Source organism: Sphingobacterium pedocola, assembly GCF_015209965.1.
GTDB lineage: Bacteria > Bacteroidota > Bacteroidia > Sphingobacteriales > Sphingobacteriaceae > Sphingobacterium > Sphingobacterium pedocola.
Genome location: NZ_MU158689.1, coordinates 1517034 through 1560259 on the forward strand (window position 1 = coordinate 1517034; position 43226 = coordinate 1560259).

Here is a 43226-nt window from a genome sequence, read left to right on the forward strand (position 1 = left end):
AATGGAAGTGCTACAGAAACCGCGGCTACTAATTTCTACTTTGATTTTAAAGAGAATGATGGTGTAAACGCCGCCAATAGTCCATTAATTCTACCTGCTACGACAGCTGCAAAATTGATTGCCAACGCAGATAAAGGTTACACCTTATATTATATCGACAAGGCATTCGAAGAAGTCAGTGCGAATGACAATTACCTCCCCGCTGCGGAAAACACATTAGGTTTGCAATCTGCCTATGCACCAAATGTCATTGGTTGGGCGAGTTACACCGGTGGACCAAAACATCAAGTTATCCCTGTAGAAAACCGGACAATCGTTATTTTTAAAGACGGCAAAGCATTCTTTAAACTAAGAGTAAACAGTGTTTATTCCAACGGAGAACCGGAGAAAGAAGAAGCGCCTACCAACTATTTTTACTATTCCATAGACTATCAGGAATTCAAATAGATTCCACAACATCAGAGGCGCAGTAATAATCTTCGATACCCCTTCGGAGCCGCGCCTCTACTTTTATAAGGCCGAATTTCATAAACAAACTTTAGTTGTCCTTAGATTATTATTTAGAAACAGTATAAATAAAAATCACTTTTCATACATCAAATATCAATTTTCATACATCGATATGATAAAACAGACGTTACCTTTACTATTATTTAGAATCATTACAAATAAATAACCGACAAATATGAATAAGAAAGTTATAAACGCAGTCATCAAAGGTAAATACCTTATCCTTGCTTTTTTGCTTATTGGCATCGCTTCTTCCTGCGATAAGGGCAGCGACCCCAAGCCCGATGATGAAGTCGTCCCGCCAGATGATACAACGCCTACAGATGAAAGCATGTTTTATAAGCTGCATCGGGTAGAGAACTATCAGGGTACGCAGGATAATGACGGTGTCAACGCCGCGCCTACTATTTTCTTCAGTCTCGAAACCAAGAAACCTGTGGAAGAAAAATACAAACAGACCAACCGTTGGGACGTTGCGTTCAGCAGCTTGTTCAACAGCTTTCTGTCGGGCAATAATGGCACCAATTCCACCAATTCCGGTTACGGCAATGCAGCCCGGGGCGGCATCATGATCGTAGAAAAGCCATTTGATGAAGTGGTCAATATTCCCACCGACAGTGAATTCAAAACCGCAGGCGACCTGATTGGTACAGATGACTACGGCGACTACGGCGAGGGTATGGGCTGGTACCTTTATGATTTTTATGGCACCATTATGCGAAACGGCGCTGTACAGGATGCCCACGTCGCGTATGCCTTAGGCAACCCCCTCACGATGAAAAACGGCAGTATCATCCCTGCACGTACGGTTATCGTCCGGACAGCCAAGGGAAACTACGCCAAGATCAAGATGATCTCCTGTTATAAGGACCTGTATACACCGGCACAATGGTACAAAGACGCACCGCATATGTTCTTTACCTTCGAGTATGTCATCGTACCAAAGGAAAGTGCCAAGTTCGAAATCAAATAACAACCGTATTTAATAATAATAAATAATGAATCCAACAACCAAATTTTTAGCATGTGCCCTGCTGGGTTTCATCGGGTTGTCATCCTGTACCAAGACAGAGATCACACCCTATGAAGAAGAGCCGGCAAAACTAATCAGCAGCTACAAGATCGTCAATACGAGCAATGAACTGAAAGGTATGGTCAACGAAAAGGAAAAAACCATTACCGTAGTGATTCCTTATGGTGAGTATTACAACTCCCTGGAACCCGAGATTACCTTAGCCAGCGGCAACACCTTAAAAGCCGATGCCGATACACTGATCACCGATGTATTCGATTACTTTGTGAACGGTCGCGATATCCTGTACCCCATTACGGATCAGCAGGGTAAGACCACGACTTTTAAGCTGATTATCAATACGCTGCAACCAACATTAGAATTTGAAGAAATCAGCACCAGTGCCAGTAGCCCTAAGATATTCGATATGTCAAATACCAGCATCATCAACACCAACTTAGGATTCCAGATATATAACACCAACCTCCTCTATCCCTATTCTGGCAATACCGAGTTGAACAATGATCTCACCATGGGCACTGCGCTAATCGCGGAAGACGGCACAGAATATAAGTTTAAAACAGCCGGCGCCAGCCCCCGACCTGGTTATATCAATATAAACCTGGGATATATAGAAGGCTACATCGTACCGGGCAGCAGCCCACCGATATATACGATGACGCCACCGGCCGGCCTGTACCGTTTAAAGGTGCGGTTCTACAATCGGGAAACCACCTTACAGTATCCAATCCGGATTATTTATTCAAAACCGTTATAACAAAAGAAAAAGACATAAAAAATGAACAGCATAACTATACTAAAACCTTATACTTTCTACTTGCTGGCAGGGTTGCTATGCTTTACCTCCTGCAAGAAGGAGTACGAAACCGCGCCCACACCCTATAACGAGCTGATCTCGTTCAAGGTACCCTATCTGGATGGTAAAGATACCCTCATCGGCATCATCGAAGGTGACAATATATCCATCTGGTGGCCTACCCTCGCCGAATACCCTTTGCCGGCAGAAGTAAAACCGGTCGTCGACATCTCCCGCAATGCGCAGGTATCACCTGCTTCGGAAGCTGCAGTCGAATTGAAAGATGGCATGAGCTACACCGTCACCGCGCAAGACGGCAGCAGCCGTACCTATACGATCAGGCTGACTGCCGAGCTGCCCCCTCCGCCGGCATTCACACAGGAATATGCGCAGCAGGTAGAAGTAGGAGATATGATTCGGCTTCATTTAGCGAACGTGGTCGGCAACGATGAGATCTTCCTACAAAGCGAGGATAACACCGAGTATCCACTGTTACTACAGAGTCAACGCGTCTCAACATACACTAATTACATCTTAGATCAACCGGATGGCTCAGGCATACAGGTAGGCGAATACTATGTGAAGATCAAAAACAAGTACCATACCGTGCGCAGCGAAGGCAAGTTTATCACCGTCAAAGACGAGCCTGCCCGCCCTTATCTCCTGTTCAACCATACGGATACCATCCGGGCAAAGCGGGGGGATATCCTGTCCTTTCCGGTACGGCACCTGTCACCTTCGCTAACAATGTATGGTCTTTCAGTATCCTATAAGGTGAACAACTCAGACAGGGAACTTTATTTTCCATACGTGGGTACAAACGATACCTATACCGAGTACCGTGTGCAGGTACCCGCTACAGCTCCGATTGGCACCGTAAGTGATGTGACAAACTATACTAATATTGACTTTGAAAAGCCTGACGGCGAATACGCTTGGACCGTAGCGCCATACAATCGGTATCCTATAAAAATCGTGGAATAAAAAAGAACAATATCGACCAAAAATAAAAAGGCCTCGGGTAGGCCAAGGAAGCAAAAGAAGGGGAAGTATGCATTCGAACTCCACCTCCCTTTCTCTCACTCTGCTCTCCGGATGATCCGGAAAAGCGCTTAAACAATTTACTCAAATTATTTAAACAACATGAAAACGTCAAATTTTCAACGAATCGTCAAAGGTACTAAAAAAAGTACCATGTTACTAGCGGCAGTTGCATTTGCCACCTCGGTTTCTTTCACATCCTGTAATAAGGACGATGCGCCGGGTGCAGACTTGAGCCTGCAAAATGAGACGGCACAGGTCATATCACCGGGTGCTACGGCAACTTTTACCGGTGCTGCGGGTAGCATCAGCCGGGGATCTGGAGCAAACAACGGCATTTATACCGTAGCCAATTACTTTATCGATAATGGCATCCTGAGCGGTACAGGCTACCATATACCCAATGGCTTTTACTATTTCGACTTGAGCGAAAACGACAATGCGCCCGTACCTACCGGATCTACTACACCTACGGTAAGCTGGGACATCGCCTTTGGCGGTACCGGAAATGCCTACATCACGGTCAATAGCGGAGTTCGTCTGAAAGCGATCGACAAAGCCTTTGCTTCGGTTACTCTTACAGACACCACTGCAGCTACCCTAATCAGCATTGCTGCCGGCGGATTTGGCCATGACGGATTCCTTGCACCGGGGACACCTTCGTCGGATGTAGACCCAACTCCTGCAAGCATCACCGGATGGGCGAACTACTGGTTCGATCAGCATACATTGATAAAAATTGCCAATCGTACCTTAATATTCAAAGATGCGGCCGGTAATGTTTATGCCTTTGACTTCGAAAGTGTCTACGAGAATGCGACTCCGATTCCGGGTGCATCAGGTTTTCCGGATAACTATTCCCGTTTACATTTTCGTTACAAAAAGCTGAACTAACAACTTTTAGCTAACCTCAACACCATGTAACAATAAACACCTGTGCGTTTGGTCGAGCGCACAGGTTGCTTTTTTTTGAAAGTGTTGATGTGATCCGATAAAAATCTTCATTTCGACGACGATAGGAAGAAAAATCAAAAGGCATTTTTAAATAATATTGTCCATAGATTTCTCCATTGCGCTTTGCTCCAGTCGAAATGACGGTATGGTTTGTAGGACTTCCTGTTATCGGTACCGTGTTGAATAGAAGATATTTTTGCTAAAATGAGATATTAAATATTATTAAACCATGCGATTCAATACTTTATTTTGTCATCCTGAACTACGTGAAGGATCTGTTCGACACAGCTTACAGATCTATTACCGGATCATCGGTATAGCCTGTCTGATATTGTTTATTTTCTCAGCCTGCAAGAAGGACAGAAACGAAGATCTGCCAACCTCTCCGACGACGGGTACACGCATGGAGTTTACCCTAGACTCTATCCTACTTTACGCACAACAGGTGTATCTCTGGCGTGAGGCGATTCCGGCCTATGCAGATTTTGCACCCCGTACCCGATATGGCCATATCAGTCCCGAAATTATAGCATTCCAGCAAGAGCTCTTTGACCTTAGCCAACTGAAGTTAGCCCCTAGCGGCCAACCTTATGAACATTCCGAAACGAAAAATACCGCAAAATATTCTTTCTTGGAACAGTACAGTAAAGGCAGTTCGGCAGCAAGTGCAGCTATTGATGCGGCTGACTATGCACAACTGATGGATTTTTGGGAACAGGACGACAAAAAAATAGCCTACCTCTATATCAACAGTTTCCCCGAATTATCGACCGCTAAAAGCCAATTGGATGAAGCTGCCCGGGCAATGGCCGACCGATCAAGCAATTACCTCATTCTCGACCTGCGGCATCACGGCGGCGGCTATGTCAAGACCGCCGAATACCTTGCCAACCTAATTGCTCCGGCTTCATTAAACGGAAAGACCATGTACACCGAGCAGTTTAATCTGCTGCTCCAATCCGGATCGGCCCATATCCTCAAAAAACAGCTGTACTACGATGCCGATGGCAACACCGTACCATACAATGGTAGGTTAGCTACCTTGGCCGATGTGGATTTCAGTGAAAGCAAGAACACCTATTCTTTTAATAAACAAGGGGCACTCCAAAGCATACGGACCATTTACTTTCTGGTGTCCGATCGTACGGCTTCTGCAGCTGAGATGCTGATCAGCGTCCTGAAGCCTTATTTTAAGGTGAAGCTAGTTGGCCGCAAGACCTACGGTAAACCGGTAGGCACATTTCCCATACAGATCGACCGCTACAACATATACCTCACCAGTTTCCTGATCCGCAATGCCGATGGCTGGTCCGATTATTTTGACGGCATGCCGGTCGATATTACAGTTACCGGTAATCGTATTCCCGATCTGGGCAATCCGGAAGAACCCTTACTTGCAGCTGCACTGGCAGATATTACAGCACAGCCTGCAACAAGCAAAAGCCTTAAGCTTCAAGCCAGCAGCGAATCAGTTCGCATAAGCGAACCGGATCAATATTTTAAAACTGACGATTACACGATTCCCGTTGTTAAACAAGACTTTAAACTTAAACCTTTTTAAACCTATACTCTTGCGCACGTACCCTCTATTTCTTACCTTTACGTACATGGAACCACAAGAAGAAATCAAAGTTACAGATCCAAAAAGCAGCAAGCTCAGGTTATGGTTAAAGCGCGTAGGTGTCGGGGCTTTCCTTTTCTTTCTGGCCAAAGGATTGGTATGGCTGGCGGTGTTTTTTTTCTTTGCCAAAACCTGTCAGCAGTAACATCTCCCCACTTTTTAATAAAAAAACAAAACTCTTTTATTTTCAATAAATTATACATACCTTATGGATTATAATCAGGCTCTGCCAACGCTTTTCTGAGACCATTACGTTTACTCTTCTCCTTTAGTCTTCGCATTTTCAGCTGCTCATTTCGTTGTCAATATAACGTATGCAGTACCTTTGGAAGTTTTCAAGTCTCATAAAAATACAAACATCCTTTCTTTTGCGAGCAAATTGATTTATTATTTTGATAATGTCAGCTTCAACGTGATAATGGCGACAGCCAAAATTTTTTTTCATCGATAAACGATAATACAACGCAAAAAGGAACAGATAACATTCGTGTTTATCTGCTATTTTTTTGTGATATTTATCGGGGTACTTTACACAGCTCCTCTAAGTCTGGTCTATGGATACGATTAAGACATGGCGATAAGAAGATAGATCGATTTCAAATATTGCGTTAATTCCCTACATTTAATCATCTTACTGAAAGCCGAAAATGGAGATAAATTAAATTAGGTCGTATAAAATTATCCGTTGGTGCTGTAAACGTGAAAGCAGATAGCGCTACCTACTTAACACAGGAGATGGGTACAACCTGATAAAAAGTGAATATCGAAAGGCAAGCTTGCTTCCGAGCCTCTCCGTTAACAAAGCGATACGGTTTGGGTATTCACTATGATAAAGATGCAAATATGGCCATATTTGCCGTAGAGAGCGACTCATATCGAAAACGAGCCGAGGACGAAAATCCTAAATTGGTAAAAGCGATGAGATCAAGCAAGTAAAAATCATCCTTAACGACGACTTACTACATACTGATCGCTATAAATAAAATCTACTAACACTTGTGAATAGATTGCAAATTCGTTAAGTTTGAGCGTAAACATATATCATCAAACCATGCTAAACAAAAAGATATCTTTAGTCATAATGAGTTTAATTTTTACAACTGCGGTTTATAATGCGTCAGCGCAGGATAAACTTGCAAAGGAAGTCGAAAAGGCGGTAGAGGAATTGACACAGGCAATGCTTAAAGCCGACGGTACTACATTGAACAGATTGGCATCAGACCATCTCTCCTACGGTCATTCCAGTGGAAAAATGGAAACGAAAGCTGATTTCGTGCAGACTTTTGTTTCTCGCTCTTCCATATTTGAAGATATTCAGCTTGCAGAGCAGACCATTCAAATAGTAGACAAAACAGCTATTGTACGTCATACATTAAGTGCTACCACAAACGATCCGGGAAAAGGCAAAGCAAATATAAAATTGGGGATTGTATTGACTTGGGTAAAAACCAACAATCAATGGCAATTATTAGCTCGTCAGGCATTTAAATTATCTTAGTATGGTGTAGAACGCCCACCAATAACAAGTTAAATACAAGAATAAGGCGGTGAAAAACCGCCTAAACTTTTTTATGATTGAAGAAGGTAGATAATGTCTTTCTCTATATCTTGGGGTTTGGTAATCGGTGCGTAACGTTTGAAAGGGATTCCATTTTTGTCCACTAAGAATTTAGTAAAATTCCATTTAATCCGACTTCCTAAAAAACCGCCGAGTTCTTTCTTCAGAAATTTAAATACCGGATGGGTAGTCGGTCCGTTTACATCACATTTTTCCAGGAGTTGAAATGTTACACCATGATTCAACTTACAGGTCTGCTCCATGGATTCATTTGTTTCAGGTTCCTGTCCGGCAAACTGATCCGATGGAAAGCCCAAAACGACCAATCCGTTATCCTTGTACCTTTGATGCAGCACTTCCAAGCCATCAAACTGAGGAGCTAGGCCACATTTGGTTGCTGTATTCACGATCAATAGCACTTTACCGTCAAAATCTCCCATTGATATGAATACGCCTTGCGGCGATTTTACACTTAATTGATGAAATTTACTGGACATATTCTGATTATATTTTTGTTAAATTTAAATAAAATACGTTGCATTAACGATCTTAACACAGTTAGCTTATGAATTAATTCTGTATATTTAAATCAATCTGATAAAAAATAATGCTGTTATAGATATTCGCTATGAAAATTGCTTTCTTCTCTACCCAACCATATGACAAAATATTTTTCGATCGCCTTAATGTAAGTCACCGTTTCACAATCGATTATTATGAAACGCATCTTGGACCACATATTGCCCATACAGTAAAAAATACGGAGACTGTATGTGTGTTCGTGAATGATAAATTAAATGCAGAAGTAATAGAAACATTATCAAATAATGGTGTAAAAATTATTGCATTGCGATGTGCCGGATTTAACAATGTAGATATTGAAGCTGCCAAAAGATATGGAATTAAGGTATGTCGGGTCCCGGCCTATTCTCCGGAAGCAGTTGCCGAACATACGGTAGCGATGTTGCTTACCATGAACAGAAAAATACATAAAGCTTATAATCGTGTGCGCGAGCAGAATTTCTCGCTTAACGGGTTGTTGGGTTCTAATTTGGCCGGAAAAACGGTCGGTGTAATCGGAACTGGTAAGATAGGCAAAGCTTTTATAAGGATCATGCTGGGCTTTGGATGTAAAATATGGGCGCATGACATTTATCCCGACAACAGCCTTACTGAACAAGGCGTACAATACGTCTCATCGGAGCAGGTATTGAAGGAAGCAGATATACTATCACTACACTGTCCGTTAACACCGGAAAACCATTACCTAATCAATCGACAAACAATTAACCTGATGAAAACAGGCGTCGTGCTCTTAAATACTAGCCGCGGTGGTTTAATTAACACAGTAGATATTATCGAAGGATTGAAAACAAAACAGATAGGTGCACTTTGTATCGATGTGTACGAACAGGAAGAAAAATTATTTTTTAGAGACCTCTCTTCCAATATCATCCAAGACGATAATATTCAACGGTTAATGAGCTTTCCAAACGTACTGATTACGGCACATCAAGCATTCTTTACGGAAGAAGCATTGAAAGAAATCGCAGAAATAACGTTGGAAAATATCGCTAAAATCAGTACCGAGCAGATGGACGATAATTCTCCTTCGATGCTCACATAACTTTAGCTTTTACCATTAAAATATGCGTGTCCCATATATAGATATCCATACACATGATAGAGATAAACAAGATGATGTATTATCCTTGCAAAACTGTATAGTATCCAAAGATCATTTTCCCTCCACGATCTGTTCTGTAGGTATACATCCCTGGTATATCGATAATGATTTTGATACGCAATACCAAATATCAGAAACATATGCAGCCAGCGAAAACGTGCTCGCCATCGGAGAATGCGGATTGGATAAACTCACCGAAACAAAGTGGGAAAAACAAATCAGGTGTTTTGAACTGCAAATACAGCTCGCGAATATTGTAGGTAAGCCCATCATCATCCATTGTGTGCGCGCCTACCAGGAAACCTTTCAGGTGCTACTACAACAAAAAGTAGCTGTTCCTGTGATTTTCCACGGTTTTAATAAAAATACAGCCTTAGCACAATCGGCATTAAAGAAAGGCTATCTAATCAGTTTGGGAGCGGATATCCTTTTCGGATCTAAAAATAATTTGATTAACAACCTTCCACTGGAGAAAGTTTTTTTAGAAACTGATGATAAATCTATTAGCATAGTAGATATTTATACGTACTTTTGCGCCGCCCGAAAAATTTCGATGGATCAACTCAGAAATCAACTGGCACAAAATTTTCAAAACGTATTTAAGTATTCCTATTTATAACTATGGAAGATTTATCTTGGTTATCAAGAACAGAGGCGTTGATCGGACGCGAAGCATTAGAAAAATTAGCCAATTCGCATGTGATGGTATTGGGATTAGGTGGTGTTGGTTCATTCGCGGCAGAATTCATCTGTCGTGCGGGAGTGGGTAAAATGACCGTTATCGATGGCGATACGGTAGATCCTTCCAACCGCAACCGGCAACTTCCGGCTTTAGCGACGAACCACGGTGTATCCAAAGCCCAAATTATGAAAGAACGACTGCTAAATATCAATCCTGAATTAAACCTGAATGTTGTAGAGGAATTTGTGATTCCAGAACGTATCCCTTCTTTACTGGAATTAAAACCGGATTACATCGTTGAAGCAATAGACAGTATTACGCCAAAATTATTTTTAATCCGATCTGCATATATGGAAAAAATTCCTTTCGTAAGCTCTATGGGTGCAGGGGGCAAAATGGATCCGACAAAAATCAAAATTGCGGATATCAGTAAATCGTACAATTGTAAACTGGCGCGGCATATTCGTAAAAAACTGCAAAAACATGACATACGTGAAGGCGTCTGTGTTGCCTTTTCAACAGAATTACCCGATAAATCTTCTCTACTCTATACAGATGGAAGTAATTATAAAAAATCGGCGTATGGCACCATGTCCTATCTTCCGGCAGCATTCGGAGGTGCAATAGCCTCAGTTGCAATCCGTGCGCTGATCGATAGGAAAATAGGATAAGCGTATCTTCTTAGTACTAGTAGCACTATAGTAAATTATGCTTCTGCATCACTTTGATTACAAAAGGTTGTATCTGATCGGCCATCCGCATAAATCCTAAATCGTTGGGATGCGTTCCGTCAGTTGTACCTTCGTGATCTGTACCCAATAGTGTGTTGCTATCCAGGTAGTACAGGTGTTTAATTCCTTTGGCTAATAGAGTTTCGTATTCTTTTTTAAATTGTGCATTCTGATCCGCATTCCGTTTATTCCAAACTTGGTTAAAATAACTTAATTCCCTCACGACTGAGGGTATCATAATAATAGGTGTGTTGGGATGATTCGCACGAAGGTGCTGTACAAAATAATGTGTGCGTTCCGACACGATTTCCGGTAAGGAATTAGGTACACAATCTAAAATGAATACATCAGGTTTTCCGGCTGCCAACATATGTGCGACCTCCTGCTCCATCTTCGCGCTGCCACTTACCCCAAGGTTAATAAAATTCAAGCCTGTGCGTCGGGATAATATTGCGGTATAAGCCATACCCGGTCTTCCAGCAGATGCACCTTGAACGATACTCGAACCGTAAACCGCAATATTCCTTTGAAAAGGATTCGACAGCGCTAGAAAATTAGCTCCCTCTTCTATTCCTATTTCCAAAGACTTGGTTTCATCATATAAGGGTAGGTATACTAGAAATTCTTTTGATGTTTGGTCCAAATTATCTACTAAAACACCTTCGTCGCATGTTTTGGCGGTTCCTTTTGAACCCGCATATTGCCATTCACCATCCGCATTTTTGATGTACACATCCAGTCCTTTTTGGGCAATCGACGTAAGATTAGACGATGCTTTTGCATCTGTTACACACCATTTAGCGTGGATGGACGCAGAATTAGACCGAAAGGCGACAAATAAACCTGCGCTATTCGTAAATAAATGCTTAACACGAACGGGTAGATCATTATATTTTAGCGTATCTACACGATGGTATTTGGAAGGTGTATCAAAGAGCTTCCCATAAACAGGCAATTCGTGATATATTACTTTTTTATTTTGCGCATAAGCTACGGGGAGACAACTGGCAAATGCCAATAGATAAATATATACGTTCTTCATATGCTGAAGATATAAAAAAAGAAGTAATTCAAGTAAATAGATTTCGAAATTAACATCAATAAATTATCGTTAGGAAACTAATCAAATTACCCATGTAAAAACACTAAAATATTTAGTAAGTTTGTATCCATGGAATATGCTATTGTCGATATAGAAACTACGGGGTCGTATGCAGGAGGAAATGGGATTACGGAAATAGCAATCCTTGTTCATAATGGGCAGCATGTAATTGAAAAATTCCAGACCTTAGTAAATCCATATCAACCTATCCCCTACCATATCCAGGTATTGACGGGAATAAGTGATGAGATGGTCGAAAATGCACCTTCTTTTCATGAGATTGCACCTAGGATATTGGAATTATTGGAGAAGCGTATTTTTGTAGCCCATAATGTTAATTTCGATTATTCTTTTATTTTTCAGGGTCTCAAATTAGCCGGGTTCAACTGGAAAGCGCCTAAGCTATGCACCGTTAGGCTTGCCCGAAAGATAATACCTAACCTAGCCTCCTATAGCTTGGGCAAATTATGTCAAAATCTCGGAATCACTATACAGGATAGACACAGAGCCCTGGGCGATGCACAGGCAACGGTGATTCTATTCGAAAAATTATTACAGGAGGATAAGGATGGACTCATTTTGTCTACCCTCAAAAAAACAAAAGAACATCGTCTTCCTACACATATTGATGAGGCGGATTTTTTAAAATTACCTGAATCGGTTGGTATATATCTCTTTCGGAATAAACCTGGAGAAATAATTTATGTGGGTAAGGCTATCAATATTAAGAAACGTGTTTTGAGTCATTTTACAGGTAATAACGTTACCCTAAGGCGACAGGCTTTTATCAATGAGATCTGCTCGATAGACTTCGAAGAAAGCGGAACGGAACTCATGGCTTTACTTATGGAATGCCAGATGATAAAGAAACACTGGCCTTCGCACAACAGCGCGCTCAAAAAATATGAACCCAAATTTTGCTTGATTCAATATGAAGACCAGAAAGGATATTTTCGTCTGTTGGTATCAAAATTCAGTAAAAATACAGCAGCTGTTCAGTATTTCGAAAGAGCTTCTGATGCAAATCAACTCCTTTTACAGCTTATAGAACTATTTGACCTCGATACTAAAATATGTTCTTTTTATTCGACGGCTCCTGAAATAAAACACAAAATAACCTATGAGAATTTACCCTCGATAGAAGAATACAACGACAGGGTACAGCAGGCAATTGATTATGTGAATGGAAAAAAAAGCACTTTTTTATTAATGGATCAAGGCCGCCATTTGGACGAAAAGTCTTACGTATATTATAAAAACAATACGCTGCATGCTTTTGGATTTATTGACGCTTCAAATCAGGCTGCGCAAATGGAAGATTTGATAGCAGAACAAGACCGCTGCGTGAGTAATTATTACATGACGAGCCTTGTTCTGCAATATGCTGAAAGATTTCCGGGCAAGGTAATCACTAATCTGGACTAATCCATTTTACCCACGACGATTTTCATTAACTTAGAATAGTCAAAATAGCGTATAGCAATATCTTGCACGTTAGCCGGTGTAATTTCTTGTATCACCTTATTATAGTAGCTATAATAATTCAAATCAAGCCCTGAAAAGTAAACTGCCTTAAACTTATCGACGTGCGAAAATATACTTTCCAATGACCCCAACATTGTGCCCAGCAAATAGTTGCGCACCAACTCTACTTCTTCTACCGAAGATTGCTGCTGTCGAAGATTTTCGAATTCATTTTCAATCTCGGCCAAGGTGGCGTTCGTCACCGCTGTGCCCACTTCAGAAGCAATGGTAAAGAAACCTTCATATTTCAAACTCCCAACTGCCGACCCGATGCTATAGGTATAACCTTTGTCCTCACGTATATTTGTCATCAAACGGGAGCCAAAGAAGCCTCCTAGTAAGGTGTTTACAAACTGGACAGCAGGAAAATCGGCATGCGCTCGATTTACCATCAATCCGCCCATACGAATAGCCGATTGTAACGCTTCTGCTTTCGATTCCAAAATAAGTTTACCTTCTGGCATGACCAGCTGAAAAGAATGTGGATGTACAATTTCAGGTGCTACGCCCCAGTTGTCCGAAAACAAATCTTCAACCATTCGAAGTACTGCATCATCTACATTTCCGGCAATAAAGAGTGTACAATTGCTAGGCCGGAATTGTTTATGGTGGAGTTCCAGCAGTACCTCCCTCTTAATGGTATCGTAAGCCTCTGGCGTCGGAACTACCCCATACCGAGTAGGACCAAATACATGCTGATAAAATAAGCGTCGAGCTACAAAATCATTCTTCTGCAACGAAATCAGTAAAGATTGCTTGTTATTACGTATATATGTATCCAGTTCTTTCTGCGGAATAATACTATTCGTCAAAATATCTTTGACCAATGGCAACACGTTATTCACATATTTGTGCATGGTATATAAGGTCAAGGCCGTATGATCAAAACTGTATTCGGGCATCAAATAGGCCCCATAAAAATCAATATGCTCTGCTATCTCTGCACTGGTATACGTCTTTGTTCCCTCTTTGAGCATGGAACAGAGTACCGTATTTAGCAACGGGTTTTCAGCACTATCAAACACATTGTCAAATACAAATTCAAATTTTATTAAATCAAGCTCTGGCGCCTGAAAAACAAAAGCTCTTAATCCGTTGGTGTACCCGATAGATTCAGGATGCACAAACGTAAGGTCTTTAATGGTCTGGAATTCTGGAGCAGTATATCTATTCAGCATGCTGCCCTCCTTTAGCGTGATATATCAAAGTTGATGAGTTTTCTTTTCGAAAAAGTTGATTTGCTATTTTCCGGATATTCTCCTTCGTAACGGACAAATATTTCCCGACTTCTCTATTATAATCTCCTGCATCTCCTAATAATTCATAATATGCCAAATTCATCGCCTTATCTAGGATGGATAACTCGGCGAAAAGCATAGTGGATTCTATCTTATTTTTCACTTTTTCCAACTCCTTATCTGCTACCTCTTCCGTTTTCAGTTTCTCCAATGCTTCCCATAAGGCGACTTCTGCCTCAGAGAGAGATACATTAGCCGATGGTTTACCTTCTACGATAAAAAGATTATCGTCGATACTTCCCATCACATACGCGTTGACTTCGCTAAACAATTGTTTTTCTTTTATCAACGAACGATATAGGCGAGAAGAGGCTCCCCTAGAAAGAATATCAGACATTAAATCCATGGTCTGGTAGTCTTCGGACAACCTCCCCGATCCATGAAATGCGATATATAGACTATCTACAGGAACATCGGCCTCTATTTCTTCCCTCCTAGCTTCTATTTGCTCAGGCTCTTGGGGAAGATCTCGATGATACGGAATACCTGCAGGGATATTTCCAAACCATTTTTCAGCTAATAAGCTAACCTGTTCGAAAGTCACATTTCCCGCCACAACCATAATGGCATTTCTTGGGGTATAAAATTTGTTAAAAAATGCCTTAACATCTTCTATCTTGGCATCCTCAATATGCTTTAACTCTTTACCTATAGTAGCCCAACGATAGGGATGCACTTTATAGGCTAATGGCCTTAATCGTAGCCACATATCGCCATACGGCTGATTGAGGTACCTTTGTTTGAACTCCTCGGAAACCACCTGTCGCTGCACTTCTAGGCTTTGTTCGCTAAATGCCAAGCTTAGCATCCGATCACTTTCCAACCAAAAAGCTGTCTCCAAATTGTTCGCCGGGAGCGTCAAATAGTAGTTTGTAATATCATTGCTTGTAAAGGCATTATTCTCTCCTCCAACTTGTTGCAAGGGACTGTCGTAATTTGGAATATGGACCGACCCACCGAACATTAGGTGTTCGAAAAGGTGTGCGAATCCTGTTTGTTCTGGAGATTCATCGCGAGCGCCTACGTTGTATAAAATATTGACAACTGCCATGGCGGTAGTATGGTCTTCGTGCACCAATACGTTCAGGCCGTTATCTAATTGAAATCTGTTGAAATTTACCATCTAATGTGTGTGTGTGAATTAGTTCACCCAATCGATATCTTTTTTTAATAAATCTAAGGTGCCTTGTTCTGCCGACCCAGGTTCAGCTTTAAAATCATAAAACCAGTTTGCCTGTGCAGGCAAACTCATTAATATGGATTCAATGCGTCCATTTGTTTCTAAGCCAAATTTAGTCCCCGAATCGTATACCAAATTGAATTCGACGTAACGACCGCGACGTAGCAACTGCCAATCCTTTTCGCGTTGGCTAAAACTACGTGTACGGTTTTTGTTTACCAAGTCTATATAGGTAGGTGCAAATATACGACCTAAATCACAGGAAAAATCAAAAATCTGCTCAAAGATCATACCCGTCTTTTCGGGTGTAAGTTTGTCGTAAAAAACACCTCCTATCCCTCGCGTTTCCTCCCGATGCTTGATGAAAAAATAATTGTCGGCCCAGGTTTTAAAATCGGAATAAAACTCAGGATGATGCTTATCGCAAACCGATTTAAGCTGTTGATGAAAAAAACGAGCGTCTTCCTTCACCACATAATGTGGTGTCAAATCTATACCACCACCAAACCATCTCGTTTGTTCATTTAATTCAAAATATCGGATATTCATATGAATTATGGGAACATGCGGATTATTGGGATGAATAACGATGGAAACTCCTGTGGCGAAGAATTCATCTTCTTCTACCCCGAAAGCTTTCTTAATAGCTGCAGGCAGTTTGCCGTGTACAGCTGAAAAATTAACGCCTCCTTTTTCAATGATATTTCCATTTTGCAGGATCCGCGTGCGGCCACCGCCGCCGCCATCACGTTCCCATAATTCCTCCTGAAATTTTGCGCCACCATCCAACTTTTCCAAGGCTTGCGTAATTTCATCTTGTATAGTCATGTAGGCATCTGCGATATGTCCTTTTGAGATCATGTTATGTTAATTTTTCAGCTAATTTTGACACTTCAAATATGGCGGGCCGATGATTATATAATACCTCATATACCATATTACATATTGGCATTTCTAACTTGTTTTTATGGATAATGCTCTGAATACAACCGGAGGCATAGTACCCTTCGGCAACCATATTCATTTCCAACTGAGCAGATTGTACAGTATACCCCTTACCGATCATATTACCAAAGGTTCGATTGCGGCTAAATTGCGAATAAGCAGTTACCAAGAGATCGCCAAGATAGACGGAAGCATTTATTTCCCGGTCGGCAGGATCAATTTTCTGCACAAAATACTCCATTTCCCGAATAGCGTTTGAAACCAATACCGCTTGAAAATTATCTCCGTAACCCAATCCATGGCATATGCCTCCCGCCAACGCATATATATTTTTTAAAACTGCACCATATTCAACACCCAAAACATCATCCGAAATATTGACATTAATATACCTGTTAGATAGTAAATCTGCGACAATTCGCGCCTTATTTTGATCTTTGGAGGCAAATGTTAAGTAGGAAAGTTTCTCCTGAGATACCTCTTCGGCATGACAGGGACCACCTATTACAACAATATGGTCCAATGGGACGCCATAGGTTTGATTTAGGTATTCGCCAACGATTAAATTTTCGTCCGGGATTATTCCTTTAATGGCCGAAACGATAATTTTCCCTTCCATATCTTGATTCTCCACCCCTCTTAACGCGAGCTTTAAGTAAGCTGCTGGTGTATTTAAGATTACAATATCAGTAGACAGTATTGCTTTTCGAGCATCGGACATTACATGATTCTCATCTAGCTTCACCTCTACCGCACTAAGATAAGTAGGAGTGTGTCGGTACCTATTTATGTATTCAACATCTTCTTCTTTACGTACCCACCAAAAAACTTCTTTTTCTAATTTATTGTCAGCTAACATCTTAACCATCGCAGTAGCCCAACTGCCGCTTCCTATGACACTAACAGTATGTTTAGATATTTTTTGCATATTCAAAACCATGCGCAAAGATACTTAATATTACGTGAAAGACTATCGATTATGCCCCCCATTATATCCACTTAGGTACAAATATGAATACGCGACACCGATATAAAAAAGTCCCTTTTTATTATCTTTGTTAGAATTAATTGCTATATCTAATATCTCAAGTCTAACATCTCATATCTAACATCTAAGTACTAATGATTACTGAAAAGAAAAAAATGATCGCCGGAGAAGCATATTTTGCAAATGATAAAACACTTTCTGAAGACAGATTACTCGCGCAAACATTATGTTTTAGGTTTAATCAATTGGAACCACGACAAGTAAAGGCAAAAAAACAGGTCATCAAAGATCTATTTGGCAAAACAGAAAAGATGTTTTATATAGAACCTCCATTTCGCTGTGATTACGGTTACAATACTGAAATTGGCGAAAATTTTTACGCCAATTATAATCTCACCGTCCTGGATTGTGCACCTGTTCGCATTGGCGACAATGTAATGATAGCACCCAATGTTTCTTTATTCACAGCGGGACACCCAATTCATCACGAACTGCGGAATACGGGACTGGAATACGCTATTCCGATTACTATCCGTGATAATGTGTGGATCGGTGGTAATACAGTTATTAATCCAGGTGTAACTATCGGTGAAAACACAGTTATCGGCTCTGGATCAGTGGTTACCAAAGATGTCCCCGCAAATGTAATAGCAGCAGGTAACCCATGCCGAGTTCTGCGAGCGATCACCGATGAAGAAAAAGATTATTATTACAAACAGCGAAAAATTAAATAAATTTTTAACCTAAATTAATATTATTTTTTATATGTTAATCTACACCTGTAAAACGAACCAGCTTTCCATATGGTATCTTTACAGACTTCTTTCACATTTCTTAATACGAAGGAAATCAAGCGAATTTTTCAGGGGCATTGTTAGTCGTAAATGAACGATTAATTTAGTCAGTTTGTCGCTCGCCGCGACGGGGCTTTCATTTTTTCTTAATAAAAAACGAAACAAAAAATCAAGGCTGATACCGTATTTGTCGTTCCGGCGACGAGATGATGCACAGCGCAGCTCTTAGGCCTCCAGCGCTTAAGCCCATTTCAAAGGCTGAGACCCGCTTGGCCAATTCAACTCGAACGTTTCTACATCGCATCCATCTGCTGCCTTCCCGTCCAAATCCGCTTAGGCCATTTTTCTTCGCTTCTATGGATGAACTAGATGGTATCAACAAATGCACAATCCTCACATTTCCGAAAATGTCGCCTTAGCCATTTGCCGTTAGCAGGAGGAAGCATGAACCATTGTCGCGAATGGGTACAGCGACACGCTTTTGCACACTTTTGGCAAGACAAAAGTGTGGACCCGTCGCGGTCTAAGCGACAAAAAACACTGAATAGGATTTTAAAAAGTGAGCTAAGAAAACCGTTCATTTTTTAATATCCGCCCTACTTTTTAAGACTGTAACCAAGATTGAACAGCGGATATATTAAGCTACCCTAACAGTAGTGCAAAAAAACCGAAACGGGAACTTCAGGATTTTTAAACCAATTATTAACCTAAATTATGAAATTTAAATTTCACGATCTATTGTAAAAAAAAGATTTAACTTACGTTATTATGTGTACTAAATCATTACTATTTACTTCTAACCAACTGTACCAACAGGATAAAGCTCAAAACAAAACTCATTGTAAAACCCAGCCACGAGATAATTGGCATACCCCATAATAAATACCCTACCCTACCGTGCGCTAATATACTGGCACCGACACCGAACGTCATGGCTAAGATAGACAGCAAAAATTTATTCCCTATTCGGTGAAAGATAAGCTGAAGGTGATCGAAATCCCTGATCTTATGATTCAACGTGATCTTATCATTCTTCAGCTTTTCGAGCAGGGATAATAAATCCATGGGCACATCTATCATGACATCCTTTAAAAACAGCGCCTTTTCTTTTAACTGCTCTGCCAAATACTCTGCAGAAAACTTTTGATCGGCGATCTTTTTCGCAAAAGGCGAAATACTTTCGGGAATATTCAACTCCGCATTTAACTGCCGGCCAGTACCTTCTAATATAGACACACCTCGTAACAATACGTATACAAAATCAGGCATCAATATATGATTAGTCTGCAAAATGACATTTAATTTCTGTAACATAACAGCAATTTTAATATCGTCAAGCGCATTCTGCTTAATCATTTCAAAAATTTCGTAAGCATCTCTTTCGAGGCTGCGCTCGTCTTCAATATGGTGCGCTATCGCAAGTTTTTTGATATTTTTCAGAAGTCCTTTCGCGTCATTCATCAGAAAATTAATCACCATGGACTCGATTATTTTTCGATCTTGTGGCACCATAAATCCCATCGCTCCGTAATCCAAGAAAACGATCTGTCCTTTTCTGTTTACAAACACATTTCCGGGATGGGGATCGGCATGGAAAAATCCATGTAACAGCAGTTGTTCAAGGTAGAGGTCCAATACATTTTGAAGAACGGATTTTGGAGGGAGACCAAATGTCGCTAAACCCGCTATATCATTTACTTTTACCCCATCGATAAGCTCCATGCATAGCATCTCATCAGAGCTATATTGGCGGTATACCTTAGGTACATGTGTTTCCTTATTCCCTTTGAAATTTCGTCTGAAACGCTCAATATTATTGAGCTCGTTCGTAAGGGAGAGTTCTTTTAACAATGAATTCTCGAACGAAACAGCTATCTGATAAAGGTTCATTTTATTAAAAATCTCATATTTTTTTTCCAAAAGTTTCACGAGGTCTTTAATAAAATCTAAATCCGCACGAATAATCGCATCGACATCCGATCGTTTTATCTTCAAAATGACAGATGTTCCATCGCTCAGTTGTGCTTTATACACCTGCGCGATGGATGCTGCTGCAATTGGTACAGGATCGATAAACGCGAAGTGTTCATCAGGTTCTATATCAAGCTCCAGATTTAAACGAAAGTTGATATCAATATCTTCCGTAGGAACATTGTCTTGTAGTTTTATAAGTTCTTGGCGAAGATCTTCTGGAATAATATCTGCCCGATTACTTAGCAATTGACCCAATTTAATGAAAGTCGGGCCCAATTCTTCTATCGCCAATCGGATACGGACATTAAAATCTTCTTCAAATATTTTACGCGTATGATTGTTCCAAAGTAAGAAACTGTCCGGGAGTATACGGTCGATATTAGATCTAGAGATCGCTTCATCAAATCCATATTTCGATAAAATTTTAAGAATCTTGCCTATTCGCTTTATTTTTTCAAGTCCGTACATGCCTTCAGCATTTTATTACTTATTTAGATGGCAACAATATGTCTACCACTTTTTCGCCTAATCGGGTGATATCTGATTTCAAGCCAACCATTACCGTGAGCACATGTACTGGATTTCCCTGTATCTTATTTACATTATACAAGTATCCCATTTCGGCCCCAAGGAAAAAGCCTTTAAATTTGTAATCGGCACCTACGCCCAGTTTGGTGCCAAACGCCATTGAATACTTACTTTCCATAATCACTTTATTCCCTACATCATTTGCGCGGGGCTCAATAACCAACCCTATTGTTGGCCCCAGATACGCGTAGGTATTTAATTGGTCATATTGCTTACGCATGCCACCAGCAAGGCTAAGCATATAGAAAGTGGATCGGCCATTCTCCACCATTCGATTATACTCAGCATCATCTATCAACTGGTTGTAGTTAAACGACATTAAGTACAAAGCGGGATAAAGATAGTATCTTGGATTCTTTAATGTGATATCTAGCCCCATACTTCCCGAGAATAACTTCGGAGATAATACGTTTTTCGTTTTGCCCAATGGAATACCAATCCCAGTCCCCGCGAAATAATAAACCTTCTTGTAATGTAGTGTATCCGTTCCGCTTTGCGAAAAGGCTAGGCCATACGAAAAAATAATAACCAGGATAATAAATAGTCTTTTCATCAATCTTCAATACAGTTTGTTATGTAACAATAAATTAAGCAAAAAGGTTTGAAAAGAAAGATTTAATTTTTTCCGCAAGTTTTTTTTTATAAATAATTTTTGCTTTGCGGTCCCTGATTGAAAATCAAATCTATAATACTCAGTTCAGGGATAAAACCCAATCTATCATTGAACACCTGAAAATATGGTTTTGGTGCTTCAAAAATGGAGGGTCTTTTGGGGTGAATAAGACTTCTGTAATCCAGCATGTCGGGGGGAGTCTTCTTATAGCTATCCGTAAAGGAAATACTTTTATTGATTTTCATTAGTTTTAAGATTAGTTCCAGCTGCGACAGATTGTAATCAAACAAAAACTCACTTTTTTTTTCATAAAACCTTGCAAACTCGTCCTCGTAGAATTCAAAATACGCTGAACTTCGGTATGCCGTCTGTAAGCTCTGCCAATGCAATCGCTGCCAATCGTGGTCATAATTGATTCGGACATCTTTCATAGCTACATGTTCCTTACGACCATGTATTATGGGAACAAAAAGCTCTAAAATGCCGTTGGCTGTGGCTATTTTCGCACGAGTTCGATAAGTTTGTTTCGGATAATGTTCATACTTATCCAAAACAATAGGAAAATCGTGTTTATAAATTGCATGAAAATAAGATACTGGAGGAAGATACGTTGCCGATAATAAGAGCTGAGTAGACATAAACTAAAATTAACTATAAATTATGACGCAAAAATAACTTTATTTAAGGATTATACGCAACTGAATAAATTGCTTTTATATGCAACTTTATCTAAGTTTGTACCTCAGATCGTATGCAGCAAACCGTATTGATGAATAAAAAGATTATTTCGGGTTTACTATTTTGTTTTTCTTTGCTGCCTTTTTGGGCATTGTATATCCTATCCGATTTTTTGTACTTTGTTATTTATTACGTCTTCAAATATCGAAAATCGATCGTTATTAGCAATTTACAAAACTCTTTTCCTGAGAAATCAGAAGACGAAATTCATCAGATTGCGAAGAAATTCTTTCGCTATTTCCCTGATATCATCGTGGAAGCGTTAAAAATGCGAACCATTACAGAAAAACAAGTAATCAATCGCATTGAATTATTAAATCCCGAAGAAGTGTACAAGCATTTTGAAGTAGGAAAATCTGTAATCGGCGTGACAGCGCATTATGGAAACTGGGAGTTGGGAATCTACCGAATGTCGCTTATGACGAAATATCCTCGTCTAATTATTTACAAACCGTTGAACAATAAAGATTTTGATCAGATATACAATAGTATACGCACACGCTTTGGAGCAACGATGGTGCCGATGAAGCAAATTTTACGTCACTTGGTCAGGTTAAAAAATCAACGCAAAATGAGTATGTTTGTAGCTGATCAAACTCCCCTGCATCAAGACTCAGACTATTTCATGGAGTTTTTAAATCAAGACACCTTGGTGTATACCGGTGCGGAACGGATTGCTCAACTAACGGAAAGTCCGGTAGTATATTGTCACATCGGTAGAAAACAAAAAAGAGGCCACTATTATTGTAAATTTACTACATTAGTAGAAAATCCATCCACGCACCAAAAACATGAAATAACGCAAATTCACAATAAATTCACAGAAAAAATGATCTGTGGAGAGCCGGCATATTGGTTGTGGACACACCGTCGTTGGAAAAGAACAAGAACAACTGAAAAATGATAGAATATCCCAAAGTTGCTGTTGTCATATTAAATTGGAACGGTAAATTTTTCTTAGAGAAATTTTTACCATCCGTGTACAATAGTACTTACCCTAATATTGAATTTATTATCGGAGACAATGCTTCTACAGATGATTCTGTAGCCTTTGTCAGGGAATACTATCCCACAATCCGTATTATCCACAATGACGATAACTATGGATTTGCCGGTGGATATAATAAGGTACTTAAAAAAGTAGAAGCAGATTATTTTATCTTGCTCAATTCAGATGTAGAAGTAACTCCTTCTTGGATAGAACCGGTTATTGATTTTATGCAAAAAAATGACTTTGTAGCCGCACAGCCTAAAATCAGAGCATATCATCAACGGGATTATTTCGAACATGCCGGGGCCGCCGGAGGACATATCGATTATTTTGGTTACCCATTTTGTAAGGGTCGTATCCTCAATATTACCGAAAAAGATGAAGGTCAATATGATGTGGAAAATGAAATTTTTTGGGCAACCGGAGCCGCTTTATTCATTAAATCAAATGCCTGGCGGGAAGCAGAGGGATTTGATGCAGATTTTTTCGCACACATGGAAGAGATTGACTTATGTTGGCGACTTAAAAAAATGGGTTATAAAATTGGCTATACCCCAGCATCCGTTGTATATCATGTGGGCGGCGGCACGCTAAATACAAGCAACCCCAAAAAGACGTATCTTAATTTCCGTAATAATCTTCTTATGCTCCAAAAAAACCTTCCTTTTTGGCGTGCATTAGCAGTCATTTGGACTCGTTTGTGGCTGGATCTCGTCGCTTTACTGCATTTTCTCGCGGAAGGAAAACCACGGGACGCATGGGCTGTAAGCCGTGCTCACCAATATTTCTTTCTATATTTTTTTAAAACAGCATTAAAAAGAAAAAAATATAATGCCATAGAAAACAAAACGGGACTTTATAAAAAATGCATAATTTGGGATTTTTACACGAATAAAATACAAAAATACAGCAACCTGTCTGTAAATAATTTCCACAAGAAGTAGCAATACCGAATTTTAATAACTTCAAACTTTTCTCACGTAATTTTAATGGGTTAAAATATTGGTATAAAATTATTTTCCCCCTTAAAATTTCTTATTTTCGTAACCTATGTCGCAAGATATTCAAGATAGAATTTTAAAATTAACAACAGAATTAAATGATTATAATTACCAATATTATGTATTGGCAAATTCTGTCGTTTCTGATTTTGATTTCGATAAAAAACTCAAGGAATTAGAGGCATTAGAAAACGAATACCCCGAATATAGAGACCCTAACTCTCCCACATTAAAAGTGGGCGGAGACATTACCTCTAAGTTCAATACCGTGGCCCACCGCTGGTCAATGCTGTCGTTAAGCAATACCTATAATGAACAAGAGCTTAGGGATTTTGATGAGCGGGTACAAAAAGCCATAGGTCATCCCGTAGATTACGTTTGCGAACTCAAATTCGATGGGCTTTCGATATCCATCACATTTGAAAATGGCAAACTGGCACGAGCCATCACCCGTGGAGATGGAACCCAAGGTGATGAGGTCACCAACAATGTAAAGACTATACGGAGCATTCCGCATCAATTAAAAGCTGGAGCATATCCTCCCTCTTTCGATATTAGGGGGGAGATATTTATGCATAAATCAGCTTTTTTGAGGCTCAACAAAGAACGGGAAGATAACGGGGAGCAAACGTATGCAAATCCTAGAAATTTTGCTTCGGGAACGATTAAGCTCCAAGATTCTGGCGAAGTCGCAAAAAGACCACTAGATTGTTTCCTTTATTTCTTGTATACCGAAAATAGAAATAGAATTTTCGCCACGCATTGGGATAGCCTTCAAGCAGTAAAAGAGTGGGGATTTCCGGTATGTGATGAAACGAAACTTTGCACTTCGATTGATGAAGTACTCAATTTTGTTCATTATTGGGATATCCAAAGACACCAGTTGACATATGATATTGATGGAATTGTCATCAAGGTAAACGAATATGCCTATCAGGAGGAATTGGGATTCACGGCAAAATCGCCGCGATGGGCTACTTCTTTTAAATTTAAGGCCGAACGCGTAGAAACAATTCTTAACAGTATAAGCTATCAGGTCGGTCGTACCGGAGCGGTAACACCTGTAGCCAACCTGCAACCCGTTTTATTGGCAGGTACTACAGTAAAGCGCGCTACACTGCACAATGCAAATGAAATAGCACGATTGGACTTACACGCAGGAGATACCGTTTTTGTAGAAAAAGGAGGAGAAATCATTCCAAAAATCATAGCCGCTAATCCCGAAAAAAGACCCGTCGATGCGAAAGCTATCCAATACCCTACGGCATGCCCCGAATGCGGCACCACGTTAGTCCGTCGCGATGGCGAAGCCGTTCATTATTGCCCGAATGAAGACGGGTGTCGTCCGCAGATCGTTGGCAAAATGCAACATTTCATCGGCCGCAAAATGATGGATATTCAGGGATTGGGCAAGGAAACGATTGAAACTTTTTATCGATTGGGTTTAATTAGACGCATATCGGATCTGTATTCACTAGCTACCCGACAGGATGAATTAGTCAATCTAGAACGGTTCGGTCAAAAGTCCATTGACAATATGATTGCCGGATTGGAAAAATCGAAGGAAAAACCTTTTGAAAAAGTCTTATTCGCATTGGGAATCCGGCATGTGGGCGAAACCGTTGCCAAAAAACTGGCGCTGCATTTTAAATCGCTTGAACAACTAAAAAATGCCAGTATCGAAGATATCGCCAATGTCCAGGATGCTGGAATCCGGATAGCAGAAAGCGTTTACGAGTATTTACATCAAGACGCCCATCTCGCCGAGCTCGATAAATTAGCTCAATACGGCCTAAATTTCGCAATAGCAGAAAAAGTAATCCTCTTAGCTGGTGAGAACCTGTCTGGCAAAACATTTTTGATATCCGGTGTATTTGCTGATTTTTCGAGAGAAGAATTAGGAGCGTTGATCGAATCTCATGGCGGTAAGATGCTGAGCAGTATTTCTGCCAAATTAGACTATCTGGTAGCAGGCGATAAGATGGGACCTTCTAAACTGGTTAAAGCAGAGAAACTTAAAATTCCTATTATTTCAGATCAGGATCTATTAAAAATGATTAATCAAAATTAAACAATTATATAATACAATTTATTTAACATGAACGAGCTTCACGGCGCAGGGGTGGCATTGGTTACACCATTTAATGCAGATGGAACGATTGATTTTGAAACGTTAGGAAAGCTAATAGAGTTTCAAATTGCGGAAGGAATGAACTACTTAGTATCATTAGGCACAACTGGCGAAACTGCCACATTGACGGCTGAAGAACGAAAACAAGTTTGGGAGTTTACGGCAACAACAGTAAATGGAAGGATACCGTTAGTAGCGGGAATTGGTGGAAATAATACCGTGGAAATAGTAAAACAAGTTCAAGGATTTAGCATTCAAGGATACTGCGCAATCTTATCCGTATCACCTTATTATAATAAACCAACTCAAGAAGGAATTTACCAACATTATAAAGCTGTTGCCGAAACTTCAGCATTGCCACTGATTCTATATAATGTACCCGGGCGTACGGGAAGTAATATAAGTGCAGCGACGACCGTTCGTCTGGCAACTGATTTTAAAAACATAGTGGGGATTAAAGACGCTTCAGGCAGCTACGCCCAATTCTCGGAGATACTGCGCGACAAACCGGACGACTTCCTATTGATTTCAGGAGATGATCCCGCAACTCTTCCTATGATGGCACTGGGTGCAGTCGGAATTATATCTGTGGTGGGAAATGCGTTTCCAAGAAAAGTAAGCACATTGGCAAGATTGTGCGCCGACGGAAATTTCCCCCAAGCTCGTTTGATTCACAGCGAGTTGCTTAAAATCACGGATTTATGTTTTGTAGAAAGTAATCCATGTGGTGTGAAATATATCATGAAGCTAATGGGAATAGGTAGCGACCATGTACGCCTGCCCTTAGTACCGATCGGAGAAATGACCCAAAAAGATATTCAGAATGAGTTACAACAGATAAATTAAAATTCTTAATAACCAAACATTCTATTATCTTTATTCCTGTAAATAGATTTGTTATGACGGAAATCAATAGTACAGAGCGAAAATCTTCAGGTGTGAAAAAAGTAATAAGTTGGCTTTTGTTGATCATTTTCCTTGGTTTAGGGGCGTTCATCTATTATAAATATTATTTTGTATTCGGTGAAGGTGTCAAATCTGGATATTTAAATTATGCTGTTAAAAAAGGAAACTTATTTAAAACCTATGAAGGCAAATTAATCCAAGAAGGTTTCGGAAGCGGCAAAGCGGGGGGAATTACCAGCAACGAATTTGTGTTTTCGGTAGATGACGATTCGATCTTTCGGCAATTGGAATTAAATAGTGGCAAATTTTTCGATCTACATTATAAAGAATATCATGGCGTACTCCCTTGGCGAGGCAATTCCGTCTATATCGTAGATAGAATTGTAAATATGAAATAAGGGATATGGCAGAAATGATTGTATGAACAAACAAGCTTTTATCTTACTAACGCTATGCAGTTTCACGTTGTTGACGGCCCATGCGCAACGAAAAAAAAAGATACGTGAAGGCTTTGAACGATCCCCACAACAAGAACTGGTTTACGATAACAGGAGCTATTTAGATGCCATAAATACCGTACAGCTCTTTCCCCTAGGAAAAGAAAGCCAACTGCCTATATATACTTTGGGTAGTCAAGATCAGCTGTTGCTCTCTTTCGATGATCTTCGGGCAGATGTAAGAAGTTATTATTATGGCATCGAACATTGTAATGCCAACTGGGAGCCGAGTCGTGTGTCTCCATTAGATTACGCCCAGGGATACAACGAAGATCGTCTGGATGATTATGCGCAATCGCAGGGGACATTTCAAGCCTATACGCATTACAAAGTAGCTTTTCCAAATGAATATATACGACCGAAAATTGCCGGAAATTACCTATTAAAGGTATATGAAGATGCCGACAAAACTCGATTGGTCGTAACGCGACGCTTTTACGTCGTGCGTCCATTGATTCAGGTGGGAACTGATATCCTTCCTTCGGTACAGGTAGCAAAAAGAATGACCAATCAGAAGATTGACGTTATGCTCAGAACACCTTCGCTAAGCATTCCCAATCCCGAACGTGATATGCAGGTACATGTATTTCAAAACCAACGTGAGGACAACAAAATGGTTTTAACCAAACCTATGTTTATTGGAAATAATGAGATCAAATATAACAACAGCGAAACCTTAGACTTTCCGGGGAATAATGAATTTCGATTCGTTGATTTACGCAGTTTTCGATTGGGCTCTAATCGGGTTCAGCAGATTCAAAATGACAGTCTCATCTCGATCAATGTATTAGCCGACGAGGATTTACGGGATGCCAACTACGCTGACACCTATGATGAAAATGGAAAGTTTTACATACGCAATCTGGATTTTGAAAATCCGGAGATCCAATCCGACTATGCAGATGTCCATTTTTCACTACAGACGAATCAGAAGATAACGGGAAATATTTACCTTGTAGGTGGTTTCAATAACTTTCAACGAAATGAACACAATAGACTAACCTATAACCCGACGTCGAAAAATTGGGAGGTTGCGCTGAAGCTAAAACAAGGGTTATACGATTATGAATATGTACTCGAAACTCCAGAAGGTAAGATCATCACCAATGCGTTTACAAATAGTTTCTACGCCACCGGAAATGATTACCTAGTATTGGTATATAATAGACGTATAGGAACTTACTGGGATGAACTACTGGGTGTAGGAAAAGTGTCCATTCACAATAAAACAAACAAAAATCAATAATAAGGTGGAAGAAAAGGATGAGAATAAACAACTTAAAAGGGGCTTAAGTAACCGACATATACAACTCATTGCATTAGGGGGCGCCATTGGAACTGGGCTCTTTTTGGGAATAGGAAAGGCTGCCGTATTGGCCGGCCCTTCGGTTATATTAGGTTACGCAATTGCTGGAGTTGTTGCTTTTTTCATCATGCGCCAGTTGGGGGAAATGGTCGTAGAAGAACCCGTTTCGGGTAGCTTCAGTTATTTCGCCAATAAATACATGGGACCTTTTGGCGGGTTTTCATCAGGGTGGAATTATTGGGTATTGTATATATTGGTCAGCATGGCCGAGCTGACGGCCATTGGTATATACGTACAATTTTGGTGGCCAGAAATTCCATTGTGGGTATCCAGCACCTTCTTTTTTATCGTCATTAATTCAATTAATCTGGCCTCTGTAAAAGTATACGGAGAAACTGAATTTTGGTTTTCTATCATAAAGGTTGCGGCAATAATTGCCATGATCCTATTCGGGTCGTACTTATTGATCAGCGGATCAGCCGGAGAACGAGCGACAGTAGAAAACTTGTATAATGATGGTGGATTTTTCCCAAAAGGTTGGCTTACGAATGCCCAGGATGGTAGCTATCAAGGGTTGCTTGCTGCGCTGGTCATGATCATGTTCTCTTTTGGAGGACTCGAATTAGTAGGGATTACTGCTGCTGAGGCTGAAAACCCGGAAAAGAATATCCCCAGAGCGACAAATCAGGTACTAATCCGTATTTTGATATTTTATGTAGGTGCTTTATTTATCCTATTTTCTTTAATGCCATGGCGCACTATTACCGCCGATACCAGTCCGTTTGTAGAAGTGTTTAATGCGCTTAACAGTTTTGAATTTACGCTTTTTGATAAGACATATTACTTTACTACAATCATCGCGAACATACTGAATCTAATCGTGCTGACAGCAGCATTATCTGTCTATAACAGCTGTGTATATAGTAATTCACGAATGTTATATGGTCTGGCTGAACAAGGAAACGCCCCCCGATTTTTGAAGAAATTGAATAAAAATCATTCGCCCATTGCTGCCATAATCGTTTCGGCAATTTTGGTGGCAGTATGTATTGTCGTTAATAAGATCATTCCCGAAAAGGCGTTAGAAATTTTGATGTCGTTAGTGGTATCTTCCTTGGTAATCAATTGGATAATGATATCATTTACACACATCTATTTCAAAAAACAAAAGATAAAAGAGGGTGTTAACACGAAATTTCCGTCGCTCTTCTATCCGATCAGTAACGTGATTTGCTTGGTGTTTTTAGTTGGGGTTTTGGTAATGATGTGGTTCACCGGACTTAAGATATCTGTCGAACTTATTCCGATTTGGTTATTGATACTTTGGTTGAGTTACCTCATGGTAAAAAGGAATAAAGCAAAGTCATAACAACTTCTATTTTCCATAATTCTGTTAGAATATTGTTTTGGCAATACCGCCATCCAGCGGAATGGAAGCCCCTGTTAAAAAGGAGGCATACGATGAGGCGAGGAAAGCTACAAGGTAACCATATTCTCTAGGATCTCCTAACCTGCTCATCGGTACAGATTGCATTCTTTTTTGTTTTACCTCATACAGTGCAGTGCCTTCTTTCTCTGCCTGGGCTTCCATAAGGCTATTTAATCTGTCGGTATCGAAGTATCCGGTAAGAACAGAATTGACGGTAATACCATCTGCCGCAACAGCATTGGACAACGATTTACTCCAGCTGACCAAAGCTGTCCGCATGGTATTAGATAGCACCAAACCATCCTGTGGTTCCTTTACTGTCATGGATGAGACATTAATAATTCGGCCAAAACCTTGTGCTTTCATATGGGGCAAAGCTAAATTTGTCGTAAACACCGCATTTTGAAATAGCAATTCAAAAGCCTGCTGATAATCATCCTCTTGTTTTAACAACAGTGTTCCGCCCTGCGGACCATTCGTATTATTAATGAGCAAATCAATGGTATGCGTTTCAAAAAAATCGATGAGGGTCTTCTTATGATTAACGTAATCATTAAAATCAGTTACAATGTAGCCGTGGTTTTGACCCTGACTTCGGTCTAACTCGGCCAGAGTCGCTTCCAATTTTTCGGCAGACCTCGACATCAACGTAACTTCAGCACCACATTGCGCCAATTGTAACGCAATGGCCTTTCCCAGACCTGAAGAACTTCCGCCTACTAAAGCTTTATTTTCCTTTAATGATATTTGCATAAATTTATCTTTTAACTCCACATATCTCCAACAGCTATGAAAGTTCCGTCTAGATTCTTGATGTTTATAAATCGAGTAACCGCCAATGCAGCTTCGGCGCAAAACAAACTCGTCGCCACTGTTCGAACAAAGATTGTTAATAAAATAAATACTTTCAATAAAAAGCGAGAAAATTTTCCGGCCTTATTGTTTCGGATAGCCTTCTTCATCGAGATCATCCCGATAATCTTCCTCCGTTTGAGACAATTCGTCATCACGTTTAGAAACTTTTAGATTTTCCTCCGAGGTGACATGCATGTTGGAACGACTTAGATTCTGTTCCTTTAGCTCATCCAATTCCGCATATTCATTTCCTACCAATGGATTAGAGTTGTCGTATTCAGAAGAATCCTCCTCCGCACCTTCTGAAATTGTGGCGTAGTCTGCAGGGTGGTCCCAATCCGGATCGTCGTCATCTACATCCAATTTGTAGCTTCCTTTTTCTTCGTCAAAACTCAAATCATCTACTTCCAATGCATCATCATCATTCGGAATGCTTTCATCCTCTAAAAAGTCTTCCTCTGGATCTTCTCCTATATTATTAACCATCCTTCTGTCCTCCTGATTTTTAAATTTCATCACCGCTGTCTCGACCATCATCTTTATTCTACTCAACAGCTATTGTTATAACGCTACTCTCACTAAATAGTTTTTCGAAGACGTCAAGTTATTCAACTTAAAAAAGCTTATATAATTTTTGATCAAAACTTACTTTTTAGAAAACATTTCATTATATTTACCTAAGTCAGTTTTATAAACCTTCTTGTTATGCAGACGAAAACGGAATACCTAATCTGGGACAAAATCGTTAATAGTGCCAAACAACGTTTTGACTTTGATCTCTACGCTACTAAATTGGATCCAGATACCCTAGACAAGCTCATTCTTCATATTATCGTAGGATTTGCTTCAGGAGAATGCCATGAAAGCATCTCTACAAACCTACACAACGAATTAGTCCATATCGGCATCGATGTGCGAGACGAAATTATAGATACTATAGTGGCTGATAAACATGTCATATTTAGTGGGGAAATCTATGCTGCCTATCTCACCTTTTCGATGTTGGAAGATGGAAATAGTGAATTTGAGATATTAGGTTATGTCACCGATTTATTGGAAAGCCCTCGAATCTACTAAATACCGGAATTCTTCTTTAAGGTCTTAATCTATTTCCTTCCTGGCACAGATGGATATTTAACTATAGAAAGAAAAGAAACTTCATAGAAAAGGCCAAAATTTAAATTTTGGCCTTTTCTAAAATTCTACCGATATAAGGGCGTTCAGCGGTAGTAGCACACCATTTTTAATTTGAATATGTCTCTCCGTCAATGACCACACCGTTGTATCGACGCGCTTTGGACCATCTTCCGTTTGAAATATAATGGAGACTTTTGATTTAAATTCATTACCTAACCGTTGTGCATTGCTCAACTTTTGATTTAACTCCACTACTCGATTTATATCCGCCGGAATAATTTTATATTTACCGATCTCTTCCTTTTCTATCAATGTACCTATCATAGCACGTTTAATTTTTTAATAGACATTTTATATTTATATGTAACGATAAATATAAAAAATAGTGTTTTTAAAATACATTAATAGCAAAATATTTACAATTATATTTCATTTTATATTGGTTTAAAATCTAACGCATTCAACGGAATAGTAACCGTTGCTTTAAACGTGTTGCTATTACTATTTATCATCAGCTCATGGTTTTCCGGATAGTGATTCATTAAACGTTGCCTATAAAATTCCACAAAATCGGTATCACCCTGGTTTACCATACGATGATTAACCCGATTACTCACTTCCATTTGCACTTTTGTATGAATGATCTGGATGCGAATTTTTATTGGATAGTTTTTCATACTATTATAGCCATTATGAATAGCATTTTGAATCATCGGAAACAAAATAAAAGGATAAATCTGTAATGCAGGCATTTCCATTGGAAATTCATACTGAATATAAAAATAACCTTCCCGAATTGCTTTATACAATTCAATATACTCTTTGAGACAATCCAATTCTTCGGATAACGGTATCAGCTGATTTTCCTCTCTCGTCAAATTGGTTTGCAAAAACTGATTAAAGGTATCGGAATAAATTAGCAAACGTCTTTTCAAATATTCGCTCAATAAGGACTTATCCAACTGACTTCTCTCAAATGACAACGTGCTTTGAAATCCGGATTTAGCTAAATCGACTTCTAATTTGGTACCGAATATACGATCAATAAAACTCGACATGACGCTGCTATTTTAGATACCACTCACTCCCCCAGAAACTACTAATTTCATCGCGTCCGTCGCATTCATATCCAATTTATGTACACGTTCATTTTTCACTATAACAACCTGGCCGGCAAACGAATAAGAATATGGAAAATATACTACGACTTCATCTTTCAATCCCAGTTTACTTAGATCACGCTGTGTAAGAAAACCGATTTTCTTCATCCCCGTTTCATTCACTTCTACCAATACTGGCTCGTTGAATTTCTTGGCATCCCCTACGAAAGCTTCCGTAAAATCCTTAATTGATGAATATAACGTATTAAACAATGGTATACGCTTTATTGTACGGTTAAGCCAGTTCCGAATGGGGTCGGTAACGAGATTGGTAAAAATAATCCCCACAATAATTAGTAGAACAATGACGGTCAAAATTCCAATACCAGGAATATACAAGGGGTGACCTTCCTCATCTTCTAGAAAATGTTGTGTGATATTCAATGTATTGTCTAAAGAGGCTACGATCCAAATGATAAGGAATACAGCGCCAGCCAATGGAACCACCACCAGAGTTCCTTTAATTAAATAATACAGTAGCTTTTGAAAAATTTTCTTTATCATAATTATTCGTAAAAATAAACTCTTTTCACCCGCGATGAAATTCCTACTAGCAGTTCATAAGGTATGGTCCCAATATCTTTGGCTGTCTGTATCAAATCTGGAAAAACGATTACTTCATCTCCTTCATTTGCTATGATGTCGGTTATATCCAGCATGCACATATCCATACAAACGTTGCCTATTGTAGGTACAATTTGTCCAGCTATCATCATTTTGCCAATACCGTTTCCTAAACGACGGTCATATCCGTCCGCATATCCTATTTTGACGGTTGCAATGTGACTATCTCGTTTTAAGACACCCTTCCGATCATAGCCAACGGTTTCCGCTGCATTTAGTTGTTTTATCTGCGAAATAGTGGTTTTAACTGCGCTAACGGGTTCTAAATGCAGTCCATTATCCGACAGGTCAATACCGTAGAGTCCGATCCCCAGTCGCACCATATCCATTTGCGCATCTGGCCAATTTACAATCCCTGTCGTATTGCAAATGTGTTTCAAAACTGGATATTCCAAAACGGATTCCAATGCACCCGCTAACCTTTTAAATTCCTGAATCTGGTGGGCTGTAAATTCCTTTTGAGCAGTATCGGCCGAAGCAACTAAATGTGAAAACACCGATACAACTTTGACTTGTGGGCTCTTTTGAAGCGTAGTAAGCGCATCATCCAATTCATTTTTCATAAATCCTAACCGGTGCATACCAGTATCCAGTTTGATGTGAATCGGATAATCTTTAATCTGACGATCCGCTAAAAATTGAAGAAAAGCATTCAAAATCCGTTTGGAATAAATCTCTGGCTCTAAGTGATAAGACAAGATATCCCCAAAGGTGCCCTCATGCGGACTTAATACCATTATAGGCAAGGTTACACCGGCTTTCCTTAATTCGACCCCCTCATCGACAAAAGCTACAGTGAGGTAATCCAGTTTATTAAACTGCAAGACATTTGCCACCTCAAAGCTTCCGCTTCCGTAAGAAAAAGCTTTGACCATAGCCATTAGCTTTACGTCTTTCTGTAGTAAGGAACGGTATCGCATAAGATTGCTTTCGATGGCTTTCAGATTGATCTCCATAACGGTATCATGGGATTTTTCAACCAATAGCTGACTTACTTCTTCTAAATGAAACTTACGTGCACCCTTAATCAGAATTGTCTCATTGTTAAAATTAATTCGTGATAGATCAGCTATCAGTTCTGCTGTAGATTCGTAGCATAGCACCTCCGAATTTATCGCTGTTATAATGCCAAATAAAGAGCGGTCAATCAGAACAACCCGCTTTAACAACTGATTATTAAGCAAATGAATTAGTTTGTCCATTATTTTGTCTGTAGATTGTGCGTCTACAAATCCGCTTAATATCAACGATTTTTGTGTGTGCTGATTTTGTTGATTCAAAAAATCCAATGCGATCTGCAAGGATGCCAAATCATTAGAATATGTATCGTCAATGATGCTACAGTTATTCTTCCCTCTCTTTAATTGCAAACGCATTTCCAGCGGCTTCAATCCCTTTATACGTTCTTGAATGATCGTGAAATCGTAACCCAATTGTATCATAACTACTATACAGGTAATCACATTTTCAATGGACGCCTTGTCCTGGAAAGGTATCACGAAATCGAGATTCTCTTGTTGATATCGTGCTGTTATCTTTGTTTCAGTATGTTCAGTTGAAATATTTAGAATCTGAAAATCATCCGACTCTTTTGTTCCCCAAGTGAATCCATTATAAATATTTTCTGTATCGGGGACGTAACTAGAAGGAAACAAGATCTGCGGGGTATTCTTAAAAAGCTTCCATTTCTCATCCAATTTATCGCTTTTGGAAGCAAACCCTTCCATATGTGCTGTACCTATATTTGTCAATATACCAATAGACGGATCTATCATTTTCCGCAACGCCTCCATCTCACCAGGGCGGCTGATACCCGCTTCAATAATGGCTAATGTATGATCTGCCCGAAGATTCCAAACCGAAAGTGCCACCCCCAATTGCGAGTTATAACTCTTTGGACTTTGATATAGGTTATGTTCCGAAGTCAGTAACTGGTGCAACCATTCTTTGACAATAGTTTTACCGTTACTTCCGGTAATACCAATAACAGGAATAGTAAATTGCATCCGGTGAAATGCTGCTAAAGCTTGGATGGCTTTGAGTGCATCCCCCACCCAAATAAAATTAGCGTCAGGATAAGGTGAAGTAGAAAAATCAACATCGGAGATCACGAAACTTCTAATACCTTTTTCATACGCATCGGAAATGAACTGATGTCCATCCCTACTACCTTTAATAGCAAAAAATAAACCCTCCTCTACGTTACTAATCTTCCTGCTGTCATAGACCAATTCACTTATCGCTAGACCGCCGTCAGCAAGAACATAGTGTTCAGCGGAAAGAATTTGTAATACAGAAGTTATAGTGTACATAGTGATATATTGCTACGAATTTCATCATTATTTTTAATAAGTTAGGTATTTTTTGAACATTTGTACTTATGGATGACCGTTATGCTAACAAAAAAGTCTACACTCCGCATCAGGCTAAATTAAAAGCCGAAAATTACTGTGCGTATCAAGAACGGGCACAACAGGAAGTAAGAGACAAACTGTACGAATGGGGGCTACACTTCGATGATGTAGAAAATACCATTTCCGAGCTTATTTCAGAAAATTTCTTAAATGAGGAACGGTTCGCTATGGCATACGCCTCTGGAAAATTTAGAATAAAAAGTTGGGGAAGAGTAAAAATCAGGCAATATCTTAAATTAAAAAAAATACCAGAAAAACTAATAAAAAGTGCAATTAACACGATAAGCAGCGAAGAATACGAAGAAAAAATTGAACACCTGATTGATTTAAAAACAAAAAGCGAGAAAAAACCATACAATCTAAAGCTAAAAGCCAAACTGTACAATTATCTCGCGGCTAAAGGATATGAAAACGACATCATCTTACAGAAAATACATAAAGATTTCTAAATTCGCACCTTTAAACCGAGGCAAAGCCCGCACATTCACAAATCCGTTAATCAATTAGTAAAATTTACGCACTATTACCCATAAATTATTGAGTAAAACACATTTTCACATCTACTTAAACACATCAATTATTAATAGTTAAACGGTTGTAACAAAGACACTTCAATAAAATTTAATTGTTCAATTTTTAACGTTTTTAAATGTTAATTTATTATATTTGTAAGCAGTTAATGGGGCATAGAGCTAAGCAGAACAAACCCTATTAATGAGTTAATGAACTCTCTGTTTAGACATCGATATGAGTATAAGAAAGCTAACATACATAATAACGGCTTTAGGATTTTTCCTATGCGCTTCAACATGCATGTATGTTATATCCGAGAAGAGCATTTATGATATCGAACATTCCGAAAATATAAATACGCAATCCTCCGAAGACACAGACAGTGAGCGACAGGGAGACGATGATTACGTCATCACCCATATTCTAACTCCTGTAGAAATTGATTTTCTTTACGCCCTTTATTATCATCCCTGTGATGCAAAAGTAAAGCATATCCCCATTAGGCTTCATTGCCCCCCTCCGAACATTTCCTAACATTCCTTCCGTTATCATCGTGAAATATCCGTGGGCATTAACGCTCATGTAATATTCCACTAATAAGTGATAGTATACAATGGAATAATACCTGATTTCGTGCGGCAACGCTTACGAATAGGTTATTCATACTGTTAATCTAAGAGTATATAATTATAATTTTTTAAAAATGAAAATATCTATAGCAAATTTAACTTCAGTATTGGCATTGGCCTTTGGAACATGTACAATAGTAAACGCACAACAATTGAATGAGCAGGAATTAAAAGTTAATGTTGATAAAATATCTAACTCAACAGAACGTATAAAAGCCCTTGAACCGGTTACATTCGTTTACAATACAGATAAGTATAAAAAACTAAACTTACCTTCGGGAAATCAATACGGCTTTTTGGCAAGCAACGTGGAAAGTGTATTCCCAGATCTGGTACAAGAGTCGACGCAATTTTATAGTACCGGAAAAAACACCTCAAAGGTTGCTAAATATGAAGAGGTAAATTCAAATGACCTTATTCCTTTACTAGTTGCGGCCTTAAAAGAGCAACAAGCGCAGATCGAGGCGCTACAACAGGAAGTAAATAACTTAAAATCAAAATAAAGTTGAAATACAAAGCCAAAGTTGTTTTGAGAACACGGTTCCTACACAATTTTGGCTTTTTCTTCCACCCTTTCCGTCCTGCTCCTCTATTACATCCAAAAACGCAAAAGGTTCCAAATTATAACGCATTGCTATAGCTAAAAATCAAGGCAGAAATAATTCAGAAAAAACATCTTTTTATTTTGGAGATTTAGCCGAAAGCTCTATATTTGCACCACGTCAAGCGAAAGTAGCTCAGTTGGTAGAGCACAACCTTGCCAAGGTTGGGGTCGCGAGTTCGAATCTCGTCTTTCGCTCAGTTGCCTAGGTGGTGGAACTGGTAGACACGCAGGACTTAAAATCCTGTTCCCGTTAAGGGAGTGCGGGTTCGATTCCCGCCCTAGGTACGAACGAAACCGTTTCTATTACTGATAGAAACGGTTTTTCTGTTACTTGGAGTAATGTCCCATCAAAAGTTCCCAATCAAGGGGTAATGGATCAATCCATACAAAACACGGATGGAGTACTTCCCTTCCTATCACCACTAAGTTTTTCAAAGTGCAACGATTTTATAACTCTAACGTAGTTTTTGTTTTCGACAGTACGAATTTGGTTAATTCTCATAATAAACTTATGCTGAACATTGATAGCCTATATTGGAGTATTCACCCAACGAAAGCTTTTGAGGGTTTCGGAGCGTCGCTATAAAAGAGCGACATCTAAGAGGAACATCAAGCAATCTCTAAAATGAAAACTCATCAAGTATTACGTCAAACCTGCCCTGATAAATATTGGTTTCATCCTCTTCACCTCCGTATCCTTCTTCTCTTTTCAGATGCAGGTGAAAATCCCCTACTATGCGCTTATTTATATAATCCATGGCTAGGATTTGAAGCCTGTTTGGTTTTGTCGGATCAAGACGGTATGCATCGGATATAGCTGCGGATCCGAAAAAAGGCGCTATCAGGGAGAATGCATCCAACGCGTCGAGCCTGGTATTGTAAACAGGTTTCTTAAACCGTATATAAAAGGTTTCCGTATTTTCGGTTCCCAAGACCGAAACTATACTGTCCTCGGTATTAAAAGTCCCGACCGCTGTTGTCTCTGCCCACTGAATCCCGTTCTTTTTTAGTGCAATTGACGAGGTTGATGGTTTATCATTATCCACTTCCCGCTTTTTGCAGTTTGCCATCAATAGCACGATAACACATATCGGGAGTATCAATAATCTAAATTTCATTGGCTGCCGTTATAATTTGTCTTAAAAATATAAAAGTACTAATTAGTATTCCAAAAATTCACATGTTATTGAAAAATAATGAGATGTGAATAGAGTGGACCCTAAATAAAAAGGCCGACTGAAACTATCGGAGACCCAAACCGCGAAAGATCGCATTCAACAGCAACGCGATCGCTTTTTATCAGATGCAAACACGTAAAATCGCAAAAGGGTGCACCTTTTACAAATAAGCATGTATCATTTATAAAAAACAGCATCATTTTGCGTCATACGCTCCGCCAAAAAGGGACGTTACCCCAAATGTTGTAAGGAAAAGGGCTTCGACACATACCTCTCCCATACATTCTAAAATAATCTAGACTTGGCGTTATTCAAAAGTCGTTCACTATCCCGCCAAAGCTCTTCCATCAACGTGTCGATCTGTGCTAATATAGATGGCACTGGAGGTTATCTTATCTGCTCATAAGTCTGCATAAAAATTTTTATCAGGCACTTCCCGTTTACCCAATGCTGGATGCGCCAAAGTAACACCTGAATCTTGAATACTAGTAGATTTTGGAAGTATTCGTTTTCTTAAAAAATGGTATGGTAAAAACCTTCCAAGCCAATGAAATGACACAAGTCGCACAGCAGGAAGCATACACCTTGCGCCACTAGACAAACACTTCGAGCAAGATGACATACACCTTAAACAAAAAGAGGTACGTCTAAATACAGGAAGCGCACGTCTCTTGTCATGAAGCATACACTTCGTGCGAGACGACGTATACCGTAAACGAAAAGAGGTACGTCTAAAGGCAGGAAGCGTACCTCTCTTGTCATGAAGCATACACTTCGTGCGAGACGACGTATACCGTAAACAAAAAGAGGTACGTCTAAATGCAGGAAGTGTATCTCTTTTGCCACGAAGCATATACTTCGTGGGAGACGACGTATGTCTTAAACGAAAAGAGGTACCTCTAAATGCAAGAAGCGTACGTTTAAATACAGGAAGCGTACACCTTTTGCCACGAAGTATACACTTTGTACGGAATGACGTATACCTTAAATGAAACGAGGTATGTCTAAATGCAGGAAGTGTACGTCAAAATACAGAAAGTGTACACCTAAATAAAAAATTTTCGTATCCCTTAAAGTGTGATAATCAAAGAAAAAAGGTTCTTCGTAGGTGAAGTCCCGATTTATGCCCCAAACACAATTATTACCGAACAATCTCATAGACAGTTTAAAAAAATTGCGGGTTTAGGGGATCAGTTTCAAAACCTGTGGACTAAGCAAATAATTTGGTCAATCTGAATAGGAAGAAATTGATATCCCCTACACCTCTAAACTGACTTCTGAAAGCTTTTATTTTTGCATTGAAAGACTCGGCTGAAGCATTTGTACTCTTGTTGTCGAAGTAGTTCAATATTTTTTTGTGATGGATATTTATGGTTCTGGAGACGGTATTGAAAGACTTGAATCCAGCCTGCTCAACCTTATCCGCCCATTTGGCCAGCCTGGTAAAGGCGTAGATCTTATCAATGGTTGTGTTGAAGATCCAAGAGAGTTCCTGGGATAGCCTGTACGCCTTTTCAACATCCGGATATCGCTCAAACAATAGTCTTGCCCTGTCTTTTTGCTCGATAGTCCATTTGTGTTCACTCTTGTAGAGTAGATATCGGCTTCTTGCAAGTAACTGTTTAATGGTGTCACTGTTGGATAGGACTTCCGGAAAATAGGCTTCCTTCTTCTTTCGTGCTTGATCAATTGCTTGGTTTTCATCATCAATGGCTTGCCATCGATGTTTTATCCTTATTTCCTGGAGCGCTTCGGTAGCCAGTTGCTGGACATGGAAACGGTCTATTACCTGAACGGCATTGGGAAAGCATTTTTTGGCTATCAGTCCCATATTGCCCGCTAGATCAAGGGTTATCTCCTGAACTTTATTGCGCAATCTCTGCGGGATCTTTTGAATGACGGGGATAATGTTCTCTGATTTTGTGCCGTTCAGTATGGCCACAATGGTCCCTTTTTTACCGTGTGCTTCTTTGTTGGTGACCACGGTATAGAGCTCGCCATGGGATAGGCAGGTTTCGTCAATGGAAAGATGGCCGCTGATATTCTGTGGGAAGATCAATCCATCCCTTGCATTTTCGCGATGCTCCCAATCCTGGAACCCGCTCAGTTTATTGCGGTAGTACCTCCTTAATTTACTGGCCGATATCCCATAGAATGAACTGATGGTCTGGATGCTATATGCCTGACTGTCCGCTGATTCCTTTTAAAAAATGGATCAGTTTCAAAACCTGTGGACTAAGCAAATAATTTGGTCAATCTGAATAGGAAGAAATTGATATCCCCTACACCTCTAAACTGACTTCTGAAAGCTTTTATTTTTGCATTGAAAGACTCGGCTGAAGCATTTGTACTCTTGTTGTCGAAGTAGTTCAATATTTTTTTGTGATGGATATTTATGGTTCTGGAGACGGTATTGAAAGACTTGAATCCAGCCTGCTCAACCTTATCCGCCCATTTGGCCAGCCTGGTAAAGGCGTAGATCTTATCAATGGTTGTGTTGAAGATCCAAGAGAGTTCCTGGGATAGCCTGTACGCCTTTTCAACATCCGGATATCGCTCAAACAATAGTCTTGCCCTGTCTTTTTGCTCGATAGTCCATTTGTGTTCACTCTTGTAGAGTAGATATCGGCTTCTTGCAAGTAACTGTTTAATGGTGTCACTGTTGGATAGGACTTCCGGAAAATAGGCTTCCTTCTTCTTTCGTGCTTGATCAATTGCTTGGTTTTCATCATCAATGGCTTGCCATCGATGTTTTATCCTTATTTCCTGGAGCGCTTCGGTAGCCAGTTGCTGGACATGGAAACGGTCTATTACCTGAACGGCATTGGGAAAGCATTTTTTGGCTATCAGTCCCATATTGCCCGCTAGATCAAGGGTTATCTCCTGAACTTTATTGCGCAATCTCTGCGGGATCTTTTGAATGACGGGGATAATGTTCTCTGATTTTGTGCCGTTCAGTATGGCCACAATGGTCCCTTTTTTACCGTGTGCTTCTTTGTTGGTGACCACGGTATAGAGCTCGCCATGGGATAGGCAGGTTTCGTCAATGGAAAGATGGCCGCTGATATTCTGTGGGAAGATCAATCCATCCCTTGCATTTTCGCGATGCTCCCAATCCTGGAACCCGCTCAGTTTATTGCGGTAGTACCTCCTTAATTTACTGGCCGATATCCCATAGAATGAACTGATGGTCTGGATGCTATATGCCTGACTGTCCGCTGATTCCTTTTAAAAAATGGATCAGTTTCAAAACCTGTGGACTAAGCAAATAATTTGGTCAATCTGAATAGGAAGAAATTGATATCCCCTACACCTCTAAACTGACTTCTGAAAGCTTTTATTTTTGCATTGAAAGACTCGGCTGAAGCATTTGTACTCTTGTTGTCGAAGTAGTTCAATATTTTTTTGTGATGGATATTTATGGTTCTGGATGCGGTATTGAGAGTCTTTACTCCAGCCTGCTCAACCTTATCTCCCCATTTGGCTACCCTGTT

The 43226-nt window shown here is 39.7% G+C and carries 41 protein-coding genes, 2 tRNA genes and 2 pseudogenes (1 of these 45 only partly in view); 26 read left to right on the forward strand and 19 right to left on the reverse strand.

Going from position 1 to position 43226, the window contains the following annotated elements:
• The 9 genes from C4F40_RS06385 to C4F40_RS06420 all read left to right on the forward strand — a co-directional run.
• A protein-coding gene (locus tag C4F40_RS06385) for a hypothetical protein (protein WP_196938516.1) crosses the window boundary here: on the forward strand, positions 1 to 447 show its 3' portion. Its footprint begins 237 nt before the window's first position; 447 of the gene's 684 nt are visible here — the last part of the coding sequence; its start codon lies off the left edge, out of view; it ends in the stop codon at positions 445 to 447.
• Between the two features lie 238 nt (positions 448 to 685).
• A complete protein-coding gene (locus C4F40_RS06390; protein WP_196938517.1) occupies positions 686 to 1483 on the forward strand; it encodes an HmuY family protein in 798 nt (265 codons plus the stop codon).
• 25 nt (positions 1484 to 1508) lie between these two features.
• Entirely contained in the window at positions 1509 to 2300 is a 792-nt protein-coding gene (locus C4F40_RS06395; protein ID WP_196938518.1) for a hypothetical protein, read from the forward strand.
• A gap of 21 nt (positions 2301 to 2321) precedes the next feature.
• Complete coding sequence (locus C4F40_RS06400; protein ID WP_196938519.1) at positions 2322 to 3323, forward strand: DUF5018 domain-containing protein; 1002 nt, start codon at positions 2322 to 2324, stop codon at positions 3321 to 3323.
• Positions 3324 to 3482: 159 nt separating this feature from the next.
• The gene (locus tag C4F40_RS06405) at positions 3483 to 4274 is read left to right on the forward strand and encodes a hypothetical protein (RefSeq protein ID WP_196938520.1); all 792 of its coding nucleotides are present in this window, start codon (positions 3483 to 3485) and stop codon (positions 4272 to 4274) included.
• Positions 4275 to 4563: 289 nt separating this feature from the next.
• The gene (locus C4F40_RS06410) at positions 4564 to 5895 is read left to right on the forward strand and encodes a S41 family peptidase (RefSeq protein ID WP_196938521.1); all 1332 of its coding nucleotides are present in this window, start codon (positions 4564 to 4566) and stop codon (positions 5893 to 5895) included.
• 46 nt (positions 5896 to 5941) lie between these two features.
• Positions 5942 to 6100: an alanyl-tRNA synthetase gene (locus C4F40_RS06415; protein ID WP_196938522.1), complete on the forward strand. Its 159-nt coding sequence runs from the start codon at positions 5942 to 5944 to the stop codon at positions 6098 to 6100.
• Positions 6101 to 6711: 611 nt separating this feature from the next.
• On the forward strand, positions 6712 to 6891 hold the full coding sequence (locus tag C4F40_RS21745) for a DUF6157 family protein (protein WP_390881612.1): 180 nt from the start codon (positions 6712 to 6714) through the stop codon (positions 6889 to 6891).
• Between the two features lie 145 nt (positions 6892 to 7036).
• Positions 7037 to 7453 (forward strand): nuclear transport factor 2 family protein, encoded by a 417-nt coding sequence (locus C4F40_RS06420; protein WP_231389942.1) that lies wholly within the window; start codon positions 7037 to 7039, stop codon positions 7451 to 7453.
• A gap of 71 nt (positions 7454 to 7524) precedes the next feature.
• Here C4F40_RS06420 and C4F40_RS06425 read toward each other — a convergent pair whose 3' ends face one another.
• On the reverse strand, positions 7525 to 8010 hold the full coding sequence (locus tag C4F40_RS06425) for a glutathione peroxidase (RefSeq protein ID WP_196938524.1): 486 nt from the start codon (positions 8008 to 8010) through the stop codon (positions 7525 to 7527).
• Between the two features lie 131 nt (positions 8011 to 8141).
• On the opposite strand from C4F40_RS06425, the gene C4F40_RS06430 reads away from it, so the two are divergent.
• From C4F40_RS06430 to C4F40_RS06440, 3 genes are read left to right on the forward strand one after another with little or no spacing between them, the layout of a single operon-like run.
• Complete coding sequence (locus C4F40_RS06430; RefSeq protein ID WP_196938525.1) at positions 8142 to 9140, forward strand: 2-hydroxyacid dehydrogenase; 999 nt, start codon at positions 8142 to 8144, stop codon at positions 9138 to 9140.
• Positions 9141 to 9162: 22 nt separating this feature from the next.
• Positions 9163 to 9819, forward strand: a complete 657-nt coding sequence (locus C4F40_RS06435; protein WP_196938526.1) for a TatD family hydrolase — start codon at positions 9163 to 9165, stop codon at positions 9817 to 9819.
• Between the two features lie 2 nt (positions 9820 to 9821).
• Positions 9822 to 10553, forward strand: a complete 732-nt coding sequence (locus tag C4F40_RS06440) for a tRNA threonylcarbamoyladenosine dehydratase (RefSeq protein ID WP_196938527.1) — start codon at positions 9822 to 9824, stop codon at positions 10551 to 10553.
• Positions 10554 to 10578: 25 nt separating this feature from the next.
• Here the strand turns inward: C4F40_RS06440 and C4F40_RS06445 are convergent, their stop codons facing one another.
• Positions 10579 to 11655 (reverse strand): SGNH/GDSL hydrolase family protein, encoded by a 1077-nt coding sequence (locus tag C4F40_RS06445; RefSeq protein WP_196938528.1) that lies wholly within the window; start codon positions 11653 to 11655, stop codon positions 10579 to 10581.
• A gap of 129 nt (positions 11656 to 11784) precedes the next feature.
• Between C4F40_RS06445 and C4F40_RS06450 the strand changes: the two genes are divergently transcribed.
• Entirely contained in the window at positions 11785 to 13140 is a 1356-nt protein-coding gene (locus tag C4F40_RS06450; RefSeq protein ID WP_196938529.1) for an exonuclease domain-containing protein, read from the forward strand.
• Here the strand turns inward: C4F40_RS06450 and C4F40_RS06455 are convergent.
• The 4 genes from C4F40_RS06455 to C4F40_RS06470 are packed head-to-tail and all read right to left on the reverse strand — an operon-like array spanning position 13137 to position 17590.
• Positions 13137 to 14417: a M16 family metallopeptidase gene (locus tag C4F40_RS06455; protein ID WP_196938530.1), complete on the reverse strand. Its 1281-nt coding sequence runs from the start codon at positions 14415 to 14417 to the stop codon at positions 13137 to 13139. The two genes, C4F40_RS06450 and C4F40_RS06455, sit on opposite strands and share 4 nt — an antisense overlap.
• The gene (locus C4F40_RS06460) at positions 14407 to 15660 is read right to left on the reverse strand and encodes a M16 family metallopeptidase (RefSeq protein WP_196938531.1); all 1254 of its coding nucleotides are present in this window, start codon (positions 15658 to 15660) and stop codon (positions 14407 to 14409) included. The genes C4F40_RS06455 and C4F40_RS06460 overlap by 11 nt, the downstream gene beginning before the upstream one ends.
• An 18-nt stretch (positions 15661 to 15678) precedes the next feature.
• On the reverse strand, positions 15679 to 16578 hold the full coding sequence (hemF, locus tag C4F40_RS06465) for an oxygen-dependent coproporphyrinogen oxidase (protein WP_196938532.1): 900 nt from the start codon (positions 16576 to 16578) through the stop codon (positions 15679 to 15681).
• A 1-nt stretch (position 16579) separates the two neighbouring features.
• Positions 16580 to 17590: an NAD(P)H-dependent glycerol-3-phosphate dehydrogenase gene (locus C4F40_RS06470; RefSeq protein WP_196938533.1), complete on the reverse strand. Its 1011-nt coding sequence runs from the start codon at positions 17588 to 17590 to the stop codon at positions 16580 to 16582.
• Between the two features lie 194 nt (positions 17591 to 17784).
• Between C4F40_RS06470 and C4F40_RS06475 the strand changes: the two genes are divergently transcribed.
• Positions 17785 to 18384, forward strand: coding sequence for a sugar O-acetyltransferase (locus C4F40_RS06475; RefSeq protein WP_196938534.1), 600 nt, complete (start codon positions 17785 to 17787; stop codon positions 18382 to 18384).
• Between the two features lie 846 nt (positions 18385 to 19230).
• Here the strand turns inward: C4F40_RS06475 and C4F40_RS06480 are convergent.
• The 3 genes from C4F40_RS06480 to C4F40_RS06490 form a co-directional block, all read right to left on the reverse strand.
• Positions 19231 to 20886 carry an ABC1 kinase family protein gene (locus C4F40_RS06480; protein ID WP_196938535.1) on the reverse strand — a complete coding sequence of 552 codons (1656 nt, stop codon included), beginning with the start codon at positions 20884 to 20886 and terminating at the stop codon, positions 19231 to 19233.
• 19 nt (positions 20887 to 20905) lie between these two features.
• Complete coding sequence (locus C4F40_RS06485; RefSeq protein ID WP_196938536.1) at positions 20906 to 21559, reverse strand: hypothetical protein; 654 nt, start codon at positions 21557 to 21559, stop codon at positions 20906 to 20908.
• Between the two features lie 86 nt (positions 21560 to 21645).
• Positions 21646 to 22257 carry a WbqC family protein gene (locus C4F40_RS06490; protein ID WP_196938537.1) on the reverse strand — a complete coding sequence of 204 codons (612 nt, stop codon included), beginning with the start codon at positions 22255 to 22257 and terminating at the stop codon, positions 21646 to 21648.
• Positions 22258 to 22388: 131 nt separating this feature from the next.
• On the opposite strand from C4F40_RS06490, the gene C4F40_RS06495 reads away from it, so the two are divergent.
• From C4F40_RS06495 to C4F40_RS06525, 7 genes are all read left to right on the forward strand, one after another.
• A complete protein-coding gene (locus C4F40_RS06495) occupies positions 22389 to 23261 on the forward strand; it encodes a lysophospholipid acyltransferase family protein (RefSeq protein WP_196938538.1) in 873 nt (290 codons plus the stop codon).
• The gene (locus C4F40_RS06500; protein WP_196938539.1) at positions 23258 to 24292 is read left to right on the forward strand and encodes a glycosyltransferase family 2 protein; all 1035 of its coding nucleotides are present in this window, start codon (positions 23258 to 23260) and stop codon (positions 24290 to 24292) included. Before C4F40_RS06495 ends, C4F40_RS06500 begins: the two co-directional genes overlap by 4 nt.
• A 106-nt stretch (positions 24293 to 24398) precedes the next feature.
• Entirely contained in the window at positions 24399 to 26420 is a 2022-nt protein-coding gene (gene ligA, locus C4F40_RS06505) for an NAD-dependent DNA ligase LigA (RefSeq protein ID WP_196938540.1), read from the forward strand.
• Between the two features lie 27 nt (positions 26421 to 26447).
• Positions 26448 to 27326 (forward strand): 4-hydroxy-tetrahydrodipicolinate synthase, encoded by an 879-nt coding sequence (gene dapA, locus C4F40_RS06510; RefSeq protein WP_196938541.1) that lies wholly within the window; start codon positions 26448 to 26450, stop codon positions 27324 to 27326.
• 53 nt (positions 27327 to 27379) lie between these two features.
• Positions 27380 to 27784, forward strand: a complete 405-nt coding sequence (locus tag C4F40_RS06515; protein ID WP_196938542.1) for a hypothetical protein — start codon at positions 27380 to 27382, stop codon at positions 27782 to 27784.
• 22 nt (positions 27785 to 27806) lie between these two features.
• Positions 27807 to 29129: a type IX secretion system plug protein gene (locus C4F40_RS06520; RefSeq protein ID WP_196938543.1), complete on the forward strand. Its 1323-nt coding sequence runs from the start codon at positions 27807 to 27809 to the stop codon at positions 29127 to 29129.
• Positions 29130 to 29133: 4 nt separating this feature from the next.
• Positions 29134 to 30558, forward strand: a complete 1425-nt coding sequence (locus C4F40_RS06525) for an amino acid permease (protein WP_231389944.1) — start codon at positions 29134 to 29136, stop codon at positions 30556 to 30558.
• A gap of 24 nt (positions 30559 to 30582) precedes the next feature.
• Here C4F40_RS06525 and C4F40_RS06530 read toward each other — a convergent pair whose 3' ends face one another.
• Both C4F40_RS06530 and C4F40_RS06535 read right to left on the reverse strand, forming a co-directional pair.
• A complete protein-coding gene (locus C4F40_RS06530; RefSeq protein WP_196938544.1) occupies positions 30583 to 31371 on the reverse strand; it encodes an SDR family oxidoreductase in 789 nt (262 codons plus the stop codon).
• A gap of 183 nt (positions 31372 to 31554) precedes the next feature.
• Entirely contained in the window at positions 31555 to 32025 is a 471-nt protein-coding gene (locus tag C4F40_RS06535; protein ID WP_196938545.1) for a hypothetical protein, read from the reverse strand.
• 153 nt (positions 32026 to 32178) lie between these two features.
• Here C4F40_RS06535 and C4F40_RS06540 point away from each other — a divergent pair, with 153 nt between their 5' ends.
• On the forward strand, positions 32179 to 32550 hold the full coding sequence (locus C4F40_RS06540; protein WP_196938546.1) for a hypothetical protein: 372 nt from the start codon (positions 32179 to 32181) through the stop codon (positions 32548 to 32550).
• A gap of 117 nt (positions 32551 to 32667) precedes the next feature.
• Here C4F40_RS06540 and C4F40_RS06545 read toward each other — a convergent pair whose 3' ends face one another.
• The 4 genes from C4F40_RS06545 to C4F40_RS06560 all read right to left on the reverse strand — a co-directional run bounded on the left by C4F40_RS06545 (position 32668) and on the right by C4F40_RS06560 (position 36706).
• Positions 32668 to 32934, reverse strand: coding sequence for a hypothetical protein (locus C4F40_RS06545; RefSeq protein ID WP_196938547.1), 267 nt, complete (start codon positions 32932 to 32934; stop codon positions 32668 to 32670).
• A gap of 110 nt (positions 32935 to 33044) precedes the next feature.
• The gene (locus C4F40_RS06550) at positions 33045 to 33668 is read right to left on the reverse strand and encodes a LytS family sensor histidine kinase (protein ID WP_196938548.1); all 624 of its coding nucleotides are present in this window, start codon (positions 33666 to 33668) and stop codon (positions 33045 to 33047) included.
• 12 nt (positions 33669 to 33680) lie between these two features.
• Complete coding sequence (locus tag C4F40_RS06555) at positions 33681 to 34274, reverse strand: DUF502 domain-containing protein (RefSeq protein ID WP_196938549.1); 594 nt, start codon at positions 34272 to 34274, stop codon at positions 33681 to 33683.
• Between the two features lie 2 nt (positions 34275 to 34276).
• Positions 34277 to 36706 carry a bifunctional UDP-N-acetylmuramoyl-tripeptide:D-alanyl-D-alanine ligase/alanine racemase gene (locus C4F40_RS06560; protein WP_196938550.1) on the reverse strand — a complete coding sequence of 810 codons (2430 nt, stop codon included), beginning with the start codon at positions 36704 to 36706 and terminating at the stop codon, positions 34277 to 34279.
• A 68-nt stretch (positions 36707 to 36774) separates the two neighbouring features.
• Between C4F40_RS06560 and C4F40_RS06565 the strand changes: the two genes are divergently transcribed.
• The 4 genes from C4F40_RS06565 (at position 36775) to C4F40_RS06580 (ending at position 38839) form a co-directional block, all read left to right on the forward strand.
• Positions 36775 to 37257: a regulatory protein RecX gene (locus tag C4F40_RS06565; RefSeq protein ID WP_196938551.1), complete on the forward strand. Its 483-nt coding sequence runs from the start codon at positions 36775 to 36777 to the stop codon at positions 37255 to 37257.
• Between the two features lie 767 nt (positions 37258 to 38024).
• The gene (locus C4F40_RS06570) at positions 38025 to 38453 is read left to right on the forward strand and encodes a tail fiber domain-containing protein (RefSeq protein ID WP_196938552.1); all 429 of its coding nucleotides are present in this window, start codon (positions 38025 to 38027) and stop codon (positions 38451 to 38453) included.
• A gap of 223 nt (positions 38454 to 38676) precedes the next feature.
• Positions 38677 to 38749 (forward strand) — tRNA-Gly (locus C4F40_RS06575).
• Between the two features lie 5 nt (positions 38750 to 38754).
• Positions 38755 to 38839, forward strand: a tRNA-Leu gene (locus C4F40_RS06580).
• A gap of 335 nt (positions 38840 to 39174) precedes the next feature.
• Here the strand turns inward: C4F40_RS06580 and C4F40_RS06585 are convergent.
• From C4F40_RS06585 to C4F40_RS21540, 4 genes and pseudogenes are all read right to left on the reverse strand, one after another.
• Positions 39175 to 39672 carry a hypothetical protein gene (locus C4F40_RS06585; protein WP_196938553.1) on the reverse strand — a complete coding sequence of 166 codons (498 nt, stop codon included), beginning with the start codon at positions 39670 to 39672 and terminating at the stop codon, positions 39175 to 39177.
• Positions 39673 to 40942: 1270 nt separating this feature from the next.
• Positions 40943 to 41911: pseudogene (locus C4F40_RS06590) on the reverse strand (ISAon1 family transposase); the annotation flags it as partial.
• A gap of 56 nt (positions 41912 to 41967) precedes the next feature.
• Positions 41968 to 42936 (reverse strand): annotated as a pseudogene (locus C4F40_RS06595) (ISAon1 family transposase); the annotation flags it as partial.
• 56 nt (positions 42937 to 42992) lie between these two features.
• Positions 42993 to 43226, reverse strand: a 234-nt coding sequence (locus tag C4F40_RS21540; protein ID WP_231389946.1) for a transposase, incomplete at its 5' end; no start/stop codon positions are given.

Excerpts from the sequence above, each read along its gene's own strand:
- C4F40_RS06530 (WP_196938544.1), bottom strand. The coding sequence starts at position 31,371 with ATGCAAATATCATTAAAGGAAAATAAAGCTTTAGTAGGCGGAAGTTCT.
- C4F40_RS06540 (WP_196938546.1), top strand. The coding sequence starts at position 32,179 with ATGCAGACGAAAACGGAATACCTAATCTGGGACAAAATCGTTAATAGT.
- C4F40_RS06570 (WP_196938552.1), top strand. The coding sequence starts at position 38,025 with ATGAAAATATCTATAGCAAATTTAACTTCAGTATTGGCATTGGCCTTT.
- C4F40_RS06475 (WP_196938534.1), top strand. The coding sequence starts at position 17,785 with ATGATTACTGAAAAGAAAAAAATGATCGCCGGAGAAGCATATTTTGCA.
- C4F40_RS06435 (WP_196938526.1), top strand. The coding sequence starts at position 9,163 with ATGCGTGTCCCATATATAGATATCCATACACATGATAGAGATAAACAA.
- C4F40_RS06460 (WP_196938531.1), bottom strand. The coding sequence starts at position 15,660 with ATGGTAAATTTCAACAGATTTCAATTAGATAACGGCCTGAACGTATTG.
- C4F40_RS06485 (WP_196938536.1), bottom strand. The coding sequence starts at position 21,559 with ATGAAAAGACTATTTATTATCCTGGTTATTATTTTTTCGTATGGCCTA.
- dapA (WP_196938541.1), top strand. The coding sequence starts at position 26,448 with ATGAACGAGCTTCACGGCGCAGGGGTGGCATTGGTTACACCATTTAAT.
- ligA (WP_196938540.1), top strand. The coding sequence starts at position 24,399 with ATGTCGCAAGATATTCAAGATAGAATTTTAAAATTAACAACAGAATTA.
- C4F40_RS06550 (WP_196938548.1), bottom strand. The coding sequence starts at position 33,668 with ATGTCGAGTTTTATTGATCGTATATTCGGTACCAAATTAGAAGTCGAT.
- C4F40_RS06515 (WP_196938542.1), top strand. The coding sequence starts at position 27,380 with ATGACGGAAATCAATAGTACAGAGCGAAAATCTTCAGGTGTGAAAAAA.
- C4F40_RS06425 (WP_196938524.1), bottom strand. The coding sequence starts at position 8,010 with ATGTCCAGTAAATTTCATCAATTAAGTGTAAAATCGCCGCAAGGCGTA.
- C4F40_RS06555 (WP_196938549.1), bottom strand. The coding sequence starts at position 34,274 with ATGATAAAGAAAATTTTTCAAAAGCTACTGTATTATTTAATTAAAGGA.
- C4F40_RS06470 (WP_196938533.1), bottom strand. The coding sequence starts at position 17,590 with ATGCAAAAAATATCTAAACATACTGTTAGTGTCATAGGAAGCGGCAGT.
- C4F40_RS06415 (WP_196938522.1), top strand. The coding sequence starts at position 5,942 with ATGGAACCACAAGAAGAAATCAAAGTTACAGATCCAAAAAGCAGCAAG.
- C4F40_RS06405 (WP_196938520.1), top strand. The coding sequence starts at position 3,483 with ATGAAAACGTCAAATTTTCAACGAATCGTCAAAGGTACTAAAAAAAGT.
- C4F40_RS06390 (WP_196938517.1), top strand. The coding sequence starts at position 686 with ATGAATAAGAAAGTTATAAACGCAGTCATCAAAGGTAAATACCTTATC.
- C4F40_RS06430 (WP_196938525.1), top strand. The coding sequence starts at position 8,142 with ATGAAAATTGCTTTCTTCTCTACCCAACCATATGACAAAATATTTTTC.
- C4F40_RS06445 (WP_196938528.1), bottom strand. The coding sequence starts at position 11,655 with ATGAAGAACGTATATATTTATCTATTGGCATTTGCCAGTTGTCTCCCC.
- C4F40_RS06495 (WP_196938538.1), top strand. The coding sequence starts at position 22,389 with ATGAATAAAAAGATTATTTCGGGTTTACTATTTTGTTTTTCTTTGCTG.
- hemF (WP_196938532.1), bottom strand. The coding sequence starts at position 16,578 with ATGATCTCAAAAGGACATATCGCAGATGCCTACATGACTATACAAGAT.
- C4F40_RS06490 (WP_196938537.1), bottom strand. The coding sequence starts at position 22,257 with ATGTCTACTCAGCTCTTATTATCGGCAACGTATCTTCCTCCAGTATCT.
- C4F40_RS06420 (WP_231389942.1), top strand. The coding sequence starts at position 7,037 with ATGAGTTTAATTTTTACAACTGCGGTTTATAATGCGTCAGCGCAGGAT.
- C4F40_RS06500 (WP_196938539.1), top strand. The coding sequence starts at position 23,258 with ATGATAGAATATCCCAAAGTTGCTGTTGTCATATTAAATTGGAACGGT.
- C4F40_RS06585 (WP_196938553.1), bottom strand. The coding sequence starts at position 39,672 with ATGAAATTTAGATTATTGATACTCCCGATATGTGTTATCGTGCTATTG.
- C4F40_RS06455 (WP_196938530.1), bottom strand. The coding sequence starts at position 14,417 with ATGCTGAATAGATATACTGCTCCAGAATTCCAGACCATTAAAGACCTT.
- C4F40_RS06450 (WP_196938529.1), top strand. The coding sequence starts at position 11,785 with ATGGAATATGCTATTGTCGATATAGAAACTACGGGGTCGTATGCAGGA.
- C4F40_RS06560 (WP_196938550.1), bottom strand. The coding sequence starts at position 36,706 with ATGTACACTATAACTTCTGTATTACAAATTCTTTCCGCTGAACACTAT.
- C4F40_RS06410 (WP_196938521.1), top strand. The coding sequence starts at position 4,564 with ATGCGATTCAATACTTTATTTTGTCATCCTGAACTACGTGAAGGATCT.
- C4F40_RS06565 (WP_196938551.1), top strand. The coding sequence starts at position 36,775 with ATGGATGACCGTTATGCTAACAAAAAAGTCTACACTCCGCATCAGGCT.
- C4F40_RS06440 (WP_196938527.1), top strand. The coding sequence starts at position 9,822 with ATGGAAGATTTATCTTGGTTATCAAGAACAGAGGCGTTGATCGGACGC.
- C4F40_RS06400 (WP_196938519.1), top strand. The coding sequence starts at position 2,322 with ATGAACAGCATAACTATACTAAAACCTTATACTTTCTACTTGCTGGCA.
- C4F40_RS06520 (WP_196938543.1), top strand. The coding sequence starts at position 27,807 with ATGAACAAACAAGCTTTTATCTTACTAACGCTATGCAGTTTCACGTTG.
- C4F40_RS06395 (WP_196938518.1), top strand. The coding sequence starts at position 1,509 with ATGAATCCAACAACCAAATTTTTAGCATGTGCCCTGCTGGGTTTCATC.
- C4F40_RS06545 (WP_196938547.1), bottom strand. The coding sequence starts at position 32,934 with ATGATAGGTACATTGATAGAAAAGGAAGAGATCGGTAAATATAAAATT.
- C4F40_RS06480 (WP_196938535.1), bottom strand. The coding sequence starts at position 20,886 with ATGTACGGACTTGAAAAAATAAAGCGAATAGGCAAGATTCTTAAAATT.